The following is a 55,474-nucleotide window of genomic DNA, read 5'->3' as shown; positions in this document are numbered from 1 at the left end:
TGATCTGTTCCAACGTGCCCGAAGCACGCGGCACGCTGCCGGTGGAAAAGGTCAAGACCCCGCAGGATGCGGCGACAATCGATGTGACCGTGGTGCGCGCGCCGTTCGGCATTGCGGAAATGGGGTCGATCTTCCTCAGCGAATCGCAGTTGCCGATCAATTCCTTCGCCCATCTGGGGCAGCACATCGTGGTGCTTCTGTCCCCCGATTCGATTACGGCGAACATGCACACCGCGTATCAGGAACGGCCGGAATTCAGGTCCGCCAATTATGGCGTATTGATGAGCGGCCCCTCCGCCACGGCGGATATCCAGGGCGTGCTGATCCGGGGCGCACAGGGCGTGCGTTCCCTTTCGGTCTGGTTTGCCTGACCATTACAGGCAGGCCCTTCGCGCCATTTCGAAAGAAGGGCGCGAAGGGCCTGATATCAGACAGCTTTCTTCAGGTTCGGGCTGGCCTTGAACCGCACGGTCTTGCCTGCCTTGACCTTTACCGGCTCGCCCGTGCGCGGGTTCAGCGCCTTGCGGGCCTTGGTTTTCTTGACCGTAAACGTGCCAAAAGACGGCAGGGTAAAGCCACCCTCGCGCTTCAGTTCCTTGACAATTGCCGCGATCAGGTCGGATGCGGCCTGGTTGGCCGCGACGCCCGTGCAATCAATCGAATCCTGTATAACTGCTGCAATAAAGGCTTTACTCATCGTAACGGCCTGCTCCCTTCGGGCTGAAAATTGATGTCGTGAATATCCTGTTTCCGCAATCAAACGGGGCGATCGCCGCCATCTGGGCCGGACGGTCGCGGCTTTTACCCTGATGATTGGGGTTACACCAGCAATTTTTTGTTATCACATAAAAATTTCTACTGCTGTGATCAGCAAGAACCGTCGCGGTTTTACAAACAGCAGTCATATCGGCCGCTTTCCGCGATAACATATTGTTTATATCGAAATCGTATCGTTCTGGTCAAAAAAATAAACCGGCAGATGACGCCACAGCCAGACACCCCACCGGGGCGCGGGTATCTGGCTGTGGCGGCGCCGGTCAGCTTTTGAAATTCTGTACCTTCAGGTCCGTCACGCCGACAAAGGTAATCCGGGTATTATCCGTCAGGCTGACAGTCGTGTTCCCGCCCGCAATGGTGGCATTGTCCAGCATGGCCTGAATGGAAGACGTTTTCGCATCATAGCCGGACAGCTTGACGACATTGCCCGCCGATTTGCCAAAGTCCTGAATAATGTCGTTGCCGCCGGCCTTGCCCTTGATGAACTCGAATTCCGTCTGGGCGCTGCCCGCCACGAACAGGTCGTCGCCCGTGCCGGCACGCAGGGTATCATACCCGCTGCCACCAATCAGGGTGTCATTCCCGCTGCCTGCGCGGGCATACAGCTTGCCTGTTGACAGGCCGCCATCCAGCGTTTCGTTGCCGCTACTGGCATAATAGGTGGTGGTCGCCCCTATATTCGCCGTCAGGTCCAGTCCCGCCGTGCCGTAAATGGTGGCATAGCTGCCCGTTACGGTGTCGGAGATGCCATTGCTGCCATCGATGAAGGTCAGGCTGCCATGCACGCTGACCGAAATCGTACTGGCGTCCACATCATCAAGACGGGTGGAATGACTGGCGGAAATCGTATCGTTGCTGCCACCACTCACGGTCAGTTTCGCCTGCGCCTGGATAGTGCTGTCACTGACCGAATCGGCAAGCAGGTTACCCTTGCCATAGATGGTGTCGGATGCACCGCCCTCCACCGTCAGTTTTGCATGGCCCTGGATGGTGCTGTCACTGACCGAATCGGCAAGCAGGTTGCCGTTGCCATAAATGGTGTCGGATGCGCCGCCATCCACCGTCAGTTTTGCATGGCCCTGGATGGTGCTGTCACTGACCGAATCGGCAAGCAGGTTGCCGTTGCCATAGATGGTGTCGGATGCACCGCCCTCCACCGTCAGTTTTGCACGCCCCTGGATGTTGCTGTCACTAACCGAATCGGCAAGCAGGTTACCCTTGCCATAGATGGTGTCGGATAGACCGCCTTCCACCGTCAGTTTTGCATGGCCCTGGATGGTGCTGTCATTGACCGATTCCACAAGCAGGCCATTGCTGCCATAGATTGAATCAGACACGCCGCCATCGATGGTGTTGATATAGCGCGCGGGATTATGCTCCCCGAAGTAATCATCATCCCCATAACCACTGATGGTGGAATTGCTGACATCCTGCACCATCACGCCGTCAATGACCCGCAACATCACGCTGCCACCGTTGAACTGTGCCGTATCCGCGGCACTGCCCGGCGCGTTCCAGTCCCCGGTTACGGTCGTCGGGCCGTCAGCGCCGTAAATGGTGTCGGCCCCGCCGAGGACATGGATGAGGTCATGCCCCTTGCCACTGACGAAATCCGTATTGCCAGCGGCAGCGTAATAATTCACGTCGCCCGTATTCGCGACATAATTCACCCTGCCCATGTTACCATCAATGACGGTAGTGGCCTGCTTGCCGCCCTTCAGGGTGATCGTGCTGTCCAGCGCGGTGGAGGCGATGGTGCTGCCGATCTCGACCTCGGTGCCCGTCACGGTGAACTTGCCGCGGGTCGTGACCTGCTGGTCCACGCCGCCAGACTGCACCATCTGGGCATCGATCCCGGCCACGCCGAACATGCGCACGGCCAGCGCCGTGCCATAGGTGTTCTGCAGGGCAGAGATCTCGGCATCCGAAACCTTGGCGAGCGACTGCAGGGCCGCGACCTCGCTCACCTGATTCAGTCCCAGTATGATATCGCTCTTGTCCGGGTTGATCCCCAGCGTCAGGCCAGTGGCCCCGGTTACGGTCACGCCCATGCATTCCGTTCCTTTTCACGCATTGCGGGAACATGCATGTCTCCCGACCTCGCTACAGATATCCGCTACCCGCGCCGCATGATCGCAACGACCGGGGAGGAGATGCTTTCACGACGGTAATTGCCAGCAATGGGTTAAGAATTTCGGAATCAGGATCAGATTGGTTCAGTTCAATGGAACACGTTTTTCCAGTTCCTCGAGCCAGATGCGGGCATTGCCGTCGGACGGCGCGCGCCAGTCCCCACGTGGCGACAGCGCACCACCGGCCACGACCTTCGGCCCGTTGGGCATGGCCGAACGCTTGAACTGACTGAAACCAAAGAAACGGTTAAGGAAAACACCCAGCCAGTGCCTGATTTCAGCCAGGGTGTAAGCCCGCCTGCCCCCGGCCGGGAAACCCGGCGGCCATGCCCCCCGCGTGGCGTCGCCCCATGCATGCAGCGCCATGAACGCGATCCTTGACGGACGGAACCCATACCGCAGCACATGGAACAGCGTGAAATCCTGCAAGGCGTAGGGACCGATCAGCGATTCCGTGCTCTGCACCGCCTGCCCCGCCGTGGCGGGCACCAGTTCGGGCGAAATCTCGGTGGACAGGATGGCGTCCAGCACCGCGCGGGTCCGCGCCTGTTCCCGCCCGTTGGCCATGACCCAGCGGATCAGGTGCTGGATCAGCGTCTTCGGCAGGCCGGAATTGACATTGTAATGCGCCATCTGGTCACCCACACCATAGGTGCACCAGCCCAGCGCCAGTTCCGACAGGTCCCCCGTGCCGATCACGATCCCGCCCGACTGGTTGGCCAGCCGGAACAGGAAGTCCGTCCGCAGCCCCGCCTGCACGTTCTCGAACGTGACATCGTACACATCCTCGCCCGCGGCGAAGGGATGCCCCATCTGTTCCAGCATCAGCCTGGCCGCGGGACGGATGTCGATCTCGCGCGCCTGTATGCCCAGCGCCGTCATCAGTTCATGCGCGTTGCCATGCGTGTCGCTGCTGGTGCCAAAGCCGGGCATGGTATAGCCCAGCACCGCCTGCCGCCCCAGCCCGCTTTCATCCGCCGCCCGTACCGCAACCAGCAGGGCATGGGTCGAATCAAGGCCGCCCGACACGCCAATCACCAGCGTTTTCGCCCGTGACGCTTGCAACCGCCGCTTCAGGGCCGTGACCTGTATGGTAAACGCCTCGTAACAGTCCTGGTCCAGAACGCCCGGGTCGCTGGGCACGAAGGGGAATCGGGGAATGGTGCGCCGCAACCCGATATCATCCATCGGCGGCGTCAGGGCCAGGTCGATCCAGCGCCAGTCCGGCATGCCTTCATGCGCGCGGTTATCGGCAAAGCTGCCCATGCGCAGGCGTTCCTGCCGCAGCAGATCAAGGTCCACATCCGCCATCAATGTCACCAGACCGGACGGGAAGCGCGCACTTTCCGCCAGGATCGCGCCATTTTCAAAAATGGAGGTCTGCCCGTCCCATGCCACGTCCGTGGTCGATTCCCCCTCCCCCGCCGCAGCATAGACATAGGCGCATACACAGCGCGCGGAATGGGACTGGCACAGCAGCGTGCGCGTACGCGCCTTGCCCACGGTGATATTGGACGCCGACAGGTTGGCGATGACCGTGGCCCCGGCAAGGGCCGCCTGAATGCCCGGTGGCTGGGGCACCCACATGTCCTCACAGATTTCGGCGGCCACCACCAGACCCGGCACATCGCGGGCACGGAACAGCAGGTCGGTGCCAAAGGGTACGTCATGGCCATTGATCGTGACCTGGCCGCCCCGCAGCCCCGCACCGGCGCTGAACTGCCGGGCTTCGTAAAATTCCCGGTAATTGGGCAGGTAGGATTTGGGAACGACACCAAGAATTTTCCCGTCATGCAGGGCTATGGCGCAGTTATACAGCGCATCCCCCCACACCACCGGCGCGCCCACCAGCACCAGTGGTCGCAATCCCGCCGTCCGTGCGGCAAGCCACGTGATGGCGTCCCCCACGCGGTCCAGCAGCACGTCCTGCTGGCGCAGGTCCTCGATCGCGTAACCCGACAGGCCCAGTTCAGGAAAAACCGCGACCACCGCCCCCGCGTCATGGCAGGCGTGGATGCCTTCACTGGTGCGGCGCGCGTTTTCCATCGGATCGGCCAGCACGACCGGCAGCGTGCACGCGGCCACGCGCGCGAACCCATGGGTGTACAGAGCGTAAAATCCGGCCGTGCCACTGCCTGCTGTCATATCCTGCATCCCCGCGCCCAAGGCCAAAATCATGCCTCCGATGAACCGTGCGCCATCTGGCGCATTGTTATAGAGCGGATGGCATGCCCGCGTCTGTCACAACAACGATCGGAAGGAACCGGATCATGGACCTGTTACGCTGGACCATCACATTCCTTGTCCTGGCCCTGATCGCCGCGGTCTTTGGCTTCGGCGGCATATCTGACACCTTTGCCTATTTTGGCAAGGTGCTGTTCTTCGTCTTTATCGTCCTGTTCATCCTTGGATTGTTTTTCGGCCGCGGCCGCGGAACTTCGACCTGACCCACAATCCCCGGCGAACAAGCGGGATCAGCGCAAGGGCGTAGATCCCGTCCATCATGGCCATGGAAACCGGCACACCGGGCACCAGATAGGTCGCCGCGTCGCACGGCTTGGCCGGGCGGCGCGGCATGGAGGCCAGGCGTTCGGCAAAACTGCCGCCGTGGAAGGTGGGCGCACGGCATTCGGGCAGCGGGCTGGCCCACCAGCCCTGCTCGACCCCCACATGGACCACCGACAGCCCGAAGGCGCATAGCAGCACCGGCATGCACAGCCACAGCATGCCACGCGCCATGTCACGCGGCAGAACGGTGGCAAGCCCACCCAGCACGATCAGGATACGGTAAGGCCAGCGTTCCCACAGGCACAGCCCGCAGGGTACGTGGCCCAATGTGTACTGGCTCCACCACGCCACACCCAATGCGGCAAGGCCCGCCAGCACCATCAATAAGGCAGTTGAACGCATGGCTGGCTACGATCGGTCGACGACGGGCGCGGCCTGCAGCGCGCGCATGAAATCAGCCGCCCAGCTGACGGCGGTCGTGCTGCTGACTTCGCGTTCCAGGGCCTGCCAGCGCGTGCGCCGTTCCGCAAGGCCCATCGTCAATGCCTCATGCAGGGCATCGGCGATTTCATCAGGGTCATACGGATTGACCAGTATCCCTTCATCCATTCTTGGCGCGGCCCCCGCGAAATGCGACAGGATCAGCACGCCCGGGTCGGCCGGGTCCTGTGCCGCGACATATTCCTTGGCCACAAGGTTCATGCCGTCACGCAGGGGCGTGATCAGGGCGGCTTCCGCCCGGCGGTAGAACCCGGCCAGCACCTCACGTGGGAGGGGGCGGGTGATGTAGCGGATGGGTGTCCAGTCGAATTCCGAATACGCGCCGTTGATCCGCCCGGTCAGCTCATCCAGCTGGCGACGCAGCTGGCGGTACTCCTCCACGCTGTCACGTGAAATCGGGGCGACCTGCAGGAAGGTCACCTTGCCCCGATGTTCGGGGTAGCGGGCCAGAAGCGCCTCGTACCCACGAAAGCGTTCGGGCAGGCCCTTGGAATAATCCAGCCGGTCCACGCCCAGGACCAGTTTCGCGCCACGCAGGCTGGCGTCCAGCCGCTCGACCTCCGGCCCCTGCATGCTTTTTTCCGCCTGCGCGCGGAATTCATCGGGGTCGATGCCAATGGGGAACGCCTGCCCGCGCGGTGGCAGGCCATTGACCTCCAGCGAGTGGTTCAGGTTCTCGGCATCCTCGGGGGTCTGCACGCCCACCAGATCGTAGCTCTGCATGTCTTCCAGCAGCAGTTCCGCGCCGGGCAGCGAGCGCACGAGGCTCCATGGTGGAAAGGGAATATGCAGGAAGAAGCCGATCCGGCACTTCACCCCCAGGTCCCGCAGCGCCTGACCCAGCGGGAACAGGTGGTAATCATGCACCCATATCACGTCATCGGGCCGCAGCAGCGGCAGCAGCGTGCGCGCGAACATGGCGTTGACCGCGAGGTACGTCTCCCAGTCCGTGCGCGAATAGTTCATAAGCCCCACACGGTAGTGGAACAGCGGCCACAGGATCCCGTTGGAGAAATTCTGGTAAAACCCCTCATATTGCAGCGGCGTCAGGTCGATGGTGGCGTAGGTTACATTGCCAACCTTGTCCAGCCGTGGCACGGGATCGCCGCCATGCAGCTGCACCTGCTTGCCGGACCAGCCGAACCACAGCGATTCCCCTTCGCGCAGCGCGTCTTTCAGGCCGACGGCAAGGCCGCCGGCGGGCTGGCTGCGTTCACGCGGGGACGGGACACGGTTGGAAACAATGATCAGCCGCCCCATGTGTCCCCGCCCCCCTGTGCCAGTTGCGCAAGCCAGCCACGAAAGGCCGCGGGATCGGGGAAATCATCAGGGATGCGGAACCCGACACCGCCCAGACGCACCGCCATGCGGATGCCATCTTCATCCGTTACGTCATCGCCGACAAAGATGGGGGACCGCCCGGCAAAGGGCGCGGCCTGCATAAGCGCTTCCACCGCATGGCCCTTGTCTATGCCGGCGGGGCGGATTTCCCATGCCATCTTGGCGGCCTGGACGTGAAACGCGCCCCCTGTCGCGGCGACCCAGCCATCAGCCACCTTGCCCAATGCATCGCCCGCGCCGGGCGCGCCACGGTAATGCAGCACCAGCCCCGCCTTCTTGCGTTCGATCCGCACACCGGGATGGGCGCGGGCCAGCTGGTCGGCCTGTTCAATCCATGCGGCGGGCACGGGCGGCAGGGGCGCGCGCTCAATGGCCTGGCCCGGCGCGTGCCGGATGGCGATGCCATGTTCACCCGCCACGGCGTAGGGCACATCCCCCAGGAAATGGTCGATCTGGTCAATGGGCCGGCCCGAAATCACGGCCAGCGCATTCCCACATCTGTCACGCAGGCGCCTGAGCGTATCGAGCAGGCCGGGCACCACCACAACGGATTCAGGCGTGGGCGCGATATCAACCAGTGTCCCATCAAAATCCAGCAGGAATGCCGCGCGGGCAGGCGGGGGCAGCCGATCGAGCGAAGGAAGGGAAGGTATCTTGCTCATGATGGGTCTAGCCTCCGGCAAAGCTGGGGAATACGCAAGCCCGGAACCACACCGGACAGGCCGACAGCATTGATACGATACAATTTAAACTATTATCTAATGCAGCATTAGCGGGGCTGCCCCCTCATCCGCAGGATCGGCAGGCGGCGGGGCCGGCAGCGGCGGCGAAACCGGGGGGCGCGCCGCAGGGGAGGGCGCCACAGGGGCCTGCGTGGGCGACAGGGGCTGCGGCGCGTCCGTGGCCCCCGGCCCCGGCCCCGGCGTGGGGGACGGGGTGGACCCGTCCACCGGGACCGGGCTGCCATCCGCACCGGGCTGCGGGACGGCGGCCACCGCCAGCGGCGGGGGAACCGGGGCCACCGCATCGCCGCCGCAGCCTGCAAGCTGTACGTCATATAGCGGGTTCTGGAACACGCCGGTCGCGGGTTCGGCTATGGCCATCCAGCCCTGAAAGGGGATCATGCCTTCATGCGCGTCATGCACTTCCAGCCAGGCGGCGCTATCCGCAGGCAGGGTGGGCGGGCGCTGCAGGCATGACGTGGCGTGCAGCGTCAGGCTTTTGTACGTCATATCCTGCCCCGTGGGGATGTCGAGCATCTGGATGTGGGCATCCAGCTTGTCCAGCACCCGCACGGTGGCGATGCTGCGCCCCTGCCACGTATCGGGGGGATACATGGCGGGCGGGGCCAGCCATTCAGCCGCATGGGCGCAGGCGGGCAGGCCGGCAAGCAGGGCGGCGGGCAGGGCGGCAGGCAGGCAGCGCAGCAGGCGCCTCATGCCTTGGGACTCCGCAGGGTGTTCACAAGGTCCAGCAGGATCCGGCGCATCGCCGCCTCATCCACGCCCATCAGGATCGCATCCTCGAACGCATCACGGAGAACACCCTGCAATTCAGTATAATTTTCCTGCAATATCAGTAATTTATCACGACATGACACCGGTGTGCCATCAGGTTGTGGCCAGACCTTCGGCATGCCCGCACCCTCGTCCCCCACGTCATGGTTCATGGCGTCTCTCCACCTGCGGGCACCTGCGTGGACGGGGGGGCCTGCGCGGGCTGGGACGCCTGGGCCTTGTCCTGCCGGGCCTTGGTCAGCGTATCGGTGACGGAGAAGATGAACTTGCTCAGCAACTGTTCCAGGCTGATTGCGCCCTGCGTCTGGCCGATCGTGCCGCCGGGGGCCAGCATCCTGTCATCCCCACCCGGCGAAAGGGCGATGTACTTGCCCCCCAGCAGGCTGTCGCTGGTGATGATCGCCGCCGTATCATCGGGCAGCCTGATATCGGGCCGCACGGTAAAGGTGACCTGGGCGGCGAAGGTTTTCGGATCGACATGTTCATCGACCACCTGCCCGACCGTGATCCCGGCCAGCCTGACATCCGACCCCACGGACAGGCCATCGATATGGGCGAAGCCCGCGTTCAGCCGATACCCGGTTTCATGCGGGCGCCCCTTGTCCAGCACGGCATAGGCCAGCAACCCCGCCAGCACGGCCAGCACGGCAAACCCGGCAAGGAGTTCCGCAGGCTGGCGGACCGGCCGGCCTGAAACAGCAGCAACCATGGTGGCAAAGCTTCCCCAATATCCAGTGGCGCGCACCCTAGCAGGTTACGCCTCCGGTTTCATCCCTCGGGGTACCATGCCTCATAATCGCTGGTAGTTGAAGCCCGCTGCCCGCCGCGCAGGTCGCTGCCGGGGGGATGGTACGCGGCCACGGTCCCGGTCTGGTTGGGCTGCCACGGCTGCTGCCACGGCTGGCGCGCGCTTTCGGGCAGGGGCGCGTCTTCCATATGGTGCAGCCAGCCCCACCATTCGGGCGGGACGGCGGATGCGTCCTCGCCCTTGTGGTAGATGACCCAGCGTTCATGCCGCTTTTCCCCGCCGCCGGTGCGGTTGGGGGTCCGGGCCTCATAATAGGGCCGGCCATCGGCGTCCCTGCCGACCAGCCGCCCCCTGAAATGCGTATAGATACGGGTGCCTAGATTTGCCATGGCCAAAGCCTAGTCCGCCCGCACGCGCACGGTCCACGCGCATATGCGCGACCGGCCGTCACATCTGCGGGATCAGGGGGCGGATGGCATGGCGACAGCACGCGCCGCCCGCATGCGTACCCGCCTGCGGGCCGGGACACACCGCACTTCCGGCGGGACTCGACCGCGCCCACCCGCCGCCCGCGCGGCACGATCCGCGCCATGTTCCGGCCCGTGCGTACTTATCCCCCATATCCACGGTATCCAGTGGAATGTATAGTTGCGACTCCGGTCCGGACGGGTTCCGCATGCCGTGCCCGTGCCGGTAAAACGGAAGGCATGACAGCACGAAGCCACTGGAACGGCGTGCGCATGCGGACCGTAGAGGCCGCAGCGGACCCCGACGACGCGCCACGTTCCGTTACCCTGCCCGCCGACTGGGATGACACGGCAGCCGAGGCCCTGGCCCAGCTGGCCCCCGGCCATGGTCCCGCCAGCCTGCCGGTCGAGGCGGCGCGATGGATAGACGACCTGTGTACCGGCGAGGTGGCCGGCCCCACGGTCCGCCCCATCGCGCGCACGCTGTCGTGCCTGCTGCTGATGCGGCAGGCGGCCCCGGTGGAAAGCCTGTGGCATGGCCACCATGACCGCAGGCCCGCCTTCGTGGTCAACCTTGCCGCCTTTGTCGAGGCCGATAACGGCTTCATGGCCACCGATTTTGTCGCCGCCCTGCGCCTGCTGGCCCACGTGCTGCGCGCGGTGTCACGGCAGAAGATGCCCATGCGCAATGGCGAACTGCCGCTGCCCGACCCGGTGGGGCGCACCACGCCGCACCTGCGCGCCGTTCCCGCCCCCACCAGCATGGACCCGCATGAACGCCCGCCCACGGCTGGCGCCATCCTGCTGACCAACCTTGACGCCTGCCTTGCCGGGCTGGGGCTGGATTACGACAGCGAGGCCGGGCGCGACGCGGCCTGCAGCATCGTGGCCCTCGCCACCCTTGTCGCCCATTCCGGCGAGGGGGCGGACGCCATGCCCCTGCCGCCCGTGCGCAGCATCCTGCCCGGCGTCAGCCAGATCGCGCGCGCGGTGTGGCAGGAAGCCGCCGTCGGGACCGACTGCCCCGCCGCCCGTGTCGAGACCGGCTTTTCCACGCCCGGCCCGATCGATGCGCTGCTGGGGGTGGAATCATGCGGGCTGGCCCCGGTCTTTTCCCCGCTGCGCGCCGACGGGCGGCTGGCCACCAGCACGCTGGCGCGCCTTGCCAGCCGGGGACTGACGCTGGAGGCGGCCTTTGCCGCGACACTGGCGGGGGATACCGTGCTGCCGCTGCCCGGCGCCGCGTCGCATCAGGCCATGCATCGCGCGCTGAGCGGCTTCGTGGACCGCGTGCCCGCCCGCCCCGACGCCACGCGCGACACGCTGGCCACCCGCGCGGGGCTGGAACGTGGCGCGCGCCGCCCCCTGCCCGCGCGCCATGGCGGCTTTACCCAGAAGGCCAGCGTGGGCGGCCACCGCCTGTTCCTGCGCACGGGTGAATATGCCGACGGGTCACTGGGTGAAATCAGCCTTACACCCACGCGCGAAAGCCCGATGGTGCGCGGGTTGATGGACACGCTGGGGCAGGCCGTCAGCATCGGCCTGCAATACGGCGCGCCGCTGGAAAGCTATGTCGAGGCGTTCGCCTACACCCATTTCGGCCCCGCCGGAACGGTGGAAGGCGACCCGGTTGCATCATACGCGACATCCATGCTGGACTACGCCTTCCGCGCGCTGTCAGATGCCTATCTGGGCCGCAGGCTGCCCGACGCCCCGCATGAGGACATGACGGCGGACAGCCCCGCCCCCATGCTGCCGCTGGACCTGCCCGAATCCGGCAATGACGATGGCGATGACACACCCCCACGGCGGCGCAGGCTGCGGCTGGTCGGATAACGCGACGGCCCCGCCTCCCGCCCCTGATGACAGAGGATGACCCAATGCCCGACACCACCCCCGAACAGCGCCTGAAGCAGCTTGGCATTGTCCTGCCCACCCCGGCCGCGCCGGTGGCGAACTACGTCGCGGCCGTCATCAGCGGTTCCACGCTGGTGGTGTCGGGACAGTTGCCGCTGGTCGATGGCAAGCTGCTGACCACGGGCAAGCTGGGCGACAGCGTTGCCGTCGAACTGGCGGTCGAGGCCGCGCGCTACAGCATGGTCAACGTCATCGCGCAGGTTAAGGCCGCGATTGGCGACCTGTCGCGCGTGAAGCGCGTTGTCCGCCTAGGCGGGTTCATTGCCTGCACGCCCGACTTCACGCAGCATGCCGCCGTCATGAATGGCGCATCCGACCTGGCGGTGGCGGTGTTTGGTGACGCGGGCCGCCATGCGCGCTCCACCGTGGGCGTGCCGTCGCTGCCACTCGATTCGGCTGTTGAAGTGGAAGGCCTGTTCGAAATAGGCTGAGGCAAAGCCCCACCACATAATAAGGGAGCCTGTCATGACCCCAACGCCCCACGCGGTTTTTCCACTGGCGCGCCCGTCATGACCGGCACCACCATGGTCCTGCACCGCAGGATTGCCGAAATCCCGGCACATGAATGGGATGACTGCGCGGGCGATGACAACCCGTTTGTCAGCCATGCCTTCCTGTCCGCGCTGGAGGATAGCGGGTCCACCGGCCCGCAGACCGGCTGGATGCCCCAGCACCTGGCCCTGCGTGATGACACCGGCCGCCTGCTGGCGGCGGCTCCCCTGTATGCCAAGGGCCATTCCCATGGCGAATACGTGTTCGACCAGCAATGGGCGCGGGCCTTCATGCAGGCGGGCGGGCAGTATTACCCCAAATTGCAGGTGGCCGTCCCGTTCTCCCCCGTTCCGGGGCCGCGCCTGCTGGTGCGCCGGGACGCGCCGGACGCCGACGTGCTGCGCCAGCTTGCTGGCCGGGCGCTGCGGCAGGCCTGTGGGGAGCTGAACCTGTCATCGGTCCATGTCACGTTCTGCACGCAGCATGAATATGACCTGCTGGGACAGACCGGCTGGCTGCAGCGCCTTGGGGTGCAGTACCACTGGGACAACTGCGCCTATACCAGCTTCGATGATTTCCTGGACACCCTGGCGTCGCGCAAGCGCAAGGCCATTCGCCGCGAACGGCGCGACGCCAATGCCTGTGGCCTGACCTTCCATACCTGTCGCGGCAGCGAGATCACCGACGCGCTGTGGCATGATTTCTATCAGTTCTACCTGTCCACCGTGGACCGCAAATGGGGCAGCGCCTACCTGCAGCCCGGTTTTTTCCCGCTGCTGTCGCAACGGCTGGGGGAGCGGGTGGTGCTGATGGTTGCCAAACGCGACGGGGTGCCGGTGGCGGGGGCGCTCAACCTCATGGGCCGCGATACGCTGTATGGCCGCAACTGGGGACGGCTGGAGGGGGACTGGCCCTTCCTGCATTTCGAGCTGTGCTATTACCGCGCCATCGACTTCGCCATCGCCCACGGGCTGAAACGGGTGGAGGCGGGCGCACAGGGCGAACACAAGCTCCAGCGCGGCTATCGCCCCTGCCTGACCCATTCCGCCCACTGGATCAGCCATCCCGGCCTGCGCGAGGCGGTGGCGGAATTCCTGCATCACGAACGCGCCGCCATCATGGCCGAACTGCCCGCGCTGGACGCCATGACGCCCTACCGCGCCGGGTCGTGATCAGCATGATGATGCATGTCATGCCGCCCGGACGCCCGGACATGATAGCATAGCATGATGACTGGCGGCCCGCAGGCCGCAGCCTGACAGCCAAGGAGCGGACCCCATGTACGCAATGCGACTGCTTGCCCCCCATACCCCCCTGCAATGGACCGAACTGCCCGACCCCGTGCCGGGACCGGGGCAGATCCGGGTAAAGGTGGGCGCATGTGGCGTCTGCCGCACCGACCTGCATGTGGTGGATGCCGACCTGCCCTTTCCCGGCCACCCGCTGACGCCGGGGCACGAAATCGTAGGCCGGATCGACGCCATCGGCCCGAATGTGGAAGGGCTGCACATGGGCCAGCGCGTGGGCATCCCGTGGCTGGGCCATACCTGCGGCTGCTGCCATTACTGCGAAACCGACCATGAAAACCTGTGCGACCACCCGCTGTTCACCGGCTACACGCGCGATGGCGGCTATGCCACCATGGCGGTGGCGGATGCGCATTTCACGTTCCCCCTGCCCGATGGGGATGATGACGTGGCGACGGCCCCGCTGCTGTGCGCGGGGCTGATCGGCTGGCGGTCACTGGTCATGGCGGGCAAGGACGCGCGCAGCATCGGGCTGTACGGTTTCGGGGCGGCGGCCCACATCATAGCCCAGGTGGCGGTGTGGCAGGGGCGCTCGGTCTATGCCTTTACCCGGCCGGGCGACACGAAAACGCAGGAATTCGCCCGCTCGCTGGGCTGTGTGTGGGCGGGCGGGTCCGATGAGCTGCCGCCCGAACAGCTCGACGCCACCATTATCTTCGCCCCCGTGGGCGCGCTGGTGCCCGCCGCGCTGAAGGCCGTGCACAAGGCCGGGCGCGTGGTCTGCGCGGGCATCCACATGAGCGAGATCCCCGCCTTTTCCTATGACCTGCTGTGGGAGGAACGCCAGATCGTCTCGGTCGCGAACCTGACAAGGCAGGACGGCATCGACTTCCTTGAACTGGTGCCGCGCGTGGGCATACGCACCACGACCACCCCGTACCCGCTGAAAGAGGCGAACAGGGCGCTGGATGACCTGCGCCATGGCCGCTTTGAAGGGGCCGCGGTCCTGGTGCCCTGACCATACGTGGCCAGGGGCGGGGATGACAGCCACGGGGCGTGTATGCTACCGGCGCCATGGTCACCCGCATGTCCCGGCCCGCCCCGGGGCAACCGCCCGGAAGGCGCGGTCCGCATGCAGGTGGTCAATGTCGCCCGATCCCCACCGGAAGGGTGTCCACGACCGCTGCAAAAACACCCCGGCCATTATTAATTCTGGCTTTTGGGGCAATCATTCTTTATGCACCGGCCTTCTCCCTGACGCATGAACACGGGCCGGCGGCCAGTTTCCTTCCTGCGTCGCCCATGTTCTTCATGTTTTTGTCCGGATTGCCCGATACATGCCGTTTCCCGAAACCCACCCCGCCCTGCAACGCGCGCTGGACGAGCGTGGGTACGACAACCCCACCCCCGTCCAGACAGCCGTGCTGGATGTCGCCGCCGAAGGGCGCGACCTGCTTGTTTCCGCCCAGACCGGGTCGGGCAAGACCGTCGCCTTCGGGCTGGCCATGGCCGATACCCTGCTGGGTGGGGCCGAACATTTTGGCCCGGCGGGTCCGCCACTGGCCGTCATCATCGCGCCGACGCGCGAACTGGCCATGCAGGTCACGCGCGAACTGACATGGCTGTACGCGCCTGCGGGCGGGCGGATCGTATCGTGCATTGGCGGCATGGACGCGCGGCGTGAAGCGCGTGCGCTGCAGATGGGCGCGCATATCGTGGTCGGCACGCCCGGCCGGCTATGCGATCACCTGTCGCGCGGGCGCCTGGACATGTCCCAGTTGCGCGTGGTCGTGCTGGATGAAGCGGACGAGATGCTTGACCTCGGCTTCCGTGACGAGCTTGAGCAACTGCTTGACGCCATGCCCAAGACGCGGCGCACGCTGCTGTTCTCGGCCACCATCGCCAAGGAAATCGCATCCCTTGCGCGCCGTTACCAGAACGACGCCGTGCGCATCGACACCCTGTCGGGCGCCAAGCAGCACGCCGATATCGAATACCGCGCCGTCGTGGCCGATGCGCGTGAACTGATCCCCGCCGTGGTCAACGTGCTGCGCTATACCGACAGCCAGACCACCATGGTGTTCTGCGCCACGCGCGAGATGGTGCGCCACATGCAGGCGGCACTGGTCGAGCGCGGCTTCTCCTCCGTCGCGCTGTCGGGTGAGCTGGGCCAGAACGAGCGCACGCGCGCCATCGACAGCCTGCGCAAGGGCCAGGCCAATGTGTGCGTCGCAACCGACGTGGCCGCCCGTGGCATCGACATCCCCGCCCTGGCGCTGGTGATCCACGCCACCCTGCCGACCGATCCGGCCACCCTGCTGCACCGTTCGGGCCGCACGGGCCGCGCGGGACGCAAGGGCGTGTGCGTGCTGATGGTGCCCATGTCGCAGCGCCGCCGCGCCGAGCGCCTGATGCAGGGTGCCAAGATCACGGCCACATGGTCCGGCGTGCCGACGGCGGCCGATATCCGCGCCAATGACGCCAGGCGCCTGCTGGCCGATCCCGTCCTGAACGAGGACGTGGCGGAAGCGGACAGGGAACTGGTTGGCCAACTGGTTGAAGGCCGCACCAGTGAACAGCTTGCCGCAGCCCTTTTGCAGATGTATCGCGCCCGCCTGCCCGCGCCGGAAAACGTGCGCCACATTACGCCCGACGCCCCGCGCCCCGTGCGTGAGCGTAGCGAGCGTGACGGCCCCCGCCCCACCCGCGACAGCTATGCCAGCGCCGAACCGGGCGCCTGGTTCGCCATGAATGTGGGCCGGCAGGAAAAGGCCGACCCCAAATGGCTGATCCCGCTGATCTGCCGCCTGGGCGGCGTGCGCAAGGCGGATATCGGTGCGATCCGCATCAACGATAACCAGACCCTGTTCGAGATCACCCCGGATTCGACCGAGAAATTCCGTTCGTGCATTGCCGCGATCGAGAATGACGAAGTGCAGATCACACCCGCCAGCGCACCTGCTGGTGGCGGCGCACGCCGTGGTGGCCCGCCGCCGCGTGGCGGGCGTCCGTTCGGGCGCAAGCCCGGTGGTGGCCGCCCCGGTGGCGGGTTTGGCGGGCCGCCGCGCGGGGCCGCGTCCTCACGCAAGCGTCCGCGTTCGTAAGCGTGGACGCAACCCGATCAAATATGCCATGTTTCCTTCATGCCCGGTTCAGCCGGGCATGTCTGTTTTCATGACCATGTGACCGGAATGGGCCTGCCGTTGTTCAACCTCCGCCATCCCGTCCCCTGCCTGTTCAGCCTTCTGGCGCTGCTGGCCGCAGCCCCGGCCAGGGCTGCACCCGATACCGCGCTGGGCCGCGAACTGGCGGCCGCCACCGGGCATTACGCACCGGAGACCGACCTGTTCGGGCAAGGGCCGCTGGCCACCATCGTGAAACGGAAACTGGGGGCGCAGTACGACAGCTTCATCCAGAACATGGAAGTGGCAGGCCCGCTGGAAGCCGCGGGCGACGTCCTGTTCATCACCGGCAACCGGCGGCATGAAGGCGGCAGCCGCAATGCATGGCTGCTGATTGACCGGGCGGGACGCAACATGACGATCGGGCTTCTCAACCCCGGCGCGCTCTCGCTTTACACAACCGGGCCGGTCCCGCTGGCCAAACCGGCCGATGTGCGGACCCTGATCGAAAACCTTGATGCCGCCCCGCCGTTCTGTAACCAGCCGCAGGACCTGCCGCCGGGCGGACGACTGGACTGGCAGGGCACGCTGGAAGCAGGGGGCACATGCGTATATCGCATCGGCCTGCATCAGGGCGAGCAGGTGACGGCGCGGCTGGACGCCCCCGGTAACGGGCTGGAACTACGGGTTATTGACCCCCATCAGGGCCATGGGGGCGTCACGCGGTCATGGACCGTGCCGCGCGATGACCTCTACCTTGTCTCGGTTGCCCCACGTCCCGGCGCCCCGGCGCGGGAGAGACACGCCTACCGCTTGCGCATCGACACGCATTCCTGACAAAAAAAGTCCGTCCCCTTCCGGGAACGGACCCTGAAACAGCCGGATGCGACCGACCGGCACGATGCGTGCCGGTGGCCTCCCCTTACTGGTTGTTGCCACCATCCAGAAAATTATTGAGATTGGAACTGGTCTGGCTCTTCAGGTCATCCCAGCGCTGGCGTTCGGCGCTACCTGCGTTGCGCAGGCTGTCCAGACGGTTTTTCGGGGCATTGCGAATCGCATCCAGCCGGTCGCGGCCATTCTGGATCTTGTCGTCAACGCGGCTGCGCGCATCCTCCAGCTTCTGCTTTTCCGCATCGCGGGCATTGTCCCAACGCCCCACCGTGTTGTCATGCAGGCTGTTCACCTTATCGTCGTAATCCTGCCTGAGGTTCTGCTGGCGGTCCCGCAGGCGGCTATCCGCGCAGTTGCCGGCCTGCGCCGCACGGCCCAGCAGATCCCATTTCGGCGTGTCCTGGCCATTGTCGCACTCAGACGCCATGGCCCCCACGGATCCCCCGATGGTTGCCCCGGCCAGGGACAGGGCAAGAAGATATTTATGGAATTTCATCACCAGAACCTTGGATCAATTGTTTTTCTACATGAACTTTACAAAGGTCATAGACCATATCTCGGTCAGAAATATGACAGTGCACCAGCTTCCTGCCTGAATATAGTAATCAATTCGCCAATGCCCAGCGCATGGAACACATGCCACCCTTCGTACTGGCGCAGGCAAACCCGCCACGCGTGGTGGACATGCCGCAATAATGCAACTATGTGACACGGACAAGCACGCACGCCCATGCCTGAATCCCGGTATCGGTCCGTTGTGAAAAGGCGGCGGTGCGCAATACCTGTTCCTTGGCGGTCCCTGTCCCATGTGGAATGAACCTTATCTTGAAACGTGCTGCCGGTCAGCCCTGCACCGCCTGAAACTGAGCGGCCATGGCGGTCGCCCGGCCCACGTGCCTGATGCGCCCTGCCTGAACCGGCTCAGCCAGATGGGGCTGGCGCGCAGCGAGGGGAACGAGCGCTTCATCCTGACCGGGGCGGGCAATGCGCGCCACCGGGCCGAAATACTGAAATTACCCGCATGATCAGCCATGACGACATCTGGCGCGCCATCGACCGGCTGGCCGCGGAACGGGGACTGACCCCTTCCGGCCTTGCACGGGCGGCGGGACTGGACAGCACGACCTTCAATCCCTCCAAGCGGATCACGCCATCGGGCCGTCCGCGCTGGCCCGGAACGGAAAGTCTGGCGCGCACGCTATCGGCCACGGGCATTTCGTTTGAAGGGTTCAGTCGCCTGCTGTCAGGCCACCATGACCCCGATGTATCGACCAAGGCCCATCATTCCCACCTCAGGATCGCCCCGTTCTCGCAGCTCGCCCGCCCCGAACTGTTTGATGAAACCGGGCTGCCGGAGGGCGAACGATGGGAAAAGTGGGAATTCCACGGCATGGCCGACCACCATTCCTATGCCGTGCACGTGGATTGCGACACCATGGAACCGATCTTCCGCAAGGGCGGCACGCTGGTCATTTCCCCGACCGCGGCAATCCGTGTGAACGACCGCGTCCTGCTTCACACCCCGCAGGGCGCGTCATGCTGCGGGGTGGTGCGCGAACGCTGGCACGACGCGCCGGTGACCGCCCCCCTGCACGAACTGGTGCGCATAAAGGGGCTGGCCGCGATCGAGGGGGAGGAAATCATCCTTGATGGCGCGACCCGCATCCACCGCATCACAATGGCCTGCATGTAACATTGCACGCAGGCGGCAATATTTTCCGTATTATCGTGACAGGTAGCGGCTGACTTTCCTCCCGATTTACACTATGTCTCGCCCATGACCGACACGCCCCTCTCCCTGATCCGCAATTTCTCGATCATCGCGCATATCGACCATGGGAAATCCACCCTGGCCGACCGCCTGATCCAGGCCTGCGGCGCGCTGACACAGCGGGAAATGACCAACCAGGTTCTGGACAACATGGACCTGGAACGTGAACGCGGCATCACCATCAAGGCGCAGACCGTGCGCCTGTCCTACCCTGCCGAAGATGGCAAGACGTATGTCCTGAACCTTATGGACACGCCGGGCCATGTGGACTTCGCGTATGAGGTCAGCCGCTCGCTTGCCGCGTGCGAGGGATCGCTGCTGGTGGTCGATGCGTCGCAGGGGGTGGAAGCGCAGACGCTGGCCAACGTGTACCAGGCCATCGACGCCAACCACGAGATCGTGCCGGTCCTGAACAAGGTCGATCTGCCCGCCGCCGACTGCGCGCGCGTGAAGGAACAGATCGAGGAAGTGGTGGGCATTGACGCCGAGGACGCCGTCGAGGTCTCGGCCAAGACCGGCCTGAACATCGAGGCCGTGCTGGAGGCGCTGGTCAAGCGCCTGCCGCCGCCCACGGGTGATGCCGAGGCCCCGCTCAAGGCGCTGCTGGTCGATAGCTGGTATGACCCGTATCTGGGCGTCATCACGCTGGTGCGCGTGAAGGCAGGGCGGCTCAAGCGCGGCATGCGCATCCGCATGATGTCCACCGGCGTGGTCCACCAGGTGGATCAGGTGGGCGTATTCGCCCCGCGCATGACCAACGTGGATGAACTTGGCCCGGGCGAGATCGGCTACATCAACGCCGCGATCAAGACCGTGGCCGACACCAACGTGGGCGACACCATTACCGACGACCGTCGCCCCGCCAGCGAGCCACTGGCAGGCTTCAAGCCATCCATACCCGTGGTGTGGTGCGGCATGTACCCCATCGTGGCCGATGATTTTGAAAAGCTGCGCGACAGCCTGGCCAAGCTGCGGCTGAATGACGCATCGTTCCACTACGAGGCCGAGACGTCCGCCGCCCTTGGCTTCGGCTTCCGCTGCGGGTTCCTTGGCCTTCTGCACCTTGAGATCATCCAGGAACGCCTCAGCCGCGAATTCGACCTTGACCTGATCGCGACCGCCCCTTCGGTCGTCTACAAGATGCAGCTGACCAATGGCGAGACGGCGGAACTGCACAACCCCGCCGACATGCCCGACCTGTCGCTGATCGAGAAGATCGAGGAACCGTGGATCAAGGCCACCATCATGGTGCCCGACGAATACCTGGGCGCGGTGCTGACCCTGTGCAGCGAACGGCGTGGCGTGCAGGAAGACCTGACCTATGTCGGCAACCGCGCCATGGCGGTCTATCGCCTGCCGCTGAACGAGGTCGTATTCGACTTCTATGACCGCCTGAAATCGGTCACCCGCGGTTACGCCAGCTTCGATTACCAGATGGACGGGTATGAGGAGAGCGACCTCGTGCGCATTTCCATCCTGGTCAATCAGGAGCCGGTGGATGCCCTGTCCTTCATCGCCCACCGCTCGGCGGCCGAAACGCGCGGGCGTTCGATCTGCGCCAAGCTGAAGGAACTGATCCCCCGCCAGCTGTTCAAGATTGCGGTGCAGGCCGCGATCGGCAGCCGGATCATCGCGCGTGAGACCATTGGCGCCATGTCCAAGGACGTGACGGCGAAATGCTATGGCGGCGACATTTCGCGCAAGCGCAAGCTGCTGGAAAAGCAGAAGGAAGGCAAAAAGCGCATGCGTCAGTTCGGCAAGGTCGAAATCCCGCAGAGCGCCTTCCTTGCCGCGCTGAAGATGGACCAGTAACCCCGCGCCCCGGCCTGTCGCCCCACAATCGTGACAGGTCGGGCGGACATGGCGTTTTCCACTTGCGCCAATGAAAATTGATGATATGTTCCGCACGCATCGGACCCCACCCATCCTGATACAGGATGGCATATAGTCCGGTACCGGCTGGAGAGATGGCCGAGCGGCTTAAGGCGCACGCTTGGAAAGCGTGTGTACGTTAATAGCGTACCGTGGGTTCGAATCCCACTCTCTCCGCCATATTTCAATTCCCCTTATGAAATTCAGCCAGTTGGCCCTACCCGGCGTTATGGTTGTGTAGGATGCGGTGACATGTGCCGCATCACATGCCGCAGGGTATGAATGACATGCATGATATTGTCCGCTGCCCCTGCGGGGAGAATATGCCGCCATGCATCATGTGGTGTCCGCCTGCATATCAGGACATCGGTGGGCATGACCGGCTGGTTACGCTTATTATGAAGCCGGGGCGCGCTTCTGCTCGACCGGCAGGCCAGCAGCAATCATTGCCCCGAAATACCCTTGCGTCGGGGCATCGGGATATTGTGTGTTCCGGAGCGTGGTATTCTCGGTCCCGGCCTGTATCAGCATATGCCCCGCAACATCTTGCCGGTTAGAGGCTGTTTGAAAACAAATTATTGATAAAAAACAATAAAAGTTTTTGGGTGCCGCCTTTTTTCTCAAAAAGGCGGCGTTCTTTCGAAGCTTTTGCAAAAAGCTTCACCAAAAACTTCTTTTAATTTTAAAGCGCTATCATGATATGACTTTTCAAACTGTCTCTTCAAAAATGTTGATTATTTGAAATATTCAGCCATTATTAATAGTCGAAGATAAAATTTCAGGAAGCCGACTTCACATCACTGGTCCGGTGCCGGGGCAAAGCGATAACTCTCGGTCTGCCGTTCTAGAGCGCGGACCATATTATACGGCACGGTCATTTTAAAACGCCCGGCAAGCGTATTCCAACGATCGGCCACAGATTGAATATCCGTCTGGTATGGCATTGTTGCAGGCAACTGCTCGGTCCAGGCAAGAATGGGGCCGGAACCGAACAGTATGCCACTTGTCGCCGCGACCAATACGATTGTCAGCAGGCGACGCGTGGGGGATGGGGTACGGGAACGGGTCATCAGAATTGAAAATATATAAAGGGCGCGACACCGCTTGGTCCTGCGGCATCAATCATTAATACACAGATACCAAAGACAAGGGCCAGAACCCAGTCCGGCGTGCGCTGCACAACAGGAAACGCGGCGATGCGTTCAGGCATGTTTCCGGACACAAAATGCAAACCAATGCCAATCGCGATCAGGCCCAGCGTAAAAGGGGTGACCTGCGCGAAACTGCCTGGTGTCAGGGGTGTCATGGCCTGCAGGTAAAGCCGGACACTTTCCAGATCTTCCGCATGGAAAAACAGCCATGTGAAACAGACGAAATGGAATATCAGCAGCACGGACATCACGCGGAAAATACCGCGCGTATTTTCCAGACGCTTGGAAAAAGGGCGCTCCAGTGCAAGCCACACGCCATGCAAACCACCCCATATGACAAATTTCATGGCGGCCCCATGCCACAAGCCCCCCAGAAGCATGGTCAATATAAGGTTGAAAATCGTGCGGCGCGAACCACGCCGGTTTCCACCCAGAAGCGCTATGTAAAGATAGTCACGCAGCCAGAAAGAAAGTGTCATGTGCCAGCGATGCCAGAAATCGCGCAGAGACGCACTACGATAAGGCTGGTTGAAGTTCTGCGGGAACGTGAAACCCAGCAAGGCCGCCAGACCGATGGCGATATCCGTATAACCGGAAAAATCACAGAAGATCTGCACGGCGAACCCGTAAAGTGCGAATAATAGATCCAGCGTGGAAAAGCTTGCGGGATCAGCAAAAACCGGATCGACAAGCTGCGTTCCCAAATAGCTGGCCAGTATAACCTTTTTAAAAAGCCCACCCGCAATCATCAACAGGGCCTTTGCCATGGGGGGCGGATTGCCTGATGGCCGCTCCAGTTGCGGCAGGAATTGGGACGACCGTACGATCGGTCCGGCCACAAGTTGTGGAAAAAAGGACATGTACAGCATCATGTCGGTAAAGCGACGGCATCGCGTGACCTTGTCATGATACACATCAACAATGTAGCTGATGCCATGAAAGGTAAAAAATGAAATGGCGACTGGCAAAAGAATTTCAATGAGCGGAACAGGTTCCCCCCAGCCGATATCACGCGCCGCCCTGTTGAAGGAAGTCGCAAAGAAATCGTAATACTTGAAGAATGCCAGAACCAGTAGCTGGATGCCTATCCCGCCGCCAACCATCCATTTACGCAGGCGGGGCTGGTCTTTTCCAGGCAACCATCGGCCGACAGAATAACTGACGGCCGTGCTGAACAGGAGAAGGAAACAGAATTTCCAGTTCCAGAAAGCATAAAAAACATAGCTTGCGGCAACCAGAAAAACCTTCTTGAGTTCCCACAGGCCACCAATCAATGCCAGGATGACAGTAACGGCAATAAAAAATAAGGCAAAGTTAAGTGTAGGAAAAAGCATTATTTTTTATGTTTCAGTGAAGACCATATCGTGTAGCCATGCATCAGGTCATTATACAATGACAGCGCAGTCTGCTGATAGCCCGGCTTCAGCAGGTGGACATGGTCCTTCGCGGCGATTGGTGGGTTACGCGCACCCCAGGCAAGAATGGCGCAGCGCCCATCAGGGCGGGCGGGGTCCGCCATGGCCTGGCGCCAGTCCCACTGCATCCAGTGGTTACGGCGTGCGATATCCGTCTGCGCCTGACGGACAGTGTCAAGGGCGGCTGGCGTGGCGAATCCCCTGCCTGTGGGGGCCAGTTGTTCGCACGACCGGATGGATGGGGGCAGCCGTTCCTGGCGAACACCATCCGGGGGCAGCACGACCACAAGGCCGGCCATGGGGGCGGCGCCATGCAGCGTCTGTATGATCTGTTCGTATCGGGCCGAATATGAATCGAAAGCCGTCGAGGTATTGAACCCCTCGTTGGTGCCAAAGGCGACAATCAGCAGGCTTGGGTTCAGGTGCCTGATCTCTTCCGATAATATTTCAGGATCGACCCGGCTCAGGATATCGATGGTGGAGCCTGTAATCCCCAGATTGGAATACAGGATTCCCGGCGCTGGCCGTCCCGGGCCGCCTTTTGCGACTTCCCAGCCCAGCACATCCACCGGACCATCCCCCATGGCGGAAACGGTAACGGACCGCGTATCGGGGGTGGTTGGCATGCGAAGCCACATGGCGTCGGAATTCCGGGTCGAAGCGGTTGAAACGACGGTACGCCCGCCATCATCCGCCTGAACGACAAGCTGGCCGCCCCCGGGCTGGCTGAGGAATTCCACCATGCCACGCCCCAGCCCCCCTGCCTCGTCGGCGGTAATGGTCATGCTGGCGGGTCTGTCCGCATGCTGCCTGACCAGACTGATGCCCCATGGACCGGCGGCTGTCTTGCTGAACGCACTGACGGGCGTCCATCCTGTTGACGTAACCGTAACCTGCGCGGGGTGGTAATAGCGGAACGGGACGCCGGGCTGTAAAAACCCCCGGCCGGCATTCTGAAAATCGTTTTGCAACTGGGTGCGCATCTGGTCGCTGAACGCATCGTTCGCCGTATGGCTGTCGCCAATCTGCAATATGGTAACAGGTTCCGTCGCCCTGCCATTCTGCAATGCATCCAGAGCCTTGTAAAAAGGCACGACAGACGCATAGCGACCGATTTTTTCATGGGCCGGAACCGGGTTACGGGCTGCCGCGCACCCCATTAACAGCATTGCACAAAATAGCGGCAAGGAGCAGTTACGGAGCAGACTGGTGCCCAGGCTACGGCGAGAGAATGACACGGACATCCCAGTAAAAATTCTCAATAGCGAACGTCTACCATGGGATACGGTCCGTGTAACCAGATATTTTCAATACCTGACCGGCACCGGGCCATGCCCGGTCTGGTGTTCATGCCATCCGGGCACGGACTGAATTTCCCGTTTCAGCAAACCCGTGCGGGCACGACCAGCACATGCGCCATCATGATAACATTTTTCAAGTAATGTCGAATGATTACCATGAAAATGCCATGGATTATTTCTTTGGATATCCATGCCGGCATGAACTGGCATCACGGTGGCGGTTCCATGACGACGCAAGGAAAAAGAGCATTGCCGACAGGTGCAGGACACGCGCTTTCACGAACGGAGGATGGCGATGCGGGAACCCCTGATCAAGGTGGCACGTTCATGTGGCAGGACAGCGCCACAGGATCCGCGGCGCATGGTACCGGAGATTTCCCGGCGCCACGGGAACGGCGCGACATGGCGGGCATGGCAGCCGACAGGAAAACATCCCGGATGCGCTTTGTGGGCATATCAGAAACATGGAGACACCCGCCCGCATGCCGGCGAAACGGCGGTCGGCACCAGCACCCCGCCCCGGGCCGCCACACGGACATCTGGTCAAGATGCATCAGGGAAAAGGCAGGCTGTTACAGACTGCAATCAAGCCGCAACACAAACCCCATGACCAGAGCGGAATTCTGGTGTTTATCCATTTTAAAATATCTGTTATTGCCCACAATCATGCGGTATATTTTACAGCCTTTCAAGCACTGGATGGCAACTCTTTCCGCCATCGCTTCTATTGCCACTTTTTCCTTGGCAACAGTATCTTGTCAGGCGTCTGATATTTCAGAACAGTCATCGCTGGCGGACGAAGTCGCCATGGCCGTCCCCACGAAGCACGGGCAGACGGCCCTTTTCCACCCGCTTTCCCCCAGTGACGCCGCCCGTATCCGCACAGCCTTTGATGATCAGTCCGCCGGCAATTTTGGCCAGGCGGATGACCTGCTGAAACAGCTGAAGGATAACAGCCTGGCCGGCACGGTCCTGGCCGAACGGTGCATCCATGCGTCGTATGCCTGTGCGACCCCCATGCTGGAAGACTGGCTGGCGCATTACCGGGACCTGCCCTCGGCCCCCATGATGCAGGCGTTGCTGGAATCCCGCACCGACCTGCCCGCAAATGCATCAACCCGATACCCGGTCGCAGCGCCTGCCAGTTGGAATGGGGCTTCGGGGGGGAGCATCAGCGCGGCGGATGCGCAAAACCTTTATATACAGGGGCAGGATCAGGCTGTTCTCAGCAAGGCCATGGCCACGCCCGCCCCCAGGGATGCAAGCGGCAGGGTGGCGTTCTATGCGGGCCTGTCGGCGTGGCGGCTGGGGGAGATGCAGCAGGCCGAACGCCTGTTCGCGCTGGCAGCCAATGCCGATAACGGCGCCAGGGATTTACGGAGCGCCGCCTCCTGGTGGGCAAGCCGCGTAACCGCGCATGTTGGCGATATGAAAGACGCCATGCGCTGGCTGGTGCAAAGCGCCCGTTGCAAGGACTGCTTTTATGGGGTGCTCGCGCGCTACGCCCTCAATAAAAACAGCGCACGGATGTATGATGCGGGCGTGCCCACGGTTGTTGATGTCAGCGCGGTTTCCGCGCGGCCGGCAGGCCACCGTGCCCTGGCGCTCCTTCAGGTCGGCCGTGTGGATCTGGCCGAGGCCGAACTGCGCACCGACTGGGTCAGTGCGGAAAATACCAATGCGCGCCAGTCCATAGGCCTTATCGCGCACGCGGTCGGGGACGCGGCCGAAACATCCGATGCGGCGGCCAGTCGCGCGGGCACCAGCAGGCTTGTTCCCGGTCACGCCATTGACCTTCCGCAGCGCTTTACGCCACGCGGCGGGTTTGTGGTCGATCCGGCGCTGATATACGGGATTGTCTCCATTGAATCGCGTTTCCACCCCGCGGTCGTCTCCAGAAGTGGCGCAAGGGGGCTTATGCAGCTCATGCCACGTACAGCCGCGAATTTCGTCGGCGGCCGGAAGGAGGATTTAAGCAATCCTTCCATCAACCTGCAGGTCGGGCAGCGTTACCTGATGGCGCTTGCGCGCGATGGGCAGATCAATAACCATCTTATCCGCCTGCTGGCCAGCTATGCGGTCGGCCATACCGCAGTGGCCCACTGGAATGCCTCCGAACACAGCGAAAATGAATCCCTTGCCTTTCTGGAGGCCATTCCCAACCCCAGGATCCGGAACTGGATCGAGACCGTACTGCTCCATAGCTGGATGTATTCAGAAAAACTCAATCGCCGGCCCGTAAGCCTTGACCTGCTGGCCGAAGGCAAGCAGGCCAGCCTGCCGCTGGAAGCGGAAACATTCCTTCAGTAACGGGTTGATCCCCTTACAATACTTCATTCCCGGCGCGATATGGCTGGCGGCAGTCCCCATCGTGGCGCGTCGCAGCAGGCAATCGCGCGCATGCACAATGCCGGCAACGCCCCGCGTTCCATGCCGACCGCATGCCAATGCGCTGTTCTTCCGTACACTGGCAATGTTCCAGCATCCGCACCTGCCATGACCGGACTTTACTTCAAAATGGTCACATTTGCGGGCGATGCGTCACGAATTGTTTCGGGACAGATTGACGCATTTACAGGATCATAGTAAAGGGAAGAATCCAAGCTGCATTTTGGTTCATTATTGGTATATCATTAATAAAATATAGGGAATTATAAGTATTATGGCATATCAATGCATGAACCGTGCAATCAATACCTGGTAAGGTATAATATTTCCTAAAAAAATGCATTGCAGCCGCAGGCCGCTCCCTTCAGGATTTCCTGGTTAAATTTCAATTACCGCACACTAATCTGTCGCGAATACGTTTGAGGCGTTTATGATTTTTTCCCTCGGCTGGCTAAAAGAAAACAATGTGCTGCACGGTCGGCTTCGCCATTTCATACGCGCGACTGTTCTGGTTTCCGCGCTCTGCACTGGTGCCCACGCGCAAACCCCGGCAACCGTTCCTGAAAACGGGCCATCCCGATCCGGCGCCCCCGCTGCGGCACAGGCCCAGACGCCTGCCGCCCCCGCTCCCGCCACGGCACAGGCAGCGCCTGCCACGCCGCCGGATGCCGGTTCATCCCCAGCCGTGACCGCCCCGCCCCCGACACGGGCCTGTCATTCATCTTCGGGTGAAACCGGGCGGATACTGGTGATTGGCGATTCCCAGGCCCAGGGCCTGGCGGGTGGCCTGCGCTGGCTTTATCGTACGAACAGGAACATGCGTGTCCTGGACCACAGTAAAATTTCCACCGGCCTGATATCCGTATCATTTTATAACTGGCCAGATGAGGTCCACAAACTGGCGGCAAGCGAACATGCCGATGTCGCCGTGGTCATGTTTGGCGCCAATGACAGGCCGCCGGTCAGGGTACACGGTGTCGTGGACCAGGCCCAATTGGCGAATTTTACCAAAATTTATTCAGCCCGGGTGCGCGATATCATGACGACGCTCAAGAATGCCCACATACCGGTTATCTGGGTCGGGCATCCCATGGTGCGTGATGACGAATTTTCGGCTGACATGACAATCCTGAACACCATTTTCCAGGATCAGGCCACCCAGAATGGCGCCCAGTTTGTGCCGCTATGGACCGCTTTTTCCGATGACGGACATTTCTCCGCATATGGCGAAGGTGTGGATGGATCAAAAGTGCGCCTGCGTGCAGATGACGGTGTGCACCTGACCCCGAGTGGTTACCAGAAAGCGGCCAAGATACTGGAACCCCTGATCGCCTGCTACCAGCCCGATGCGGCGCAGAAAGCCAGGTCCACGGCGTCTCTTGTACCTGCTCCCCCGGCGACGGCAGGGAACCAACCCGCTTCGCCCGGCCCTTCGTGAAGGGCGCCTGAACACCCTGCCATTGGGCCAGCCCGTGAATGACAGGGACATCTCTGGAGAGAGCCTCTCCCCAAAACCGCACTGTCCGGAATTTTTATAATATACCCTTGCCCACGGCAACGGGCCACCGCTGCCCACAGCCCCTATCGCCCATGTTCCGTTCGTAACCCAGCCCGGCCCGACATCTTCTTCCTGCGCGCCAGACACAGGAACTGGTTCAGGGACAATCACGCCCTGAACTGTTCGTCTCAGGCATAACAATAATACAGTATAGCACCATCCCGGCCCTGCCCGCTTATGCCGGTATATTGATGCAGGGGGAGGAAGGGTTATCGACGTATCATTTTATTACAGATATCATGGATACGATCAGGCAGGGGGCAGCCGTTCCCTTGCCCCGCAGGGAAAAGCCCTTGCAGAATGTCGGGTCCGGCGCGTATCAGGCGCAACGACAGGGCATCGCGGTCAGGGAAGTATGTAGTTCGTTGGAAAAGAGTGATTTAAACGACAGCACCGGCAAGCCCGCGACAGGCAGGGTCGCCGTCGTGACGGGGGCGACCGGTGGTATCGGGCAGGCACTGGTACGGCGCATGATCGGGCGCGGCTACCAGGTAATCATATTATCCCGACAGGCGCAGGTTGACATGCCCGGTGTCTTGCCAGTCATGTGCGACCTGACCGATATGGACAGCATATGCAAGGCTGCCCAAGCGATTATCCAGCATGCGCCCCGACTGGATGTTATCGTACATTGCGCGGGCATCATCACACCCCGCCCGGTTGGCCAGTTGGGCACGCAGGAAATCGCCGACCAGATCGCGGTGGACCTGATCGCCCCGATCGAACTGACCAACGCCCTGCTGCCCGCGATGCGGGGCGGGGGGCATATCGTGTTCGTCAATTCCATGGCGGCGGTTTTTCCGCTGGCGGGCAGCAGCGTCTATACGGCGGCCAAATTCGGCCTGCGCGGTTTTGCCCGCGCGCTGGAACAGGAACTGCGCCCCCGGCGCATACGCGTGTCATCCATCTACCCCGCCAGCGTCAATACGCCCATGCTGCGCCATGAAATGGATGCAGGCGGGTCGATATACAATTTCATCGACCAGCCGCAGGAACCCGATGTCACGGCGCAACGGATTCTGGAATGCTGCGAGCGCGGCAGCCGGGAAATCTTCAGTTCCGTCTTTGACAAACTGTTCACCCATGCCTGCCTGGCGTCGCAGGGGCTGCTCAATCTCAGCCTTCCGGTCATGAAAATCCTGGGGCGGATGGGCTACCGCACCTATAGACGCCGCTCTTCACGCACCTGATCGACAGGACGGGAACTGTCCCATATGCCCTTGAAATCATAAAGACGTTTCTTGTGAAGCTTTTTTCCGAAAAGCTTCAGGGAACGCCGCCTTTTTGAAAAAAGGTGGCACCCAAAAACTTCTATTATTTTTTCAGGAATTCTCCAGCAGTTCACGGGCCAGCGCGTTATGCCGCCGGGCCAGCGCGGCCGGGTCATGCGCCGTGAACTGCCCGTCCCGGATCAGCACCCGGCCATTGACGATGCTGCACGACACCTTTCCCGGCGTGCAGAACACCAGTGCCGCCACCGGATCGGACTGCGCGCCCGCATGGTCGATCCCGCGCATGTCGAACGCCACGATATCCGCTGCCATGCCGGGGGCCAGATGGCCGACATCATCGCGCCCCAGCACCGCCGCCCCCCCACGGGTTGCCAGTTCCAGCACCTCACGCGCCTGCATCATGGGCTGGTTATCGCCCGTGGGCAGCAGGCGGCCCAGCAGCATGGCCTGACGGGCTTCCCCCAGCATATGGCTGCCATCGTTCGAAGCCGAACCATCCACCCCCAGCCCGACCCGCATGCCCGCCGCCACCATCCGGCGCACCGGGGCAATGCCCGACCCCAGCCGCATGTTGGAACACGGGCAATGCGCCATGCCGGTACGGGTCGCACCAAAACGGTGGATGCCCGCATCATCCAGCCGCACGCAATGGGCGTGCCAGACATCCTGGCCGATCCAGCCGGTATCCTCGGCGTACTCGGCGGGGGTCATGTTGAATTTCTCGCGGCTATAGGCAATGTCGCTGGCGTTTTCAGCCAGATGGGTATGCAGCATCGTGCCTGTCACACGGGCAAGGGCGGCGGCATTGCGCATAAGGTCCCGGCTGACCGAAAACGGCGAACACGGGGCCACGGCCACCCGCAACATCGCCAGTGGCGCGGGGTCGTGGTAGGTTTCGATCACGCGCTGCATGTCCGACAGGATGGCGTCCTCATCTTCCACCACGCGGTCGGGCGGCAGGCCGCCCTTGCTTTGTCCAACACTCATCGCGCCACGGGCGGCATGAAAACGCATGCCCATCTGCCCCGCCGCCTCGATTTCATCATCAAGCCGCGCCCCATTGGGAAACAGGTACAGATGGTCGCTGGTGGTGGTGCATCCCGACCACAGCAGTTCCGTCATGGCCGTGCAGGCGGAAACGCGGATCATCTCGGGCGTCAGGCCCGCCCATATGGGATAGAGCGCCTGCAGCCACCCGAACAGGGAGGCATCCTGTGCCGCGGGAATGACCCGCGTCAGGGTCTGGTACATATGGTGGTGGGTATTGACCATGCCGGGCATCACCACGTGTCCCGTCATATCAATGACATCATCGGCGGCGGGCAGCGGGTCCGCAGGGGTTCCGATGGCCACGACCTGCCGGTCACGCACCAGCACCCATCCCCCTTCGATTTCGCGCCTGTGGGCATCCATCGTAACCAGACGCAGCGCATTCCTGAGCAGAAGGGTGTGGGCCATGCATTACCACCTTGAAAATGAGTTCTAGATAACGGATTGATAGAAAATAATAAAAGTTTTTGGGTGTCGCCTTTTTCCCAAAAAGGCGACGTTCCGTGAAGCTTTTTGAAAAAAGCTTCACCAAAAACGTCTTTCTTTACGGGACATCTCATCGGCAGATTTCCGGGAAACGTTGCGTTTATGCAGGTTTTCCAGCCGATTGCCTATATGAAAGACCGCGACCGGCCCATTAGGCATATGCCTCGCCCATAGGGTAAAAAAGACAGTGGATGAACCGGCAGGCCCCGCCCATGTTCCATGGCGGGAAGCTGCCCACCCACCACGCCAGCATGAAGGAACCCAGGCAATGCCAGCAACCCCGTCTCCCCTGCATGTCGATCCGCTTGCATGGGGCCATGGTCCGCGTGTTTTCGAGGTTTTCCTTGAACCGACCTGCCCGTTTTCATGCCGTGCCTTCAACAAGCTGCCCGAACTGCTGGAAAAGGCTGGCGCGGACCGGATCACCATCAAGGTCCGCCTGCAGTCCCAGCCATGGCATATGTTTTCCGGTGTCATCATCCGGTGCATCCTTGCAGCCGCCACCCTGGAAGGGGGCAAGGAGACGGCCCGCACCGTCATGGCGGCGGTGGCGGCGCACCGCGAGGAATTCGAATTTACCGATCACTGCGCCGGTCCCAACATGGATGCGACACCAAACGACATCATCAGGCGGATCGAACATTATAGCGGCGTCAAGCTGGCGGCGGCCTTTGCCGTGCCGGACCTGCAGAAAGCCATCAAGTGGCAGTGCAGATACAGCCGCCAGAACGGTATCCACGTCTCCCCCACCTTCATGGTGGACGGCCTGATCGACCCCGCCATCAGCAGTGGCGATACGGTCGAGGCATGGATGGAGCGTATTTTCGCCTGAACGGCTTATTTAACTTTCCAGCAGCAGTTTCTGGTGAAGCTTTTTTGAAAAAAGGCGGCCCCGCCAGAAACTTCTGTCATGCCTGATCAACCGTAATCCGGCGCGCCACAGGCGCATTGCATGAATTACTGCATTTCTGGGAAAGATGGTGCCGGGTGAGGGATTTGAACCCCCGGCCTTCGGTTTACAAAACCGCTGCACTACCACTGTGCTAACCCGGCATCACAGTGAAGCATGCCCACAATCGGAGGCTTCACCGCACCTGTTCCCCCTTTTTGCCGAAATGCCCTGCATGGTCAAGCGGGATTCCACCCTTTAGCGCGCGGCCTTCCGCTGCGCCCATACGGCACGGATATGGTCGCGTTCCGCACGGCTCAGGGTGGCGGAAACCGGGCTGGTCGCCTGCCGCGCCACAGGGGCCTTGCGCACCCGTGTGACATGGCGCGCGGGCCGCGCGGCATGGGGCGCGATCCCGGCTGCCGGGTTTTCGTTCACCTCCCTGATCGCGGCCGCGCACGATGACTGCTTGCCCACCCCCGCCTCGATCGTGGGCAGCAGGCCCACGGGGGAGAACACGAAACCCGTCAGCACGGACGCCACGGCGCGGCCGATCACCTCGGCGCCGGGCATGATGCTGGGATGCCTGAGCGGCCCGGTAATGTGCAGCGGGCCGGGAAAGGACGCGATGGCGAAATGGCGCGAACGTGTCAGCAGGGCATATTTTATGGTGTTGTCACTGAAGTTGATGTCCCCCTTGCCCACGGTGGAGGTATCGCCCGTTTCCAGCAGCATGACATTGGTATGGAACACACCGTCGCGCAGCGGCATGTCCGCGACCAGGCATTTCAGGTCGGTCTTGGCTGGCAGGCCAAGGGCGGACAGCAGCGCCTTGCCCAGCTCCAGCCCCAGCAGGTCGGGCAGGATGGCGGAAATATCCCCGCCTTCATCCAGCGCCAGCGTCACGCCGCCATTGCCGTCGCCCACGATCTGCGCCAGCGACTGCCCATGGCCATGCACCATGACATGGCCGCCAATCGTCCCCTGCCCCTGGTAATTGCCCAGCGCCTGCATGAGGCGCGACAGGTCGATCTGCTCCATGTCGACCCGGATGCGGGCATCCACCCCGTTGCCCTGCGGCACGAAGGTGCCACTGCTGGCAAGCTTTCCCTTGCCCACGCCAAAGTTCAGGTGATGGACATCGATCGTGCCATCGCGGATATCCACCAGCGCGTCGATGTTGTCCAGCGGCACATGCCGGTTTTCGATATGGTCCCCGTGATAGGCCAGATGGACATTGGTGGCCTCCAGCCTGGGCAGGTTGATGGGCGTGGTGGGCAGGACCGCGCCGCTGGCCTCATGCGCCTTCTGTTCCGCCGCCTGCTGCGTGGTGGAGGGATGTTCCCCCGGCGTCGCGCCAAAGAATCCGCCAAGGTCGGCAAGGTCCACATGGCGTGAATGCAGATCGGCATCCACGAACGTCACCACCTGGTGTGGATCGACACTCAGCGTGCCGCCAAGGTCGCTGGACCCGACCGTGCCCTCGAAATCATGGAAGCGCACGCGCTGGTCATGGTAATCAAGGCTGCCCGCCACATGGTATGGCGGTGTCTGCGGGATGACCACGCCCGTCAGCGGATACAGCAGCGACATGTCCGGCCCCGCCAGCGCCAGCTTCAGGCGCGCGCCACGGAATGACAGCGGGTCATCCACCGACCCCACCAGCGTCAGATGCGTGGGGCCGTGATGCACTGCGACATCAATGGGATAGGGCCGCGTCCTGTCCGCCAGTGACACCAGCGCCCCGCCGGAAAAATGCCCCGTAATGGCCTGCCCGGTATAGGTGCCGCGCACCTCCGCCACGATGCGGGGCTGCGTATCCCCCTTTGCCGGTATGGTATGCACCTGCGCGCGCATGTCGCTGCGCAGGCCCGCATGCACGAAATGCAACTGGCCTTCGGCAATGTCCAGTTCCCCGATCTGCGGCATGGGGGTGGACCCGCCATCTCCGCCGCCGGGGAAATGGTAATTGGCGCGGCCGTCACGCTTTTCATCCAGTTCCACCACCGGCCGGTCCAGCGCGATCACCGGCAGGTCGACCCTGCCCCCCAGCAGGCGCCACAGGTTGACCCCGACCATCAGGTGGTCCGCCGTGGCGAAGGGCGGCAGGGTGTCAAACCCCTCGGGTTCATCAATACGCACGTCATCGGCGGTGATGCGGATCACGCGGCCCGGATGCACATGCAGGTGCGCGATCGTGACCCTGCGCCCCAGCGCGGCACCCGCCCGGCGTTCGACCAGCGGGATGAACCAGTCCCATGACCAGAAAATGGCCAGCGCCATGATCGCAACCGCCAGGACCCCCAGTAATGGAAACCGTATCTGCGCCAGCACGCCACGCCGCCGCGTGCCGGGTGTTCCATCCTGACGGTCCGGTTCTGGCATGCCGCGCGCGCTCCTTGTGCAATGACGGGTAAGGTATCAGATGAACGGGTGGCCGCAGGGGGAGTTGCGATCCCCGCCCGCCGGGTCGGTGGCAGGTTTGGACTGGCGCGCAGGCCGCGCGTCCTGTATGCGGTCAGGCAATATTATTCCCCTATGCTAACCCCTTTGTCGCGAGAGGTCACTGTCATGCCCGCCTATCGTTCCCGCACTACGACCCATGGCCGCAACATGGCCGGTGCGCGCAGCCTGTGGCGTGCAACCGGCATGAAGGACGGTGACTTCGGCAAGCCGATCATCGCCATCGCCAATTCGTTCACGCAGTTCGTGCCCGGTCATGTCCACCTCAAGGACCTGGGCCAGCTCGTGGCCGGCGCCGTGGCCGAAGCCGGCGGCATCGGGCGGGAGTTCAACACCATCGCGGTGGATGACGGCATCGCCATGGGCCATGGCGGCATGCTGTACAGCCTGCCGTCGCGCGAACTGATCGCGGATGCGGTGGAATACATGGTCAACGCCCACTGCGCCGATGCGCTGGTATGCATAAGCAACTGCGACAAGATCACGCCGGGCATGCTGATGGCGGCGATGCGGCTGAACATCCCGGCCATCTTCGTCTCCGGCGGGCCGATGGAAGCGGGCAAGATCATCAATAACGGCACCGAGCAGCAGGTTGACCTGATCACGTCGATGGTGGCGGCGGCCAATGCGGATGTGACGGATGAACAGTCGGCCACGATCGAACGCTCCGCCTGCCCCACCTGCGGGTCGTGCTCGGGCATGTTCACCGCCAATTCCATGAACTGCCTGACCGAGGCGCTGGGCCTGGCCCTGCCGGGCAATGGCAGCCTTGTGGCCACCCACGCCGACCGCCGCGAACTGTTCATGCGCGCGGGGCGCGAGATCGTGGCGCTGGCCCGCCGGTGGTATGAAAACGACGACGCCACCGCCCTGCCGCGTGGCATCGCCACCAAGGCCGCGTTTGAAAACGCCATGTCGGTCGATATCGCCATGGGCGGGTCAACCAACACCGTGCTGCACCTGCTGGCGGCCGCGCATGAGGGCAAGGTGCATTTCACCATGTCCGACATCGACCGCCTGTCCCACAAGGTGCCCAACCTGTGCAAGGTCTCGCCCTCGCGCATGGATATCCACATGGAGGACGTGCACCGCGCCGGCGGCATTCCCGCCATCATGGGCGAACTGGCCCGCATGGGCCTGCTGCACATGGATGCCCCCAACGTGCATGCCCCCAGCATGGCGGCGGCACTGGCGAAGTGGGATATCAGCACCGATACGGTGGATGAGGACGCACGCACCTTCTTCCGCGCCGCCCCCGGCGGCGTGCGCACCACGGAAGCCTTCTCGCAGGCCAGCCGTTACAAGGCGCTGGATACCGACCGTGCCAATGGCGCGATCCGTGATGCGGACCATGCCTACAGCCAGGATGGCGGCCTTGCGGTGCTGTTCGGCAACCTTGCCGAAGACGGCGCCATCGTGAAGACCGCGGGCGTTGCCGACAACCTGCTGACCTTTACCGGCCCGGCCCGCATTTTCGAAAGTCAGGACGCGGCCGTGTCCGCCATCCTTGGCGACAGGATCGTGCCGGGTGACGTGGTGGTGATCCGCTACGAAGGGCCGAAGGGCGGGCCGGGGATGCAGGAAATGCTGTATCCGACCAGCTACCTGAAATCCAAGGGGCTGGCTGAAAAATGCGCCCTGATTACCGATGGCCGCTTTTCTGGCGGCAGTTCGGGGCTGTCGATCGGCCATATCTCGCCCGAGGCGGCCGAAGGCGGCATCATCGGGCTGCTGGAGGAAGGCGATACGATCGAGATCGACATCCCCAACCGCGTCCTGCGCACCACCGTAAGCGATGCGGACCTTGCCGCCCGCCGCGACGCGATGGAGGAACGGGGTGAGCGCGCATGGCAGCCGGACCGGCAGCGCGAAGTCTCCGTCGCCCTTCAGGCCTACAGCGCCCTGACCACCAGCGCCGCGCGCGGCGCCGTGCGCGATGTCAGCCAGCTTGGCCGCCGTACCAGCCGCTGATCCATCTGGCGCCCCGGGCGGGATACGGCTTCCCACCGGGGCGTCGCGCGTTCTGTAACTATGCCTCGCGGAAGGTGACGGCCTTGTGCCCCATGCGACGGAATGTCGCCGTTACCCGCTGCTTCAGCGCCACCAGGTCGGGCAGGATGGCGTTGTGCAGGCAGCGCACGCTGTCATGGGTTGCGTAAAAACGCAGCGAGGACGCAATGCCCGTAATGATGGCCGCCCCCACGAACACGCCATCCACTTCTATGATCTTTGATTCAAACATGGTTTCCTGACCTGCACCACCGGGTACGCCAGCCCGTGCGCACGACCGCCCCATGGGCCGACCGTAACCTGACACGCTGCCACCGGCAGTATTCTTCTGGTTTCCATTACCCGCCGCAAACGTGGCAGGGTACCGGAAGTTTCATCATCACACACCAAAAAAAAGCCTTTGGCCACAATTGGTTGCCAGCCATGGCCCACGATGTGCGGCAGATCCCCCACCGGGCTATGGCAACAGGACCGCGAGGCATGAAAAAGACAATTATTATGGCATTTCCATGACTGATATAATATGGACAAGACGATACTAAAACAATACATGAAGAATATGGACACACTGAAATAATTTTATACAAAATCGAAATAAAATAAAAAATATAATAACCAATGTGTTGATATATAAAGTTTTTCAGTGCCGTTTTTTCAGAAAGGCTTCACCAGAAATTTTCCTGTCAATCCCCGCGATGGCGCAAGGGCGGGTTCTGGCATGCCATGTGGCACATCTTGCCCAATATGGGAAAAACCGCCCATACTGGGCAGGGCTGACATGCCTGCATCCCCCGTGACAGCAGGGGGCAAAAGCTGTTTCCTGCCACCGTGACCATTATCAAGACCCTTTACAGACCGGGGCCAACCCTTGCCTAGCCTGACATATCCGACCATTCCCGAACGCCCTGCCACGCCACGGCCGGGCATGCATGCCGCAATCCTGGCCCTGGGCCTGATCCTTCCGGGTGGCATGGGTGTCACGGCGCATGCCGCATCGCTCACCTATCCCGCACCCATCATGGGAACGGAAACCACCGCGCATGCATGGGGCATTGAAACCCGCCTTGCGCAGACCACGCCCTGCATGGTCGAAATGACCATAAACCAGGCCACCTTCATGGCCCACATGCCCGAAATGATCCAGGCCGGACTGTTCAATACGCTGGTCACACCCGCCCTGCGGCAGCAGGCGCCGCATTATCTCATGAACACGGTGCAGATGGATGTGACGCCCGGCTTCGTCCATACGCTGTTCAGCCAGCGCGGCGCGCCCGCACGCTGCCATTTCGCATGGTCCTACATTGCCCCGAACGGGACGCGCCACCCCATGGTGAACTTTGACGTGACCCGTCAGGCCTATGACCGCATTGACTGGGCGCAGCTGCGTTTTGGCGACATGATGACAATGGCGCAGAACCCGGTGGTGGACCGGGAATTTGACGCGCAGGTCAATCAGGAAACGATAGACGTAACCATTGCCCTGTCCAGGAGTGGCATTTCAGCCGACCTGCCACCCCCCACGACGGCAGGAACGCATTCCCCTTAACGACCATGTCCGGCAAGCTGGATGACAAGGTCGATCAGGGCCGCCGCCAGCAACACGACCGTCACCACGCGCAGGCCAGTGCGCAGCATGCGCGCGCGCCGCGTGGGGGGCAGTTCACGACGATGCAGGATGAAGGAGTCCCGCGGGCCGGGGGTTCCTGAATCAGGCTGCTCGGCCATTGCCCTGTCCCATCAGATGTTTCACGGATAGGCTCCGTTTTACCAGAACAGATGGATAACGCCAGACCGTGTTCCGACATTGCCCAGCCCGTCGCATGACCCGGTACGTCCTGCCCCTTCTGCTCGGGCTTGCGCGCCTGCTCCCAACCCATGGCGCACTGGCCGAAGGGTGCGCGGAACTGGGCGCGGGACAGCAGTTGCCGGTGCTGGACAACGCAAAGCTGTCGCCCCGGACGCAACTGCTGTGCAATGCCCGGTATGCCGTGCTGTATTCCGGCCTGGCACGCGAACCGCTGTGGTCAGCGGAACATCTTGATACCGCCATGGTCCGCGCGGCCATGGCCACCCCGCGCCGAGGGGAATTCCATCCCGATACGCGCATCGCGCCGGATGCGCGGGCGGAGCTGGAGGATTATGTCAGGTCCGGCTTTGACCGCGGGCACATGACCCCATCGGGCGACATGCCGGACGAACAGACACAGGAGGAAACCTTCCTCCTGTCCAACATCGTGCCGCAACACGCCGTGCTGAACCGGGGCCGGTGGGCGGAAATCGAATCGGCCGTGCGCAGGCTGGCCCTGCGGGAGGGGGAACTGTATGTGGTGACCGGCCCCGCCTTCCATGCCCGCACCCTGTCGGCCATCGGGACGGACCGCGTGCTGGTGCCGACTTCGACGTGGAAGGCCATATACGACCCCCGCCATGAACAGACAGGGGTTTACGTATGCCATAATGTCGCGCGCACGCCCGGCTGCAGCCATGTCAGCGTGGCGGAACTGACCCATATGACCGGGATTGATCCCTTTCCCGCCCTGCCCGCGCGCATGAAGCAGGCCTGCATGACACTGCCCTTTGGCACGACACGCAGGCGCACGACCACCCATCGCCGCCGCCGTGCCCGGCAGGCCTCCTATCGCTGGTGACAGGCCCATTTCCCAAAGGAGACACGACCATGACCACCCATCGCCCGACATCGCAGCCCGACCCGGCCCTTGTCCCCTTTGCCGATAACAGCGCCAGCCGCACCATTGGCGGCATGACGGTGGAAAACGGCACCGACAGCATCGCCTTTTACGGCCAGACGGACCTGAGCCGTGACAGGGCCGGGCTGGAACGCGCACGCGCGCTGCTGGCCTTCATGCAGCAGGTCGTGGAAACGCTGGAAGCGCAGAAGGACCTGCCCGACGCGCTGCCGCCGCGCAAACCGGCCAGGGTCGCCAACCCCTTTGCCTGACACCACGCGGGTCGCGCACGCCTGATGCGCAACGGGGCCGGCCCATTGCTGGACCGGCCCCGTTGCAAAACCCGTATCCCGTGGCATGCCACGGGAAAGCAGGATCAGCGCTTGCTGAACTGGAAGGAACGACGGGCCTTGGCGCGACCGTACTTCTTACGTTCAACAACACGCGAATCACGCGTCAGGAAGCCTGCAGCCTTCAGGATGCTGCGCAGCGCGGGTTCGTAATGGGTCAGCGCGCGGCTGATGCCATGACGGACCGCACCAGCCTGACCGGACAGACCGCCACCGACAACGGTGCAGTACACGTCAAACTGGTTGTAGCGATCGGCAACCAGGAACGGCTGGGTGATCAGCATGCGCAGCACGGGGCGTGCGAAGTAGGTGCCGACCGGACGGCCATTGACGATGATGTCGCCCTTGCCCGGCTTGATCCACACGCGGGCCACGGCGTCCTTACGGCGGCCCGTGGCATAGGAACGGCCCTGCGCGTCGCGCTTGGCTTCGTAAACGGGCGCGGCTTCCTGCGATGAGGTCACCTGGCCGGACGCAACGGCTTCCTTGAGGTCAGCCAGCGTGCCTGTACGTTCTTGGGTTTCAGACATGTTGTTCAGCCCCCGACCTTCTGGGTGTTCACGGCGTTCTTGCGGTTCATGGACGCAACGTCGAGAACCTGCGGCTTCTGCCCTTCATGCGGATGTTCGCTACCGGCATAGACATACAGGTGCTTCATCTGCGCGCGCTGCAGCGGGCCGCGGGTGATCATGCGCTCGACGGCCTTGCGCACGACATCGCCGGGGTTCTTGCCGGTCAGGCGCTGGGTGATCGTGCGTTCCTTGATCCCGCCGGGATAGCCGGTGTGGTAGTGGAACAGCTTCTGGTCCACCTTGTTGCCGGTCAGGCGGACCTTCTCGGCGTTGATGACGACGATGTTGTCGCCGCAATCAACATGCGGGGTGAACTGGGGCTTGTGCTTGCCGCGCAGGCGCTGGGCGATGATGGCCGCCAGGCGACCCAGCACGAGGCCTTCGGCGTCGATCAGGGTCCAGCCACGCGTCACCTCTGCGGGTTTCAGCGAAAGTGTGGTCTTCATGGATTCAGTGTTCCGTCCAGTAATGTAGCGGTAACAGGTGGCGCGTTATCATCCGTACGCGGTGCGAACGTCAAGCACATAATCCCGTACAGACGGCATTTTTCCGGTAAAAAAACGTGTGTGGTATCATGATACCGCACATCTTTCCGCGCCTCTCTTCCCGCTGGCGATTGCCCAAGGGGGCTGGAATGCGATAGCACTCAGTTCAAGGTCATTACGGATATCAGGCTCGTGAAGAAACTCTATCCCGCCATTCCCCTGCTTGTACTTGTGCTGCTGGTCGGCAGTTGGGGGGTGCATCACTTTGCCCAGCGCAGGCTGGAGGCCGGCATTGCCGACTTCAGGGCGTCCATCGGGCCTGACGCCACGTTCAGCTACGCCACGGCGCGGCCACGCACGCTGGCGCGGGGCGCGCATTTCACCGCCGTCACCTACCACAACCCCGCCATGACGCTGATCGCGGCCGATGTGCGGCTGGGGGGGCTGACCGGCAATAACGTGCAGGGCGAGAAGATCGGCAGCCTGGTGCTGCGCAACGTGAAGGTCATGACCCCCTCCAACACCATATCGCTGGACCAGGTGGAACTGGGCAACCTCGTCCTGCCCAACACCGCGCGCGCGGCGGGCGACATGGCCCCCCCGCTGGGTTTCGATTCCCTGGTGCTGGACCGCGGGGCGTTCACCAACATGCATCTGGCCATTCCCGCCAGCCAGACGGACGTGACCATCGGGCGCATGACCGTAAGCCAGTACGGGATGGGCCGTTCATCGCACCTGGACCTTGACCGGCTGGCGACACAGATCAACCTGACGCCCACGCGCCGCATTTCCGTCGAGCATATCGTGGTGGACGGGCCGGATTTCGCGGGCGAGGTCGCAAGCCTGATCCAGTCGGGCCACCTTGTCCATGAACGCCACCCGCAGACGATGGACCTGAAGAAGGTGGAAATCGACAGCACCCATCCCATGTTGCAGATCGACCATGTCACCACGTCGCGTTTTTCCACCGAGACCGAAGACAAGATGGATACGAAGCTGGACCACCTGACCCTGTGGTCCACCGGCACGGACAACCCGTCCATCCTCAATGCCTTCGGCTATGACCATTTCAGCGGCAACATCCACGCCAACAGCACCAGCGACCGCAGCGCGGGCCGCGTGCACCTGGAACCGCTGACCATCGAATCCCCCGACATGGGCAACCTGACCATGGTGGCCGAACTGGACCAGATCCCGTTTGACGACATGGCCATCATTCCCGAAACCGCGCGGATCGTCTCCGCCGCCATGACGTGGGATGACCTGTCGCTGGCCAGCCACGTGGTGGCGGGGCTGGCCAAAAGCCGTGACATGGATGTGGATGCCTACCGGCAGAACCTGCTGGCCACGCTCGGCACGTCCGATGATGCGTCGATGCGCGCCATGGGCCGCTTCCTGCAATCACCGCAGGACCACCCGCTGCAGATCGCCCTGCGCCCGATGAAGCCGGTCAACCTGATGATGCTGGGCGTCGCCCTGTCCATGGCGGGGGACCCGTCGGTTGCCGCCCCGCTGGGCCTGACCATCTCCACACCCTGATGGCCGGTGCCGGGCCGGTGCATGTCATTGGCGCGACCGGCCGGTCGGGACTGGCGCTGTGCCATGCGCTGGGGGCTGCCGGGCGGCCCGTCGTGCCGGTGGTGCGCAGCCTGTCGCGGTGGCAGGCGACGGGCATGACGTATCCGGCCCGCGTGGCTGACCTGTGTGATGATACCGGCCGCCTGCGCGCGGCGCTGGCTGATGCCACGTCCATTATCCTGACCGCCCATGCCCGCCACCTGCCCGCCGTGCTGGCGGCGGCCCCCGAAACCGCCCGGATCGTGGCGCTGGGCAGCACCCGCATCTTCACCCGCTGGCCCGACGCGCATGGCCGTGGCGTGATGGACGGCGCACGGGCCTTTGCCCGGTCGGGCCGCGATGGCGTGCTGCTGCACCCCACCATGATCTATGGCGCAACGGGTGAAGACAATGTGCGTCGCCTTGCCGCGCTCATGCGCCGCCTGCCTGTCCTGCCACTGCCCGGCGGCGGGACGTCACGCATCCAGCCCATATGGCAGGGTGACGTGACCCGCGCCCTCCTTGCGGCCATGGACCGTCGCTGGGACGGGCCGCACAGCATGGTCATCGCCGGCGGGGATCAGGTCACCTATCGCGATTTCACGCGCCAGGTTGCCCTTGCGGCAGGGTTGCGCCCGCGACCCGTCGTATCACTGCCCGGATGGCTGCTGATGGGGGCTGCGCGACTCCACCTGCCCGGCCTGCCGCGCATTGCGCCAGCCGAGGTACGACGCCTGATGGAAGACAAGATTTTCGATATTACGCCCATGCGCACGCAGTTGGGGCTTGCGCCTACGCCGCTGGCAGCAGGGCTGGAACACACGTTCGCACATCCCGGCTAGGGCAATTGGCCGCGCGGCATTATATTCATCATTTACTGGAAGGAGAGTTGGGGCGAACGACGGGGATTGAACCCGCGACAACCGGTACCACAAACCGGCGCTCTACCAACTGAGCTACGTCCGCCACAACTGCGCAGTCATTTAGAAAATCCGTACGCGTACGTCAACTATCCTTTTTGGGTTTCCACAACATTTCCCGCGCACAGCCGTTCGCGCACGGATTGCAGCCGCTGCACGGCGCTGGCGATGACGCCCGTCTTCTTGCAGAACGCGAAACGGACGTAATGACCGGGTATGTCCGTCCCGTCCTGGTCATAGAAGGCCGAGACCGGAATCGCGGCCACGCCGACTTTTTCGACCATTTCCTGACAGAAGGCGACATCGTTCCCCCTGAACCCCAGCGGAGAGAAATCCGCGACCAGGAAGTAGCTGCCATCGGATTGCAGCACCCTGAAGCCCGCGCGTTCCAGCCCTTCCGCCAGCCAGTCACGGGCCGAGCGCATGCCTTCGGCCAGCCGCCCGAAATAGGCCGCGTCCTTGTCCAGCCCCATGGCCACCGCGCGCTGCAGGTTGGGGGCGACGGTAAAGGTCAGAAGCTGGTGCGCCTTCATCACAAGGTCGGCCAGCGCGGCGGGGGCGGTGACGTAGCCGACCTTCCACCCCGTCATGGAAAAGCTCTTGCCCGCGCTGCCGATCCGGATCGTGCGCCCGCGCATGCCCGGCAGCGCCATCAGGGGAACATGCCGGACGGCGCCAAACGTCAGGTGCTCGTACACCTCGTCACACACGGCATAGGCATCATGGCGCGCGACAAGGCCCGCGATGAATTCCAGTTCGTCGCGCGTGAAGACCTTGCCGGTCGGGTTCATGGGCGTGTTGAGCAAAATGGCCTTGGTGCGCGGGCTGAAGGCCGCGGCCAGCTCCGTACGGGGCAGGTCCCAGTGCGGCGGCGCAAGGCGCACCTTGCGCACGACCGCGCCCAGCAGTTCCAGCACGGGCATGTAGGTGTCATACAGCGGTTCGAACACCACGACCTCGTCACCGCGGTTCACCAGCGCCATGAGGGATGCGGTAATGGCTTCGGTCGCGCCGCACGTCACCACGACTTCACGCGCGGGATCGACATTGATGCCGTAGAAGCGCGCATTGGACCGCGCCACGGCGCCCCGCAGTTCCGGCAGGCCCGCAAGGGGCGGATACTGGTTGCGCCCGTCACGCAGGGCGCGGGCCGCGGCGTCCACCATGTCGGCCGGACCTTCGGTATCGGGAAAGCCCTGGCCGAGGTTGATGGCGTCATGTTTCACCGCCAGCGCAGAAATGACTGAAAAAATGGTGGTTGGCAGACCCGAAAGCAACGAGTTGGCGGGTTTCATCGTATCATCCTGTCCCGGCGCGCGTGTCACGACGCGCGCGCGTATTTTTTGCCCTGTCATCCGATTGCCTGAAATCCAAAGCCATGCAACCCTGCCTGCGCCAGACAGACGGCACGCGGACCTTACGCCACGAGACGGAAGACAGACACAGCAGCATGAAAAAGATCGAGGCCATCATCAAGCCCTTCAAGCTCGACGAGGTGAAGGAGGCCCTGCATGAAATCGGTCTGATGGGAATCACCGTCACGGAGGCCAAGGGCTTCGGGCGGCAGAAAGGCCATACGGAGCTGTACCGTGGCGCGGAATACATCATCGACTTCCTGCCCAAGGTAAAGCTGGAAATCGTGTGCCCTGACGACATGACCGAACGCGCGATAGAAGCCATCATGGCGGCCGCCCGCACGGGCCGCATCGGCGACGGCAAGATATTTGTAACTCCCGTGACGGATGTCATCCGTATCCGCACAGGCGAACGCGGCGCCGACGCGGTCTGATGTCCGGGATGCAAACATGGGTCCCATGGCAGCACGCCTATCGACAGCGGCCCTCCGTTTCCGTAACCATAGCCACCGCGCCGCATGGAACGGCACACCAAAGTCAGGACAGGTAAATTAACATGGCAAAAAAAGCACAGGCCCCGGCCGCGGCCTCCACGCCGTCACATTCCGCCAAGGCCATCGCGAAGGTCTTCGAGATCATCAAGGAAAACGCGGTCGAGATGGTTGACCTGCGGTTCACCGATCCGCGTGGCAAGTGGCACCATACCACCCAGTACGTCACCACGATCGAGGAAGACACCTTCCGCGAAGGCTTCATGTTCGACGGTTCCTCCATCGCCGGATGGAAAGCCATCAATGAAAGCGACATGATCCTGCTGCCTGACCCGACCACCGCGGTTATGGACCCGTTCTCCGCCAAGCCGCAGCTGATCCTGATCTGTGATATTGTCGAGCCGTCCACCGGGCAGTTCTACAACCGCGACCCGCGCGCGACCGCCAAGCTGGCCGAACAGTACCTGCAGTCCACCGGCCTGGGCGACACCGCCTTCTTCGGCCCCGAAGCCGAATTCTTCATCTTCGACAGCGTGCGCTTCGGCACCGGCCCGAACTTCGGCATCTACGAGCTGGAAAGCATCGAAGGCCCCGGCGCCTCGCTGAAGGACTATCCCGAAGGCAACATGGGTCATCGCCCCGGTGTCAAGGGCGGCTACTTCCCCGTGGCCCCGGTTGACAGCGAAGGCGACCTGCGCGCCGAAATGCTGACCACCATGGGCGAGATGGGCCTGCCCATCGAAAAGCACCACCACGAAGTCGCACAGTCGCAGCATGAGCTGGGCACCAAGTTCGACACGCTGGTCCGCTCCGCCGACTTCATGCAGATCTACAAGTACTGCGTGCACAACGTCGCCCATTCCTACGGCAAGACGGCGACCTTCATGCCGAAGCCGATCTATGGCGACAACGGTTCGGGCATGCATGTCCACCAGTCCATCTGGCGCGACGGCAAGCCCACATTCGGCGGCAACGGCTATGCCGACCTGTCGGATGAGGCGCTGTACTACATCGGCGGCATCATCAAGCACGCCAAGGCGCTGAACGCCTTCACCAACCCGTCCACCAACTCCTACAAGCGCCTGATCCCCGGCTTCGAGGCGCCCGTGCTGCTGGCCTATTCCGCCCGCAACCGCTCCGCTTCGTGCCGTATCCCGTACGCGACCAGCCCGAAGGCGAAGCGCGTCGAGGTCCGTTTCCCCGATCCGACCGCGAACCCCTACCTTGCCTTCGCCGCCATGCTGATGGCCGGCCTTGACGGGATCAAGAACAAGATCCACCCGGGCGATGCGATGGACAAGGACCTGTACGACCTGCCGCCGGAAGAACTGAAGCAGATCCCGACGGTCGCGGGTTCCCTGCGTGAAGCCCTGACGGCGCTGGAATCCGACTACGAATTCCTGCTGGCCGGTGGCGTGTTCACCAAGGACCAGATCGAAAGCTACTGTGCCGTGAAGTGGGAGGAAGTCTACAAGTTCGAACACACGCCGCACCCGGCTGAATTTGAAATGTACTACTCCGTCTGATAACGGCTTCCCGCAGGGAAAGCCTTACGGCCAGAAGCGCCGGGACCACCACGGTTCCGGCGCTTTTTTCATGTCCGCATCCCGGCCGCGCGCGCCAGCGCGGGGCAACCGGGACGGGATGCACACGTTTGCTCGATTCCCGGTCCTCCACACTGGTCCTGCCCGCCATATCGCCTACACCTTGGGGCATGCATGCCGCACAAACACGCCTCACGAGGACAGACATGACCCAAGCCATACCCGATACCATGCAGGCCGTTACCTTCAGCCAGCCCGGCGGTCCCGATTCCCTGTGCATTTCCACCCTGCCCGTGCCCCGGCCCACCGGGGGGGAGGTACTGGTCCGCGTCATGGCGGCGGGCATCAACCGTCCCGACATCATGCAGCGTCAGGGGCTGTATCCCCCGCCGCCAGGGGCCAGCCCCCTGCTGGGGCTGGAGGTCGCGGGCGAAGTCGTGGCGACGGGGCCGGACGTGCCTGCGGGCGCCTTTCCCGCCATCGGCGCGCGGGTATGCGCGCTGGTCAATGGCGGGGGGTACGCCCAGTACTGCACCGTGCCCGCGGGCCAGTGCCTGCCGTGGCCCACGGGCCTTGACGCCATCCATGCCGCCGCCCTGCCCGAAACCTTTTTCACCGTCTGGTCCAACCTGTTCATGACGGCTGGCCTGAAACCGGGGGAAAGCGTGCTGGTGCATGGGGGCACCAGCGGTATCGGCACCACCACCATCCAGCTGGTACGCGCCATGGGGGGCACGGTCTACGCCACGGCGGGCACGGACGACAAATGCACGCTGTGCACCACCCTTGGCGCCACCGCCGCCATCAACTACCGCACCGAGGATTTTCCCCAGCGCATCAAGGACCTGACGGCAGGCCGGGGCGTGGACGTGATCCTCGACATGATCGGCGGGGCGTACCTGGATGGCAACCTGCGGTCACTGACGGTGGCCGGGCGGCTGGTCATCATCGCGCTCCAGGGCGGGGCGAAGGCCGATGGCGTCAGCCTGGCGCGCATCATGACCCGCAGGCTGGTGGTGACCGGCAGCACGCTGCGCCCGCGTGATGCCGCCTACAAGGCCGCCATCGCCCGCGAACTGGAAGAACGGGTGTGGCCGTTGCTGGCACGGCGGGCGATCCGCCCCATCATCCATGCCACCTTCCCCTTTGCGCGGGTTGCCGATGCCCATAAACTCATGGAAAACGGAACACATATGGGCAAGATCATGCTGGACCTGCAGCACCTGCCTACCGATACGACAGGACGATAGGGACACAGCCGGTGCTACTGAACGTCATTGAGCGCGGACCAGAAGACATTACCGATACGGCCGGACGTCCCCCCATTGTCCTGCTGCATGGCCTGTTCGGGCGGGCGCGCAACCTTGGCTTCTTCCAGCGCCGGCTTGCCACCACCCGCCGCACGCTGGCCATCGACCTGCGCAACCATGGCGACAGCCCGCACGGGCTTATGGACTATTACACCATGGCCGCCGACCTGCTGGAAACGCTGGCCCACCACAACGCCCTGCCCGCGACGCTGGTGGGGCATTCCATGGGCGGCAAGGTCGCGATGACGCTGGCGCTGACCCGGCCGGGCATGGTGCACAGCCTGCTGGTGGCCGACATCCCGCCCGCGCGCACGGGGCATGGCCAGTTCGCGCTGGGGGAGCAGATGCTGCGGGTGCCGTTCCCGCCCTTCCTCAACCGCGCGGGCGCGGACAGGCTGTTGCAGCACTACATTCCCAACACGGATGTGCGCGCACTCATGCTGCAGAACATCCGGGTGGGGGAAAATCCGGGCTGGAGCATCGGCCTGCGGGAAATCGTGGAATCGCTGCCCAATGTGGAAAACTGGCCCTACATCCCCGAAGGCTATACCTATCCCGGTCCCACGCTCTTCCTGGCGGGGGGGAATTCCCCCTATATCCGCCCGGAGCATTATGGCATCATGCGCCGGCTGTTCCCGTGTTACCGGCTGGAACTGATCGAACAGGCCGGGCACTGGCTGCATGTCGAAAACCCTGAAAGATTTGCGGAACTGCTGGAAAATTTCACTGAACGTTACTGAACCGCCTTCCGTTACACATCCGGTCCTTGACAGACCACCCATCCGCGTCGGTTATGCTGGCGATATAACAGGGCAGGCAGGTGCGCGGCCCCGGCAACAGACCAACATGGCGGAGACCCGTAGCCTTTCATGACGGTGACACTCAGTCCCTCCTCCCGGCGGCGCAATGCCGTGGAGCCCGTACTGATCCCACGCCGCACGCAGCCCGGCGCCAGCCTGCCGCCCGATACGGCAGGGGACCAGTACCAGCCACCCGACCGCGAACGGCTGCTGGCGGGCGTGGCCGTGCCGCAGCCACCGGGATACCGCAAGCTGCGGCCCACCCTGTCGGGCCTGATCCGTCCGGATACGGAAGAAACACCCGGTCCCGGCCGGGCCATCGCCATATCGGGGCTGCTGCACGCGGCCCTTCTGGCGACCATCCTGATTGAATCCGCCCACCACAGCCAGCACGGCTCCCCCAACGCCACGCAGTCGGAGCCGCAGGTGGAAATGGTCTTTTCACCCCCGACATCCAGCGGGATGCAGGGGCAGTCCTCGCCCGACATGGCGGGCGGCCAGAATGCGCCACGCCAGCAGCAGAACCAGCCCGAACCCAGCGCGCAGGAAAAGACATCCAACCCGCAGCAGAGCGACGAGGATTCATCCCCCTCGCCCAACATGCCCACGCCGGAAATCCCCGCCGCCCCGCCGCTGAGCGACGCGCCATCCGACCTGTCGGTACCGCAGTCCGAACGGCAGGACACGTTCAACCCGTCCATGCAGAGTTCGGGCCACGGCAACCACCCCGCGCAGCAGGCGCACAACCACTCCTCCGCCACGGATTACAGGGCGCTGGAACATCCACGCAACTGGTCGCTGTCGCAATCGCCGCTGCCACGCCGCAGCCAGCGCGGGCGCGCGGGCGGCACGGGCAGCCCGATCGACCTGTCGCTTGGCCCGCTGGTCAAGAACGGGCAGGTCAACGCCCCCTATTCCACCAATACGCAGATCAAGGGGGTCAGCGATGATTATGGCAGCGAACTCGACCGCTGGATCCGCAGCCACATGTACTACCCCGAGGAAGCCGCCCGCGCGGGTGAGGAAGGCCCGTCCTCGGTACATGTGGAACTGGACCGCGATGGCCATGTCACCAAGGTGCGCCTGACGGGGCAGTCGGGGTCGTACTACCTTGACGCCGCGACGGTTGGCATGTTCCGCAACGCGCAGCTGCCACCCGTGCCGCCGGACATGCAGGGCGATACCTTCCCCATTGACCTGACCATCAACTACATCCTGATCCGCCGCTAGGCGCGTCAGGCAGACGGAGAGACCCGCCATGGATACAGCCACCCTCCTGCAGCAGGTCGGACGTGACTTCCAGCCCTTTGACATGGCTGATGCCGCCGTGGCCCGCATTACCGAACTGTATGACCATGCCGGCGAACTGGTCCGCCATGCCTTCACCACCCGCGACACGGCGGGCCTTGCGGATGCGGTCTATCCCTACCTTGCCTTCATGCCGCAGGCCGCCCTGCCGCCCGATGGCCCCCGCCCCCCCTTCGACGTGGTGCTGGAGCCGGGATTTTACGGCACCACCCTGACCCGGCCCGCGCTGTTCGCCGATTACTGGCGCGAACAGATCGAAAGCCTGCTGCGCCATTATAAAACGCCAGTCATGGTCGGGCTGTCGAACCAGCCGATCCCGCTGCCCTATGTGATGGAGGAAGCGGTCACGTCGCTGACCGAATCCGACCTTGCATGGATCCAGTCGCATTTCGCGCTGCCGGACCTGCATGTCACCGATGATTCGATCGCCAACTGCGATTACATCCCCCGTCCCGGCGTGCCCCGGCCGCTGGCGCTGTTCACGGCGGCGCGCACCGATTACTCGCTGGCGCGGCTGCACCATTACACCGGCACCGCCCCGCGCCATTTCCAGCGCTTCATCCTGCTGACCAATTACCAGCGTTACGTGGATGCGTTCCGCGAATACGGCCATGCGCAGGTGGATGAGGGATCGGAATACGCCACCTTTGTCGAACCGGGCGAGATCATCCACACCCGCGACACCCCGCATGCAGCGCCCCATGCGGGCCATGGCCTGCCGCAGATGCCCGCCTACCACCTGTGCCGCCCCGATGGCGATGGCATCACGCTGATCAACATTGGCGTCGGCCCCGCCAACGCCAAGACCATTACCGACCACCTTGCGGTGCTGCGCCCGCACTGCTGGCTGATGGTGGGCCACTGCGCGGGGCTGCGCCGCAGCCAGAAGCTGGGGGATTACGTGCTGGCGCATGGCTACCTGCGCGATGACCATGTGCTGGATGACGACCTGCCGCCATGGGTGCCCGTGCCCCCCATTGCCGAAGTGCAGATGGCGCTGCAGGACGTGACCGCGCGCGTGACCGGCCTGCATGATGCCGAGGTCAAGACCCGCCTGCGCACCGGCACCGTCATGACGACGGACAACCGCAACTGGGAACTGCGGCTTGGCGCGCTGTTCACCCGCATCAACACCTCCCGCGCCATTGCAGTGGACATGGAATCAGCCACCATCGCGGCCAACGGGTTCCGTTTCCGCGTACCCTACGGCACGCTATTGTGCGTATCGGACAAGCCGCTGCATGGGGAACTGAAGCTGCGCGGCATGGCCAATGCCTTCTACCGCGAACGCGTGCGCCAGCATCTGGTGGTGGGAATCGAGACCATGCAGCAGTTGCGCGCGCAGGGCGTGGACCGCCTGCACTCACGCAAGCTGCGCGGGTTTGACGAACCGGCGTTCCGGTAGGCTGCCTTCGTACCCTGCTGGGTAGAAACGGGTCGCATGAACTGCGTTCCGACCGCCAGTGCCGTGGGGTAGCCGGTTTTCCCAGCGCGCCGCCCGGAAACCCGGCAAAGGCCACGGCCTTTGCAAACCGCTTTGATTTTCGGGACTATTCAAAAAAATCCGTCCTTGAAACAGTCCCGAAATCATAAGGAAGTTTTTGGTGAAGCTTTTTTCAAAAAGCTTCAGAAGAACGCCCCTTTTTGGAAAAAGGCGGCACCCGAAAACTTTTTTTCTTATCAGTAGTTTGTTTTGACATCAGAAATCCGGCAGCGTTGGCGCCAGATGGCCGCCCTGCCGCACCGGGGCCATGCGGCGGGCAAGGCCGGTGGCGTCATCGGTTTCCACCATCATGCCCGCAATGCTAGCATCCCCTTCGGCGGGTTGCAGGCGCTCTCCGGGCATCTTGCGCACGAAGCGGGCTATGGCCGCGTCCTTGCCCATGCCGATCACGCTGTCATAATCGCCGCACATGCCCGCATCGGTCTGGAACGCGGTGCCAGCCGACAGGATGCGGTGGTCCGCCGTGGGCGTGTGGGTATGGGTGCCGATCACCAGCGAAACCCGGCCATCAAGGAAATGCCCCATGGCCCATTTCTCGCTCGTGGCCTCGGCATGCACGTCCACCACGGCGGCATGCATGGTCACGCCCAGCCTGTGGCGCGACAGGATATCGGTGACGGCGCGGAACGGATCATCCATCGCATCCATGAACTGGCGGCCCATGATGCTGACCACCAGCGCCTTGCGCCCGTCCACCAGTTCCACCACCACGCTGCCCTGCCCCGGCGTGCCGGGGGGATAGTTGGCGGGGCGGATGATGCGGGGTTCGCTGTCGATATGGCCGATCAGGTCGCGGCGGTCCCAGCTATGGTTGCCCAGGGTAATGACATCGGCCCCCGCTTCGATCAGGTCACGCCCGATGGCGGGCGACAGGCCGAAGCCATGGCTGGCGTTTTCCCCGTTCACCACCACAAGGTCGAGTGCAAGGTCGCGCCGCAGGGTGGGCAGGCGGGAAATAACGGCCTCGCGCCCCACGCGCCCGACAATGTCACCCAGAAACAGTATTCTCAAGAAAACAGCCCTTGTTACCGTGTACGCCCGTCGCCACGACACCGGATCCATTCGCGTTCGGTCACGATCGCGGGCAATGCCACATCATACAGGCCGGTCGGAATGCATGTCACTTCCTGAAAGGACAGGCCAAACCCCACCGTCCGCGCGCGCGGCAGGCGCGCCAGCGTACGGTCGTAATACCCCCCGCCATATCCCAGCCGCATGCCACGCCGGTCAAAGGCCAGCAGCGGCACGCACACCACGTCGGGCTGCATGGGGGTACCATCGGGGTGAAAGGTGCCATGGCGTCCGGGCTGCATGGGGCAGTCGGGCCGCCAGCGGCGAAAGACCAGGGGGTGCCCGCGTGGCGGGGTTTCCGGCAGGGCAATGCACAGCCCGTCCGCATGCAGGGCCTGCATGACCGGGCGCAGGTCGCTTTCCCCCGGCAGGGGCCAGACAAGGGCGATACAATCCCCCGCCCCGGTCAGGCCGCGCAGGCCACGCACCATGCGGTGGCACAGGGCCTCATCCGCGCCGGCGCGGGCGGGGCTGGTTGCGAAAGCCTGCCGGTGGCGCGCCATCTGGTGGCGCAATGCCTGCTTGGCCCGCATTGTGGGCCACGATTCGGGATCGAGAGAGGTCATGAACACATATACGGAGCCGCCATGGCCGTTGGTCGGATCAGCCCTCCCGGACCTGCTGACGCAGGTGGGCGCCAGGTAACGTGACCACGGTCACGACAGTGCCAGCTCCCTAGGAAGTGCTTATCGGCCCAGGGGTTGAATCATGCCTGACGCACCCGGCAGCCCCGCCCTTGCAATCTAGTCTTCTTCCATCGCGGCTGCAATGCTTTCCGCACGTTCGACCAGGTGCGCAAGCTGGTCGCGGCGGCGTTCGTTCTCGATCCGCGCCTGACGGCCCTGCGCCAATTGGTGGGCGGTGTCAGAGGACATCTTTTCCGCCGTCAGGTCATGGATTTCATCGGCCATCAGCAGGGCCGCAAGGGCCAGCAGGCGTCCCTCCCCGCTATGCCCGCCCAGTTCGCGGATGCGGTCGATGCGCCGCTCCACTTCCTGCGCCATGGCCTGCAGGTGCTTTTCCTGCCCTTCCTTGCAGCCCACGGCATAGGAAAAGCCGTTGATGCGCACGGTCACCTGGCTCATGGGCGTTCCTTCCCGCTGTCAGCTTCGTCCTCGCCCAGCACGTCACGCACGCGGGCGATCAGGACATCGATATTGGCCGCCAGCGCCTGCACGTCCACCTCCGGCCTGGACGGACGGGCGACGGACGCCAGTTCCGCGCGCCGGTCAAGGGCGAAGGCGATACGGTTGAGGGCGAGTTCAAGACGGTCCGCCGGGTCCTGTCCGGTCTCCGAGGGGGAATGGGCAACTTCCTGCCCCGGCGGCATGATAATATCAGACACGTTCATCCTTTCCCTCGTTCCTCCCCTTGAACTGATCGCGCGGTGCGGTTTCAACGTCAAGCATGATCGACAAACATGACCATTCTATGCATGCCGCCCCCTGCGTCACCATTTCCTGCGCGCATGACCTGGGGCTGGTCACGGCCATGGCCGCATCGTTACGCGTGAACTGCACCGTGGTTTCCCCCCCGGGGGCGGGATGCGTCATGGGGGCGCCATGGTGGGTGGCGCTGGTGGCGGCCTGCCCGCTGCCCGCCCTGCTGGATTGCGGGCAGGCGGCGGGGTACGCCGCCTGCGCCCTGCGCGCGGGCGTGCGGGGCGTCATTGCGCATGTGCCTGTGGCGCAGCACCATGCCCTTGTGTCGCTGGCGCGGGTTACGGGCGGCCATGTCATGACGCACCGCCCCCTATCGCTGGACCTGCCCCCGCGCGGCGCCGGGCCGGTTCTGGAGCGATACCTGCGGGCATTCCCCGCATGATGACCGCAAGGCAGGGCGCAGGCTGCGCACGGTGGTTCCGGCCCGGTCACGGGCCACTGCCACCGCGCGCCCGATGGCCGAACGCCGTGCGGGGCAGGTACGGCCATGTATCCAGCAGGTGGATGATCCAGCCTTCCGCAACACCTGCGGACACATGCATACGAGGGCTGTTCGCCACCCCGATGGTGGCATAGGATCAGGCCGACATGACTGATTGCCAGCTTTACCTCATCACCCCCGAATCGCTTGATCCGGCGGCGTTCGCCCCCCGTCTGGCCGAAGCGCTGGACGCAGGCCCGGTCGCGGCCGTGCAGCTGCGGCTGAAAAACGTGGATGACGACACGATCCGCCGCGCGGTGGAGGTGCTGCAACCCATCGCCCATGCGCGAGACGTGGCCTTCATCATGAATGACCGGCCCGACCTTGCCGTTGCCTGCGGCTGTGACG

General features: G+C 63.3%; 57 protein-coding genes, 3 tRNA genes and 1 other RNA gene (2 of these 61 running past the window's edge). 31 read left to right on the top strand and 30 right to left on the bottom strand.

Translation table 11 applies throughout. The features are described from left to right. Nucleotides 1-371, top strand: the 3' portion of a protein-coding gene (locus CFR76_RS07705) for a LutC/YkgG family protein (RefSeq protein ID WP_110556599.1). Its footprint begins 217 nt before the window's first position; the window shows 371 of its 588 coding nt (coding positions 218-588); its start codon lies off the left edge, out of view; the stop codon is at nucleotides 369-371. A 56-nt stretch (nucleotides 372-427) separates the two neighbouring features. Here CFR76_RS07705 and CFR76_RS07700 read toward each other — a convergent pair whose 3' ends face one another. The 3 genes from CFR76_RS07700 to CFR76_RS07690 all read right to left on the bottom strand — a co-directional run bounded on the left by CFR76_RS07700 (nucleotide 428) and on the right by CFR76_RS07690 (nucleotide 5,054). Continuing rightward, nucleotides 428-697: an HU family DNA-binding protein gene (locus tag CFR76_RS07700; RefSeq protein ID WP_010514654.1), complete on the bottom strand. Its 270-nt coding sequence runs from the start codon at nucleotides 695-697 to the stop codon at nucleotides 428-430. A 340-nt stretch (nucleotides 698-1,037) separates the two neighbouring features. After that, nucleotides 1,038-2,828 carry a hypothetical protein gene (locus tag CFR76_RS07695; protein WP_167402080.1) on the bottom strand — a complete coding sequence of 597 codons (1,791 nt, stop codon included), beginning with the start codon at nucleotides 2,826-2,828 and terminating at the stop codon, nucleotides 1,038-1,040. Between the two features lie 165 nt (nucleotides 2,829-2,993). Beyond that, entirely contained in the window at nucleotides 2,994-5,054 is a 2,061-nt protein-coding gene (locus tag CFR76_RS07690) for an NAD(+) synthase (RefSeq protein ID WP_110556635.1), read from the bottom strand. 125 nt (nucleotides 5,055-5,179) lie between these two features. Here CFR76_RS07690 and CFR76_RS07685 point away from each other — a divergent pair, with 125 nt between their 5' ends. Further along, nucleotides 5,180-5,356 (top strand): DUF1328 domain-containing protein, encoded by a 177-nt coding sequence (locus tag CFR76_RS07685; protein ID WP_025439582.1) that lies wholly within the window; start codon nucleotides 5,180-5,182, stop codon nucleotides 5,354-5,356. Here CFR76_RS07685 and CFR76_RS07680 read toward each other — a convergent pair. From CFR76_RS07680 to CFR76_RS17985, 8 genes are all read right to left on the bottom strand, one after another. Beyond that, a complete protein-coding gene (locus CFR76_RS07680; protein ID WP_110556598.1) occupies nucleotides 5,310-5,819 on the bottom strand; it encodes a disulfide bond formation protein B in 510 nt (169 codons plus the stop codon). The two genes, CFR76_RS07685 and CFR76_RS07680, sit on opposite strands and share 47 nt — an antisense overlap. 6 nt (nucleotides 5,820-5,825) lie before the next feature. Further along, complete coding sequence (locus CFR76_RS07675) at nucleotides 5,826-7,178, bottom strand: alpha,alpha-trehalose-phosphate synthase (UDP-forming) (RefSeq protein WP_110556597.1); 1,353 nt, start codon at nucleotides 7,176-7,178, stop codon at nucleotides 5,826-5,828. Next, the gene (otsB, locus tag CFR76_RS07670) at nucleotides 7,166-7,921 is read right to left on the bottom strand and encodes a trehalose-phosphatase (protein ID WP_110556596.1); all 756 of its coding nucleotides are present in this window, start codon (nucleotides 7,919-7,921) and stop codon (nucleotides 7,166-7,168) included. Before otsB ends, CFR76_RS07675 begins: the two co-directional genes overlap by 13 nt. A gap of 96 nt (nucleotides 7,922-8,017) precedes the next feature. Beyond that, on the bottom strand, nucleotides 8,018-8,698 hold the full coding sequence (locus CFR76_RS07665; RefSeq protein WP_110556595.1) for a DUF2155 domain-containing protein: 681 nt from the start codon (nucleotides 8,696-8,698) through the stop codon (nucleotides 8,018-8,020). After that, on the bottom strand, nucleotides 8,695-8,928 hold the full coding sequence (locus CFR76_RS07660; RefSeq protein ID WP_110556594.1) for a hypothetical protein: 234 nt from the start codon (nucleotides 8,926-8,928) through the stop codon (nucleotides 8,695-8,697). The genes CFR76_RS07665 and CFR76_RS07660 overlap by 4 nt, the downstream gene beginning before the upstream one ends. Then, the gene (gene mlaD / locus CFR76_RS07655) at nucleotides 8,925-9,485 is read right to left on the bottom strand and encodes an outer membrane lipid asymmetry maintenance protein MlaD (protein WP_110556634.1); all 561 of its coding nucleotides are present in this window, start codon (nucleotides 9,483-9,485) and stop codon (nucleotides 8,925-8,927) included. The genes CFR76_RS07660 and mlaD overlap by 4 nt, the downstream gene beginning before the upstream one ends. A gap of 59 nt (nucleotides 9,486-9,544) precedes the next feature. Next, nucleotides 9,545-9,913, bottom strand: a complete 369-nt coding sequence (locus CFR76_RS07650) for an NADH-ubiquinone oxidoreductase subunit NDUFA12 family protein (protein ID WP_010508845.1) — start codon at nucleotides 9,911-9,913, stop codon at nucleotides 9,545-9,547. Nucleotides 9,914-9,971: 58 nt separating this feature from the next. Further along, a complete protein-coding gene (locus tag CFR76_RS17985) occupies nucleotides 9,972-10,145 on the bottom strand; it encodes a hypothetical protein (RefSeq protein WP_167402079.1) in 174 nt (57 codons plus the stop codon). 86 nt (nucleotides 10,146-10,231) lie between these two features. Between CFR76_RS17985 and CFR76_RS07645 the strand changes: the two genes are divergently transcribed. The 6 genes from CFR76_RS07645 (at nucleotide 10,232) to CFR76_RS07620 (ending at nucleotide 17,606) form a co-directional block, all read left to right on the top strand. Beyond that, complete coding sequence (locus CFR76_RS07645) at nucleotides 10,232-11,827, top strand: TSCPD domain-containing protein (protein ID WP_110556593.1); 1,596 nt, start codon at nucleotides 10,232-10,234, stop codon at nucleotides 11,825-11,827. A gap of 44 nt (nucleotides 11,828-11,871) precedes the next feature. Next, entirely contained in the window at nucleotides 11,872-12,339 is a 468-nt protein-coding gene (locus tag CFR76_RS07640) for a RidA family protein (protein ID WP_110556592.1), read from the top strand. Between the two features lie 78 nt (nucleotides 12,340-12,417). Continuing rightward, nucleotides 12,418-13,572 carry a GNAT family N-acetyltransferase gene (locus CFR76_RS07635; RefSeq protein ID WP_167402078.1) on the top strand — a complete coding sequence of 385 codons (1,155 nt, stop codon included), beginning with the start codon at nucleotides 12,418-12,420 and terminating at the stop codon, nucleotides 13,570-13,572. 106 nt (nucleotides 13,573-13,678) lie between these two features. Beyond that, nucleotides 13,679-14,665, top strand: a complete 987-nt coding sequence (locus CFR76_RS07630; protein WP_110556590.1) for a zinc-dependent alcohol dehydrogenase family protein — start codon at nucleotides 13,679-13,681, stop codon at nucleotides 14,663-14,665. Nucleotides 14,666-14,984: 319 nt separating this feature from the next. Continuing rightward, nucleotides 14,985-16,751: a DEAD/DEAH box helicase gene (locus CFR76_RS07625; protein ID WP_110556589.1), complete on the top strand. Its 1,767-nt coding sequence runs from the start codon at nucleotides 14,985-14,987 to the stop codon at nucleotides 16,749-16,751. Nucleotides 16,752-16,790: 39 nt separating this feature from the next. After that, nucleotides 16,791-17,606, top strand: coding sequence for a hypothetical protein (locus CFR76_RS07620; protein WP_244191829.1), 816 nt, complete (start codon nucleotides 16,791-16,793; stop codon nucleotides 17,604-17,606). An 85-nt stretch (nucleotides 17,607-17,691) separates the two neighbouring features. On the opposite strand, the gene CFR76_RS07615 is transcribed toward CFR76_RS07620, so the two are convergent. Further along, nucleotides 17,692-18,159 carry a hypothetical protein gene (locus CFR76_RS07615; protein ID WP_110556588.1) on the bottom strand — a complete coding sequence of 156 codons (468 nt, stop codon included), beginning with the start codon at nucleotides 18,157-18,159 and terminating at the stop codon, nucleotides 17,692-17,694. Nucleotides 18,160-18,469: 310 nt separating this feature from the next. Between CFR76_RS07615 and CFR76_RS07610 the strand changes: the two genes are divergently transcribed. The 4 genes from CFR76_RS07610 (at nucleotide 18,470) to CFR76_RS07595 (ending at nucleotide 21,486) form a co-directional block, all read left to right on the top strand. Beyond that, a complete protein-coding gene (locus CFR76_RS07610; RefSeq protein WP_110556587.1) occupies nucleotides 18,470-18,688 on the top strand; it encodes a hypothetical protein in 219 nt (72 codons plus the stop codon). After that, entirely contained in the window at nucleotides 18,685-19,356 is a 672-nt protein-coding gene (locus CFR76_RS07605) for a helix-turn-helix transcriptional regulator (RefSeq protein WP_110556586.1), read from the top strand. The genes CFR76_RS07610 and CFR76_RS07605 overlap by 4 nt, the downstream gene beginning before the upstream one ends. Before the next feature lie 84 nt (nucleotides 19,357-19,440). Then, entirely contained in the window at nucleotides 19,441-21,246 is a 1,806-nt protein-coding gene (lepA, locus tag CFR76_RS07600) for a translation elongation factor 4 (protein ID WP_025439598.1), read from the top strand. Between the two features lie 149 nt (nucleotides 21,247-21,395). After that, nucleotides 21,396-21,486, top strand: a tRNA-Ser gene (locus tag CFR76_RS07595). A gap of 617 nt (nucleotides 21,487-22,103) precedes the next feature. On the opposite strand, the gene CFR76_RS17980 is transcribed toward CFR76_RS07595, so the two are convergent. The 4 genes from CFR76_RS17980 to CFR76_RS17700 all read right to left on the bottom strand — a co-directional run bounded on the left by CFR76_RS17980 (nucleotide 22,104) and on the right by CFR76_RS17700 (nucleotide 25,383). After that, nucleotides 22,104-22,376, bottom strand: a complete 273-nt coding sequence (locus CFR76_RS17980; RefSeq protein ID WP_167402077.1) for a hypothetical protein — start codon at nucleotides 22,374-22,376, stop codon at nucleotides 22,104-22,106. Beyond that, a complete protein-coding gene (locus CFR76_RS07590; RefSeq protein WP_110556585.1) occupies nucleotides 22,376-23,791 on the bottom strand; it encodes an MBOAT family O-acyltransferase in 1,416 nt (471 codons plus the stop codon). The genes CFR76_RS17980 and CFR76_RS07590 overlap by 1 nt, the downstream gene beginning before the upstream one ends. Continuing rightward, a complete protein-coding gene (locus CFR76_RS07585) occupies nucleotides 23,791-24,966 on the bottom strand; it encodes a GDSL-type esterase/lipase family protein (protein ID WP_110556632.1) in 1,176 nt (391 codons plus the stop codon). The genes CFR76_RS07590 and CFR76_RS07585 overlap by 1 nt, the downstream gene beginning before the upstream one ends. A 213-nt stretch (nucleotides 24,967-25,179) precedes the next feature. Next, nucleotides 25,180-25,383: a hypothetical protein gene (locus tag CFR76_RS17700; protein ID WP_146222649.1), complete on the bottom strand. Its 204-nt coding sequence runs from the start codon at nucleotides 25,381-25,383 to the stop codon at nucleotides 25,180-25,182. 254 nt (nucleotides 25,384-25,637) lie between these two features. Between CFR76_RS17700 and CFR76_RS18385 the strand changes: the two genes are divergently transcribed. The 4 genes from CFR76_RS18385 to CFR76_RS07565 all read left to right on the top strand — a co-directional run bounded on the left by CFR76_RS18385 (nucleotide 25,638) and on the right by CFR76_RS07565 (nucleotide 30,309). Then, nucleotides 25,638-25,943: a hypothetical protein gene (locus CFR76_RS18385; protein WP_244191828.1), complete on the top strand. Its 306-nt coding sequence runs from the start codon at nucleotides 25,638-25,640 to the stop codon at nucleotides 25,941-25,943. Nucleotides 25,944-25,980: 37 nt separating this feature from the next. Next, nucleotides 25,981-27,483: a lytic transglycosylase domain-containing protein gene (locus CFR76_RS07575; protein WP_244191827.1), complete on the top strand. Its 1,503-nt coding sequence runs from the start codon at nucleotides 25,981-25,983 to the stop codon at nucleotides 27,481-27,483. A 763-nt stretch (nucleotides 27,484-28,246) separates the two neighbouring features. Then, nucleotides 28,247-28,999 (top strand): SGNH/GDSL hydrolase family protein, encoded by a 753-nt coding sequence (locus CFR76_RS07570; protein WP_456305903.1) that lies wholly within the window; start codon nucleotides 28,247-28,249, stop codon nucleotides 28,997-28,999. 485 nt (nucleotides 29,000-29,484) lie between these two features. Beyond that, the gene (locus CFR76_RS07565) at nucleotides 29,485-30,309 is read left to right on the top strand and encodes an SDR family NAD(P)-dependent oxidoreductase (protein ID WP_244191825.1); all 825 of its coding nucleotides are present in this window, start codon (nucleotides 29,485-29,487) and stop codon (nucleotides 30,307-30,309) included. Between the two features lie 132 nt (nucleotides 30,310-30,441). Here CFR76_RS07565 and CFR76_RS07560 read toward each other — a convergent pair whose 3' ends face one another. Continuing rightward, the gene (locus tag CFR76_RS07560; protein WP_110556582.1) at nucleotides 30,442-31,809 is read right to left on the bottom strand and encodes an 8-oxoguanine deaminase; all 1,368 of its coding nucleotides are present in this window, start codon (nucleotides 31,807-31,809) and stop codon (nucleotides 30,442-30,444) included. Between the two features lie 346 nt (nucleotides 31,810-32,155). Between CFR76_RS07560 and CFR76_RS07555 the strand changes: the two genes are divergently transcribed. Beyond that, nucleotides 32,156-32,719, top strand: coding sequence for a DsbA family protein (locus CFR76_RS07555; protein ID WP_110556581.1), 564 nt, complete (start codon nucleotides 32,156-32,158; stop codon nucleotides 32,717-32,719). Nucleotides 32,720-32,865: 146 nt separating this feature from the next. Here CFR76_RS07555 and CFR76_RS07550 read toward each other — a convergent pair. Then, a tRNA-Thr gene (locus CFR76_RS07550) sits at nucleotides 32,866-32,940 on the bottom strand. Between the two features lie 94 nt (nucleotides 32,941-33,034). Continuing rightward, nucleotides 33,035-35,161 (bottom strand): AsmA family protein, encoded by a 2,127-nt coding sequence (locus CFR76_RS07545; protein ID WP_110556580.1) that lies wholly within the window; start codon nucleotides 35,159-35,161, stop codon nucleotides 33,035-33,037. A 186-nt stretch (nucleotides 35,162-35,347) separates the two neighbouring features. Here CFR76_RS07545 and ilvD point away from each other — a divergent pair, with 186 nt between their 5' ends. After that, entirely contained in the window at nucleotides 35,348-37,210 is a 1,863-nt protein-coding gene (gene ilvD / locus CFR76_RS07540; RefSeq protein WP_110556579.1) for a dihydroxy-acid dehydratase, read from the top strand. Nucleotides 37,211-37,268: 58 nt separating this feature from the next. Here ilvD and CFR76_RS07535 read toward each other — a convergent pair whose 3' ends face one another. After that, a complete protein-coding gene (locus tag CFR76_RS07535) occupies nucleotides 37,269-37,481 on the bottom strand; it encodes a hypothetical protein (RefSeq protein ID WP_110556578.1) in 213 nt (70 codons plus the stop codon). Between the two features lie 636 nt (nucleotides 37,482-38,117). On the opposite strand from CFR76_RS07535, the gene CFR76_RS07530 reads away from it, so the two are divergent. Beyond that, nucleotides 38,118-38,795, top strand: a complete 678-nt coding sequence (locus CFR76_RS07530; RefSeq protein ID WP_244191824.1) for a hypothetical protein — start codon at nucleotides 38,118-38,120, stop codon at nucleotides 38,793-38,795. On the opposite strand, the gene CFR76_RS07525 is transcribed toward CFR76_RS07530, so the two are convergent. Further along, nucleotides 38,792-38,974 carry a hypothetical protein gene (locus CFR76_RS07525; protein WP_110556576.1) on the bottom strand — a complete coding sequence of 61 codons (183 nt, stop codon included), beginning with the start codon at nucleotides 38,972-38,974 and terminating at the stop codon, nucleotides 38,792-38,794. The genes CFR76_RS07530 and CFR76_RS07525 overlap by 4 nt on opposite strands. A gap of 95 nt (nucleotides 38,975-39,069) precedes the next feature. On the opposite strand from CFR76_RS07525, the gene CFR76_RS07520 reads away from it, so the two are divergent. Together CFR76_RS07520 and CFR76_RS07515 are read left to right on the top strand one after the other, a co-directional pair. Further along, nucleotides 39,070-39,897, top strand: coding sequence for a DNA/RNA non-specific endonuclease (locus tag CFR76_RS07520; protein ID WP_110556575.1), 828 nt, complete (start codon nucleotides 39,070-39,072; stop codon nucleotides 39,895-39,897). A gap of 29 nt (nucleotides 39,898-39,926) precedes the next feature. Continuing rightward, on the top strand, nucleotides 39,927-40,208 hold the full coding sequence (locus tag CFR76_RS07515) for a hypothetical protein (protein ID WP_110556574.1): 282 nt from the start codon (nucleotides 39,927-39,929) through the stop codon (nucleotides 40,206-40,208). A 104-nt stretch (nucleotides 40,209-40,312) separates the two neighbouring features. On the opposite strand, the gene rpsI is transcribed toward CFR76_RS07515, so the two are convergent. Both rpsI and rplM read right to left on the bottom strand, forming a co-directional pair. Next, complete coding sequence (gene rpsI / locus CFR76_RS07510) at nucleotides 40,313-40,816, bottom strand: 30S ribosomal protein S9 (RefSeq protein WP_025439615.1); 504 nt, start codon at nucleotides 40,814-40,816, stop codon at nucleotides 40,313-40,315. Nucleotides 40,817-40,821: 5 nt separating this feature from the next. Continuing rightward, on the bottom strand, nucleotides 40,822-41,304 hold the full coding sequence (rplM, locus tag CFR76_RS07505; RefSeq protein WP_010514614.1) for a 50S ribosomal protein L13: 483 nt from the start codon (nucleotides 41,302-41,304) through the stop codon (nucleotides 40,822-40,824). 231 nt (nucleotides 41,305-41,535) lie between these two features. On the opposite strand from rplM, the gene CFR76_RS07500 reads away from it, so the two are divergent. Together CFR76_RS07500 and CFR76_RS07495 are read left to right on the top strand one after the other, a co-directional pair. Then, nucleotides 41,536-42,882 carry a hypothetical protein gene (locus CFR76_RS07500; RefSeq protein ID WP_110556573.1) on the top strand — a complete coding sequence of 449 codons (1,347 nt, stop codon included), beginning with the start codon at nucleotides 41,536-41,538 and terminating at the stop codon, nucleotides 42,880-42,882. Next, nucleotides 42,882-43,742: an SDR family oxidoreductase gene (locus CFR76_RS07495; RefSeq protein ID WP_110556572.1), complete on the top strand. Its 861-nt coding sequence runs from the start codon at nucleotides 42,882-42,884 to the stop codon at nucleotides 43,740-43,742. Before CFR76_RS07500 ends, CFR76_RS07495 begins: the two co-directional genes overlap by 1 nt. Nucleotides 43,743-43,790: 48 nt before the next feature. Here CFR76_RS07495 and CFR76_RS07490 read toward each other — a convergent pair. Beyond that, nucleotides 43,791-43,866 (bottom strand) — tRNA-His (locus CFR76_RS07490). Between the two features lie 43 nt (nucleotides 43,867-43,909). Beyond that, nucleotides 43,910-45,115 (bottom strand): aminotransferase, encoded by a 1,206-nt coding sequence (locus tag CFR76_RS07485; RefSeq protein ID WP_110556629.1) that lies wholly within the window; start codon nucleotides 45,113-45,115, stop codon nucleotides 43,910-43,912. A gap of 155 nt (nucleotides 45,116-45,270) precedes the next feature. Between CFR76_RS07485 and CFR76_RS07480 the strand changes: the two genes are divergently transcribed. The 6 genes from CFR76_RS07480 to CFR76_RS07455 all read left to right on the top strand — a co-directional run bounded on the left by CFR76_RS07480 (nucleotide 45,271) and on the right by CFR76_RS07455 (nucleotide 52,033). Further along, nucleotides 45,271-45,609 (top strand): P-II family nitrogen regulator, encoded by a 339-nt coding sequence (locus tag CFR76_RS07480; RefSeq protein WP_010510184.1) that lies wholly within the window; start codon nucleotides 45,271-45,273, stop codon nucleotides 45,607-45,609. A 122-nt stretch (nucleotides 45,610-45,731) separates the two neighbouring features. Then, nucleotides 45,732-47,192 (top strand): type I glutamate--ammonia ligase, encoded by a 1,461-nt coding sequence (gene glnA / locus CFR76_RS07475; RefSeq protein WP_110556571.1) that lies wholly within the window; start codon nucleotides 45,732-45,734, stop codon nucleotides 47,190-47,192. 224 nt (nucleotides 47,193-47,416) lie between these two features. After that, on the top strand, nucleotides 47,417-48,460 hold the full coding sequence (locus tag CFR76_RS07470; protein WP_208623950.1) for an NAD(P)H-quinone oxidoreductase: 1,044 nt from the start codon (nucleotides 47,417-47,419) through the stop codon (nucleotides 48,458-48,460). Between the two features lie 11 nt (nucleotides 48,461-48,471). Then, nucleotides 48,472-49,260 (top strand): alpha/beta fold hydrolase, encoded by a 789-nt coding sequence (locus CFR76_RS07465; RefSeq protein ID WP_110556570.1) that lies wholly within the window; start codon nucleotides 48,472-48,474, stop codon nucleotides 49,258-49,260. Nucleotides 49,261-49,389: 129 nt separating this feature from the next. After that, nucleotides 49,390-50,550 carry an energy transducer TonB gene (locus CFR76_RS07460; protein WP_110556569.1) on the top strand — a complete coding sequence of 387 codons (1,161 nt, stop codon included), beginning with the start codon at nucleotides 49,390-49,392 and terminating at the stop codon, nucleotides 50,548-50,550. A gap of 28 nt (nucleotides 50,551-50,578) precedes the next feature. Next, complete coding sequence (locus CFR76_RS07455; RefSeq protein WP_110556568.1) at nucleotides 50,579-52,033, top strand: AMP nucleosidase; 1,455 nt, start codon at nucleotides 50,579-50,581, stop codon at nucleotides 52,031-52,033. Nucleotides 52,034-52,327: 294 nt separating this feature from the next. On the opposite strand, the gene CFR76_RS07450 is transcribed toward CFR76_RS07455, so the two are convergent. The 5 genes from CFR76_RS07450 to CFR76_RS07430 form a co-directional block, all read right to left on the bottom strand. Then, a complete protein-coding gene (locus CFR76_RS07450) occupies nucleotides 52,328-53,143 on the bottom strand; it encodes a TIGR00282 family metallophosphoesterase (RefSeq protein WP_110556567.1) in 816 nt (271 codons plus the stop codon). Between the two features lie 14 nt (nucleotides 53,144-53,157). Further along, nucleotides 53,158-53,769 carry a 5-formyltetrahydrofolate cyclo-ligase gene (locus CFR76_RS07445; RefSeq protein WP_110556627.1) on the bottom strand — a complete coding sequence of 204 codons (612 nt, stop codon included), beginning with the start codon at nucleotides 53,767-53,769 and terminating at the stop codon, nucleotides 53,158-53,160. Nucleotides 53,770-53,778: 9 nt separating this feature from the next. Continuing rightward, nucleotides 53,779-53,937: non-coding RNA, 6S RNA (gene ssrS, locus CFR76_RS07440), on the bottom strand. 9 nt (nucleotides 53,938-53,946) lie between these two features. Further along, a complete protein-coding gene (locus CFR76_RS07435) occupies nucleotides 53,947-54,288 on the bottom strand; it encodes a cell division protein ZapA (RefSeq protein ID WP_010510169.1) in 342 nt (113 codons plus the stop codon). Continuing rightward, the gene (locus CFR76_RS07430) at nucleotides 54,285-54,554 is read right to left on the bottom strand and encodes a hypothetical protein (RefSeq protein ID WP_110556566.1); all 270 of its coding nucleotides are present in this window, start codon (nucleotides 54,552-54,554) and stop codon (nucleotides 54,285-54,287) included. Before CFR76_RS07430 ends, CFR76_RS07435 begins: the two co-directional genes overlap by 4 nt. A 56-nt stretch (nucleotides 54,555-54,610) precedes the next feature. On the opposite strand from CFR76_RS07430, the gene CFR76_RS07425 reads away from it, so the two are divergent. Together CFR76_RS07425 and thiE are read left to right on the top strand one after the other, a co-directional pair. Then, nucleotides 54,611-55,027 (top strand): hypothetical protein, encoded by a 417-nt coding sequence (locus CFR76_RS07425; RefSeq protein ID WP_244191823.1) that lies wholly within the window; start codon nucleotides 54,611-54,613, stop codon nucleotides 55,025-55,027. A 206-nt stretch (nucleotides 55,028-55,233) separates the two neighbouring features. Continuing rightward, nucleotides 55,234-55,474, top strand: partial view of a thiamine phosphate synthase gene (gene thiE, locus CFR76_RS07420; RefSeq protein WP_110556564.1) — the 5' end (the start) only. 395 nt of this gene lie beyond the right edge of the window; the window shows 241 of its 636 coding nt (coding positions 1-241); the start codon lies at nucleotides 55,234-55,236; its stop codon lies off the right edge, out of view.

Source organism: Komagataeibacter swingsii (assembly GCF_003207895.1).
Taxonomy (GTDB): domain Bacteria; phylum Pseudomonadota; class Alphaproteobacteria; order Acetobacterales; family Acetobacteraceae; genus Komagataeibacter; species Komagataeibacter swingsii.
This window is presented reverse-complemented; position numbering and strand designations above follow the sequence as displayed.

Excerpts from the sequence above, each read along its gene's own strand:
- CFR76_RS07630 (WP_110556590.1), top strand. The coding sequence starts at position 13,679 with ATGTACGCAATGCGACTGCTTGCCCCCCATACCCCCCTGCAATGGACC.
- CFR76_RS07640 (WP_110556592.1), top strand. The coding sequence starts at position 11,872 with ATGCCCGACACCACCCCCGAACAGCGCCTGAAGCAGCTTGGCATTGTC.
- CFR76_RS07575 (WP_244191827.1), top strand. The coding sequence starts at position 25,981 with ATGGCCGTCCCCACGAAGCACGGGCAGACGGCCCTTTTCCACCCGCTT.
- CFR76_RS07455 (WP_110556568.1), top strand. The coding sequence starts at position 50,579 with ATGGATACAGCCACCCTCCTGCAGCAGGTCGGACGTGACTTCCAGCCC.
- CFR76_RS17985 (WP_167402079.1), bottom strand. The coding sequence starts at position 10,145 with ATGGGGGATAAGTACGCACGGGCCGGAACATGGCGCGGATCGTGCCGC.
- CFR76_RS07545 (WP_110556580.1), bottom strand. The coding sequence starts at position 35,161 with ATGCCAGAACCGGACCGTCAGGATGGAACACCCGGCACGCGGCGGCGT.
- CFR76_RS07660 (WP_110556594.1), bottom strand. The coding sequence starts at position 8,928 with ATGAACCATGACGTGGGGGACGAGGGTGCGGGCATGCCGAAGGTCTGG.
- CFR76_RS07480 (WP_010510184.1), top strand. The coding sequence starts at position 45,271 with ATGAAAAAGATCGAGGCCATCATCAAGCCCTTCAAGCTCGACGAGGTG.
- CFR76_RS07495 (WP_110556572.1), top strand. The coding sequence starts at position 42,882 with ATGGCCGGTGCCGGGCCGGTGCATGTCATTGGCGCGACCGGCCGGTCG.
- CFR76_RS07685 (WP_025439582.1), top strand. The coding sequence starts at position 5,180 with ATGGACCTGTTACGCTGGACCATCACATTCCTTGTCCTGGCCCTGATC.
- rpsI (WP_025439615.1), bottom strand. The coding sequence starts at position 40,816 with ATGTCTGAAACCCAAGAACGTACAGGCACGCTGGCTGACCTCAAGGAA.
- CFR76_RS07690 (WP_110556635.1), bottom strand. The coding sequence starts at position 5,054 with ATGACAGCAGGCAGTGGCACGGCCGGATTTTACGCTCTGTACACCCAT.
- CFR76_RS07650 (WP_010508845.1), bottom strand. The coding sequence starts at position 9,913 with ATGGCAAATCTAGGCACCCGTATCTATACGCATTTCAGGGGGCGGCTG.
- CFR76_RS07625 (WP_110556589.1), top strand. The coding sequence starts at position 14,985 with ATGCCGTTTCCCGAAACCCACCCCGCCCTGCAACGCGCGCTGGACGAG.
- CFR76_RS07665 (WP_110556595.1), bottom strand. The coding sequence starts at position 8,698 with ATGAGGCGCCTGCTGCGCTGCCTGCCTGCCGCCCTGCCCGCCGCCCTG.
- CFR76_RS07535 (WP_110556578.1), bottom strand. The coding sequence starts at position 37,481 with ATGTTTGAATCAAAGATCATAGAAGTGGATGGCGTGTTCGTGGGGGCG.
- glnA (WP_110556571.1), top strand. The coding sequence starts at position 45,732 with ATGGCAAAAAAAGCACAGGCCCCGGCCGCGGCCTCCACGCCGTCACAT.
- ilvD (WP_110556579.1), top strand. The coding sequence starts at position 35,348 with ATGCCCGCCTATCGTTCCCGCACTACGACCCATGGCCGCAACATGGCC.
- mlaD (WP_110556634.1), bottom strand. The coding sequence starts at position 9,485 with ATGGTTGCTGCTGTTTCAGGCCGGCCGGTCCGCCAGCCTGCGGAACTC.
- CFR76_RS07425 (WP_244191823.1), top strand. The coding sequence starts at position 54,611 with ATGATCGACAAACATGACCATTCTATGCATGCCGCCCCCTGCGTCACC.
- CFR76_RS07610 (WP_110556587.1), top strand. The coding sequence starts at position 18,470 with ATGTGGAATGAACCTTATCTTGAAACGTGCTGCCGGTCAGCCCTGCAC.
- CFR76_RS07430 (WP_110556566.1), bottom strand. The coding sequence starts at position 54,554 with ATGAACGTGTCTGATATTATCATGCCGCCGGGGCAGGAAGTTGCCCAT.
- CFR76_RS07555 (WP_110556581.1), top strand. The coding sequence starts at position 32,156 with ATGCCAGCAACCCCGTCTCCCCTGCATGTCGATCCGCTTGCATGGGGC.
- CFR76_RS07435 (WP_010510169.1), bottom strand. The coding sequence starts at position 54,288 with ATGAGCCAGGTGACCGTGCGCATCAACGGCTTTTCCTATGCCGTGGGC.
- CFR76_RS07635 (WP_167402078.1), top strand. The coding sequence starts at position 12,418 with ATGACCGGCACCACCATGGTCCTGCACCGCAGGATTGCCGAAATCCCG.
- CFR76_RS07620 (WP_244191829.1), top strand. The coding sequence starts at position 16,791 with ATGCCCGGTTCAGCCGGGCATGTCTGTTTTCATGACCATGTGACCGGA.
- CFR76_RS07470 (WP_208623950.1), top strand. The coding sequence starts at position 47,417 with ATGACCCAAGCCATACCCGATACCATGCAGGCCGTTACCTTCAGCCAG.
- CFR76_RS07445 (WP_110556627.1), bottom strand. The coding sequence starts at position 53,769 with ATGACCTCTCTCGATCCCGAATCGTGGCCCACAATGCGGGCCAAGCAG.
- CFR76_RS07680 (WP_110556598.1), bottom strand. The coding sequence starts at position 5,819 with ATGCGTTCAACTGCCTTATTGATGGTGCTGGCGGGCCTTGCCGCATTG.
- CFR76_RS07520 (WP_110556575.1), top strand. The coding sequence starts at position 39,070 with ATGACCCGGTACGTCCTGCCCCTTCTGCTCGGGCTTGCGCGCCTGCTC.
- CFR76_RS17980 (WP_167402077.1), bottom strand. The coding sequence starts at position 22,376 with ATGACCCGTTCCCGTACCCCATCCCCCACGCGTCGCCTGCTGACAATC.
- CFR76_RS07700 (WP_010514654.1), bottom strand. The coding sequence starts at position 697 with ATGAGTAAAGCCTTTATTGCAGCAGTTATACAGGATTCGATTGATTGC.
- CFR76_RS07590 (WP_110556585.1), bottom strand. The coding sequence starts at position 23,791 with ATGCTTTTTCCTACACTTAACTTTGCCTTATTTTTTATTGCCGTTACT.
- CFR76_RS07485 (WP_110556629.1), bottom strand. The coding sequence starts at position 45,115 with ATGAAACCCGCCAACTCGTTGCTTTCGGGTCTGCCAACCACCATTTTT.
- CFR76_RS07695 (WP_167402080.1), bottom strand. The coding sequence starts at position 2,828 with ATGGGCGTGACCGTAACCGGGGCCACTGGCCTGACGCTGGGGATCAAC.
- CFR76_RS17700 (WP_146222649.1), bottom strand. The coding sequence starts at position 25,383 with ATGCCAGTTCATGCCGGCATGGATATCCAAAGAAATAATCCATGGCAT.
- CFR76_RS07645 (WP_110556593.1), top strand. The coding sequence starts at position 10,232 with ATGACAGCACGAAGCCACTGGAACGGCGTGCGCATGCGGACCGTAGAG.
- CFR76_RS07675 (WP_110556597.1), bottom strand. The coding sequence starts at position 7,178 with ATGGGGCGGCTGATCATTGTTTCCAACCGTGTCCCGTCCCCGCGTGAA.
- CFR76_RS07460 (WP_110556569.1), top strand. The coding sequence starts at position 49,390 with ATGACGGTGACACTCAGTCCCTCCTCCCGGCGGCGCAATGCCGTGGAG.
- CFR76_RS07615 (WP_110556588.1), bottom strand. The coding sequence starts at position 18,159 with ATGAAATTCCATAAATATCTTCTTGCCCTGTCCCTGGCCGGGGCAACC.
- rplM (WP_010514614.1), bottom strand. The coding sequence starts at position 41,304 with ATGAAGACCACACTTTCGCTGAAACCCGCAGAGGTGACGCGTGGCTGG.
- CFR76_RS07525 (WP_110556576.1), bottom strand. The coding sequence starts at position 38,974 with ATGGCCGAGCAGCCTGATTCAGGAACCCCCGGCCCGCGGGACTCCTTC.
- lepA (WP_025439598.1), top strand. The coding sequence starts at position 19,441 with ATGACCGACACGCCCCTCTCCCTGATCCGCAATTTCTCGATCATCGCG.
- CFR76_RS07515 (WP_110556574.1), top strand. The coding sequence starts at position 39,927 with ATGACCACCCATCGCCCGACATCGCAGCCCGACCCGGCCCTTGTCCCC.
- CFR76_RS07605 (WP_110556586.1), top strand. The coding sequence starts at position 18,685 with ATGATCAGCCATGACGACATCTGGCGCGCCATCGACCGGCTGGCCGCG.
- CFR76_RS07560 (WP_110556582.1), bottom strand. The coding sequence starts at position 31,809 with ATGGCCCACACCCTTCTGCTCAGGAATGCGCTGCGTCTGGTTACGATG.
- otsB (WP_110556596.1), bottom strand. The coding sequence starts at position 7,921 with ATGAGCAAGATACCTTCCCTTCCTTCGCTCGATCGGCTGCCCCCGCCT.
- CFR76_RS18385 (WP_244191828.1), top strand. The coding sequence starts at position 25,638 with ATGGAGACACCCGCCCGCATGCCGGCGAAACGGCGGTCGGCACCAGCA.